This window comes from Pseudoxanthomonas mexicana, assembly GCF_010093385.1.
Lineage (GTDB): Bacteria > Pseudomonadota > Gammaproteobacteria > Xanthomonadales > Xanthomonadaceae > Pseudoxanthomonas_A > Pseudoxanthomonas_A mexicana.
The window spans coordinates 1-44,757 of sequence record NZ_PDWV01000034.1 but is presented as its reverse complement, the minus strand read 5'-3'; the positions used below and the strand labels follow the sequence as shown (position 1 = coordinate 44,757).

38 protein-coding genes and 3 pseudogenes are annotated in these 44,757 nt (G+C 67.4%); 14 read left to right on the top strand and 27 right to left on the bottom strand.

The window, feature by feature from the left end; genetic code table 11:
- Positions 1 to 234, bottom strand: a 234-nt coding sequence (locus CSC76_RS12745; protein WP_274382096.1) for a tetrahydrofolate dehydrogenase/cyclohydrolase catalytic domain-containing protein, incomplete at its 3' end; no start/stop codon positions are given.
- A 70-nt stretch (positions 235 to 304) separates the two neighbouring features.
- On the opposite strand from CSC76_RS12745, the gene CSC76_RS12740 reads away from it, so the two are divergent.
- Together CSC76_RS12740 and CSC76_RS12735 are read left to right on the top strand one after the other, a co-directional pair.
- A complete protein-coding gene (locus tag CSC76_RS12740) occupies positions 305 to 601 on the top strand; it encodes a DUF1244 domain-containing protein (protein WP_162110383.1) in 297 nt (98 codons plus the stop codon).
- Complete coding sequence (locus tag CSC76_RS12735) at positions 594 to 1,385, top strand: alpha/beta hydrolase (protein ID WP_238394967.1); 792 nt, start codon at positions 594 to 596, stop codon at positions 1,383 to 1,385. Before CSC76_RS12740 ends, CSC76_RS12735 begins: the two co-directional genes overlap by 8 nt.
- A gap of 9 nt (positions 1,386 to 1,394) precedes the next feature.
- Here the strand turns inward: CSC76_RS12735 and CSC76_RS12730 are convergent, their stop codons facing one another.
- From CSC76_RS12730 to CSC76_RS12715, 4 genes and pseudogenes are all read right to left on the bottom strand, one after another.
- On the bottom strand, positions 1,395 to 3,236 hold the full coding sequence (locus CSC76_RS12730; protein ID WP_162110382.1) for a monovalent cation:proton antiporter-2 (CPA2) family protein: 1,842 nt from the start codon (positions 3,234 to 3,236) through the stop codon (positions 1,395 to 1,397).
- A gap of 149 nt (positions 3,237 to 3,385) precedes the next feature.
- Positions 3,386 to 3,601 (bottom strand): annotated as a pseudogene (locus CSC76_RS19105) (low temperature requirement protein A); the annotation flags it as partial.
- A gap of 28 nt (positions 3,602 to 3,629) precedes the next feature.
- On the bottom strand, positions 3,630 to 3,881 hold the full coding sequence (locus tag CSC76_RS12720) for a hypothetical protein (protein WP_162110381.1): 252 nt from the start codon (positions 3,879 to 3,881) through the stop codon (positions 3,630 to 3,632).
- A gap of 86 nt (positions 3,882 to 3,967) precedes the next feature.
- On the bottom strand, positions 3,968 to 4,741 hold the full coding sequence (locus CSC76_RS12715; protein WP_162110380.1) for an SDR family oxidoreductase: 774 nt from the start codon (positions 4,739 to 4,741) through the stop codon (positions 3,968 to 3,970).
- A gap of 218 nt (positions 4,742 to 4,959) precedes the next feature.
- Between CSC76_RS12715 and CSC76_RS12710 the strand changes: the two genes are divergently transcribed.
- Positions 4,960 to 5,802, top strand: a complete 843-nt coding sequence (locus tag CSC76_RS12710; protein WP_162110379.1) for a helix-turn-helix transcriptional regulator — start codon at positions 4,960 to 4,962, stop codon at positions 5,800 to 5,802.
- Here the strand turns inward: CSC76_RS12710 and moeB are convergent, their stop codons facing one another.
- From moeB to ndk, 9 genes are all read right to left on the bottom strand, one after another.
- A complete protein-coding gene (gene moeB / locus CSC76_RS12705) occupies positions 5,803 to 6,939 on the bottom strand; it encodes a molybdopterin-synthase adenylyltransferase MoeB (RefSeq protein ID WP_162110378.1) in 1,137 nt (378 codons plus the stop codon).
- A 62-nt stretch (positions 6,940 to 7,001) separates the two neighbouring features.
- Positions 7,002 to 8,219, bottom strand: coding sequence for a molybdopterin molybdotransferase MoeA (locus tag CSC76_RS12700; RefSeq protein WP_162110377.1), 1,218 nt, complete (start codon positions 8,217 to 8,219; stop codon positions 7,002 to 7,004).
- Positions 8,216 to 9,613: a ribosome biogenesis GTPase Der gene (der, locus tag CSC76_RS12695; protein WP_162110376.1), complete on the bottom strand. Its 1,398-nt coding sequence runs from the start codon at positions 9,611 to 9,613 to the stop codon at positions 8,216 to 8,218. The genes CSC76_RS12700 and der overlap by 4 nt, the downstream gene beginning before the upstream one ends.
- Before the next feature lie 185 nt (positions 9,614 to 9,798).
- Positions 9,799 to 10,980 carry an outer membrane protein assembly factor BamB gene (gene bamB, locus CSC76_RS12690; protein ID WP_162110375.1) on the bottom strand — a complete coding sequence of 394 codons (1,182 nt, stop codon included), beginning with the start codon at positions 10,978 to 10,980 and terminating at the stop codon, positions 9,799 to 9,801.
- Positions 10,980 to 11,615, bottom strand: a complete 636-nt coding sequence (locus CSC76_RS12685) for a YfgM family protein (RefSeq protein ID WP_162110374.1) — start codon at positions 11,613 to 11,615, stop codon at positions 10,980 to 10,982. Before CSC76_RS12685 ends, bamB begins: the two co-directional genes overlap by 1 nt.
- A gap of 59 nt (positions 11,616 to 11,674) precedes the next feature.
- Positions 11,675 to 12,469: a helix-turn-helix domain-containing protein gene (locus CSC76_RS12680; RefSeq protein WP_238394966.1), complete on the bottom strand. Its 795-nt coding sequence runs from the start codon at positions 12,467 to 12,469 to the stop codon at positions 11,675 to 11,677.
- Between the two features lie 20 nt (positions 12,470 to 12,489).
- Complete coding sequence (gene pilW, locus CSC76_RS12675) at positions 12,490 to 13,305, bottom strand: type IV pilus biogenesis/stability protein PilW (protein ID WP_162110372.1); 816 nt, start codon at positions 13,303 to 13,305, stop codon at positions 12,490 to 12,492.
- A complete protein-coding gene (gene rlmN / locus CSC76_RS12670; protein ID WP_162110371.1) occupies positions 13,295 to 14,518 on the bottom strand; it encodes a dual-specificity RNA methyltransferase RlmN in 1,224 nt (407 codons plus the stop codon). The genes pilW and rlmN overlap by 11 nt, the downstream gene beginning before the upstream one ends.
- An 11-nt stretch (positions 14,519 to 14,529) precedes the next feature.
- Positions 14,530 to 14,955 (bottom strand): nucleoside-diphosphate kinase, encoded by a 426-nt coding sequence (gene ndk, locus CSC76_RS12665; protein WP_162110370.1) that lies wholly within the window; start codon positions 14,953 to 14,955, stop codon positions 14,530 to 14,532.
- Between the two features lie 218 nt (positions 14,956 to 15,173).
- Between ndk and CSC76_RS12660 the strand changes: the two genes are divergently transcribed.
- The 3 genes from CSC76_RS12660 to CSC76_RS12650 are packed head-to-tail and all read left to right on the top strand — an operon-like array spanning position 15,174 to position 19,430.
- Entirely contained in the window at positions 15,174 to 15,803 is a 630-nt protein-coding gene (locus CSC76_RS12660; RefSeq protein ID WP_162110369.1) for a TetR/AcrR family transcriptional regulator, read from the top strand.
- A 25-nt stretch (positions 15,804 to 15,828) separates the two neighbouring features.
- Entirely contained in the window at positions 15,829 to 18,201 is a 2,373-nt protein-coding gene (locus CSC76_RS12655) for a 3-hydroxyacyl-CoA dehydrogenase/enoyl-CoA hydratase family protein (RefSeq protein ID WP_162110368.1), read from the top strand.
- Positions 18,202 to 18,224: 23 nt separating this feature from the next.
- Positions 18,225 to 19,430: an acetyl-CoA C-acyltransferase gene (locus CSC76_RS12650; protein ID WP_162110367.1), complete on the top strand. Its 1,206-nt coding sequence runs from the start codon at positions 18,225 to 18,227 to the stop codon at positions 19,428 to 19,430.
- A 66-nt stretch (positions 19,431 to 19,496) separates the two neighbouring features.
- Here CSC76_RS12650 and CSC76_RS12645 read toward each other — a convergent pair whose 3' ends face one another.
- The 10 genes from CSC76_RS12645 to cmk form a co-directional block, all read right to left on the bottom strand.
- Positions 19,497 to 19,838: a tRNA-binding protein gene (locus CSC76_RS12645; protein ID WP_162110366.1), complete on the bottom strand. Its 342-nt coding sequence runs from the start codon at positions 19,836 to 19,838 to the stop codon at positions 19,497 to 19,499.
- Positions 19,838 to 21,130, bottom strand: coding sequence for an NAD(P)/FAD-dependent oxidoreductase (locus CSC76_RS12640; protein ID WP_162110384.1), 1,293 nt, complete (start codon positions 21,128 to 21,130; stop codon positions 19,838 to 19,840). The genes CSC76_RS12645 and CSC76_RS12640 overlap by 1 nt, the downstream gene beginning before the upstream one ends.
- Before the next feature lie 77 nt (positions 21,131 to 21,207).
- A complete protein-coding gene (gene galU, locus CSC76_RS12635) occupies positions 21,208 to 22,110 on the bottom strand; it encodes a UTP--glucose-1-phosphate uridylyltransferase GalU (protein ID WP_162110365.1) in 903 nt (300 codons plus the stop codon).
- Positions 22,107 to 24,020, bottom strand: coding sequence for a nucleoside-diphosphate sugar epimerase/dehydratase (locus tag CSC76_RS12630; RefSeq protein ID WP_162110364.1), 1,914 nt, complete (start codon positions 24,018 to 24,020; stop codon positions 22,107 to 22,109). Before CSC76_RS12630 ends, galU begins: the two co-directional genes overlap by 4 nt.
- A gap of 24 nt (positions 24,021 to 24,044) precedes the next feature.
- Entirely contained in the window at positions 24,045 to 25,013 is a 969-nt protein-coding gene (locus CSC76_RS12625; protein ID WP_162110363.1) for an MraY family glycosyltransferase, read from the bottom strand.
- The gene (gene lapB / locus CSC76_RS12620) at positions 25,013 to 26,191 is read right to left on the bottom strand and encodes a lipopolysaccharide assembly protein LapB (protein WP_162110362.1); all 1,179 of its coding nucleotides are present in this window, start codon (positions 26,189 to 26,191) and stop codon (positions 25,013 to 25,015) included. The genes CSC76_RS12625 and lapB overlap by 1 nt, the downstream gene beginning before the upstream one ends.
- Positions 26,192 to 26,194: 3 nt before the next feature.
- A complete protein-coding gene (locus CSC76_RS12615) occupies positions 26,195 to 26,455 on the bottom strand; it encodes a lipopolysaccharide assembly protein LapA domain-containing protein (protein WP_162110361.1) in 261 nt (86 codons plus the stop codon).
- Between the two features lie 71 nt (positions 26,456 to 26,526).
- Entirely contained in the window at positions 26,527 to 26,832 is a 306-nt protein-coding gene (locus CSC76_RS12610) for an integration host factor subunit beta (RefSeq protein ID WP_142124760.1), read from the bottom strand.
- Between the two features lie 96 nt (positions 26,833 to 26,928).
- Positions 26,929 to 28,620, bottom strand: a complete 1,692-nt coding sequence (gene rpsA, locus CSC76_RS12605; RefSeq protein WP_162110360.1) for a 30S ribosomal protein S1 — start codon at positions 28,618 to 28,620, stop codon at positions 26,929 to 26,931.
- Positions 28,621 to 28,775: 155 nt separating this feature from the next.
- Positions 28,776 to 29,453, bottom strand: a complete 678-nt coding sequence (gene cmk / locus CSC76_RS12600; protein WP_162110359.1) for a (d)CMP kinase — start codon at positions 29,451 to 29,453, stop codon at positions 28,776 to 28,778.
- Between the two features lie 173 nt (positions 29,454 to 29,626).
- Between cmk and ykgO the strand changes: the two genes are divergently transcribed.
- The 8 genes from ykgO (at position 29,627) to CSC76_RS12560 (ending at position 36,501) form a co-directional block, all read left to right on the top strand.
- Positions 29,627 to 29,752: a type B 50S ribosomal protein L36 gene (ykgO, locus tag CSC76_RS12595; RefSeq protein ID WP_010342887.1), complete on the top strand. Its 126-nt coding sequence runs from the start codon at positions 29,627 to 29,629 to the stop codon at positions 29,750 to 29,752.
- Positions 29,753 to 29,958: 206 nt separating this feature from the next.
- Positions 29,959 to 30,285, top strand: coding sequence for a hypothetical protein (locus CSC76_RS12590; RefSeq protein WP_162110358.1), 327 nt, complete (start codon positions 29,959 to 29,961; stop codon positions 30,283 to 30,285).
- 31 nt (positions 30,286 to 30,316) lie between these two features.
- On the top strand, positions 30,317 to 31,348 hold the full coding sequence (locus CSC76_RS12585) for an agmatine deiminase family protein (protein WP_162110357.1): 1,032 nt from the start codon (positions 30,317 to 30,319) through the stop codon (positions 31,346 to 31,348).
- Positions 31,349 to 31,470: 122 nt separating this feature from the next.
- The gene (locus CSC76_RS12580; RefSeq protein WP_162110356.1) at positions 31,471 to 32,418 is read left to right on the top strand and encodes an aldo/keto reductase; all 948 of its coding nucleotides are present in this window, start codon (positions 31,471 to 31,473) and stop codon (positions 32,416 to 32,418) included.
- A gap of 7 nt (positions 32,419 to 32,425) precedes the next feature.
- On the top strand, positions 32,426 to 33,742 hold the full coding sequence (locus tag CSC76_RS12575; RefSeq protein WP_162110355.1) for an NTP/NDP exchange transporter: 1,317 nt from the start codon (positions 32,426 to 32,428) through the stop codon (positions 33,740 to 33,742).
- A gap of 94 nt (positions 33,743 to 33,836) precedes the next feature.
- The gene (locus CSC76_RS12570; protein ID WP_162110354.1) at positions 33,837 to 34,721 is read left to right on the top strand and encodes a carbon-nitrogen hydrolase; all 885 of its coding nucleotides are present in this window, start codon (positions 33,837 to 33,839) and stop codon (positions 34,719 to 34,721) included.
- Between the two features lie 9 nt (positions 34,722 to 34,730).
- Positions 34,731 to 35,261 carry a GNAT family N-acetyltransferase gene (locus CSC76_RS12565; protein WP_162110353.1) on the top strand — a complete coding sequence of 177 codons (531 nt, stop codon included), beginning with the start codon at positions 34,731 to 34,733 and terminating at the stop codon, positions 35,259 to 35,261.
- Positions 35,262 to 35,265: 4 nt separating this feature from the next.
- Positions 35,266 to 36,501 carry a TraB/GumN family protein gene (locus CSC76_RS12560; RefSeq protein ID WP_162110352.1) on the top strand — a complete coding sequence of 412 codons (1,236 nt, stop codon included), beginning with the start codon at positions 35,266 to 35,268 and terminating at the stop codon, positions 36,499 to 36,501.
- A 61-nt stretch (positions 36,502 to 36,562) separates the two neighbouring features.
- Here CSC76_RS12560 and CSC76_RS12555 read toward each other — a convergent pair whose 3' ends face one another.
- The 3 genes and pseudogenes from CSC76_RS12555 to CSC76_RS12545 form a co-directional block, all read right to left on the bottom strand.
- On the bottom strand, positions 36,563 to 39,673 hold the full coding sequence (locus CSC76_RS12555; RefSeq protein WP_162110351.1) for an efflux RND transporter permease subunit: 3,111 nt from the start codon (positions 39,671 to 39,673) through the stop codon (positions 36,563 to 36,565).
- Positions 39,670 to 43,184: pseudogene (locus CSC76_RS12550) on the bottom strand (efflux RND transporter permease subunit). Before CSC76_RS12550 ends, CSC76_RS12555 begins: the two are co-directional and overlap by 4 nt.
- A pseudogene (locus CSC76_RS12545) lies at positions 43,181 to 44,280 on the bottom strand (efflux RND transporter periplasmic adaptor subunit). The pseudogenes CSC76_RS12550 and CSC76_RS12545 overlap by 4 nt, the downstream one beginning before the upstream one ends.
- Between the last annotated feature and the right edge of the window lie 477 nt (positions 44,281 to 44,757).

The window sequence follows — 44,757 nt, the reverse complement described above, 5'->3', positions numbered from 1 at the left end:
CCCCCCCGCGGGCTCCCCCGCGGGCAGCCCGGGGACGAAGGCCACAAGCCCGCCCTTTCCCGCGGCCCTGCGCTTGTGGCGGACGTAGACGCCCGAGGCAGGGCCCCCGCCCACCAGCACCACCGCCAGCCCGGGCCGGGCCATGCCGGACGCCACCCGCGCGTCCACCCGGACCTTCAGTTCGTCCAGCAGGTTCTCGGCAATGCGGCGGCCGTCCAGGATTCGGGCAGTCATGGGGAAGCGCGGTGTAGAGTCGGCCCCTATTGTCCCCGATTCCCCCATCCCAACGCGACCCGCCAGCCCCATGACCGACACCGACGCCCTGGAAGCCGCCGCCTTCCGCCGCCTGCTCAAGCACCTCAACGAGGAGCGCACCGATGTGCAGAACATCGACCTGATGATCCTGGCCGGTTTCTGCCGCAACTGCCTGGCCGACTGGTACCGCGAGGCCGCCCACGAGGCCGGCGTGGCGATGGACAAGGACCAGGCGCGCGAACGCATCTACGGTATGCCCTTCGCCGACTGGAAAGCACGCCACCAGCACGAGGCCACGCCGGAACAGCTGGCCGCGTTCAAGGCCGCGCAGGAGCGGCATGGCTAGGCCGTGCCGGATGCTGGCATGGGGTGCCGGCGCCGTCCTCGTTGTCTATGTCGCCCTGTGCGCGCTGCTGTACCTGCAGCAGCGACGGCTGATCTACTACCCCCAGTTCACCCGCGTGAACGCCGCGCAGACGGACTTCGCCCTGGCGCGGCAGGACGTGGTCCTGCGCGGCTGGGTCGTCAATCCCGGCCGCCGGGACGCCCTGCTCTACTTCGGCGGCAATGCCGAATCGGTCGAGGGAAACCGGGAAGCGTTCACGCGCGCCCTGCCCTCGCACACGGTGTATCTGGTCGCATACCGGGGTTATGGGGCCAGCGATGGCGAACCGACGGAAACCCACCTGCTGGCCGATGCGCTGGCCCTGCATGACGACATCGCGAAACGGCATGCCGGCGGCCATGTCGCGGTAGCCGGTCGCAGTCTGGGCAGTGGCGTGGCGACCTTTGTCGCCGCCGAACGCCGGGTGCCCACCCTGGTGCTGGTGACCCCGTTCGACAGCCTGGCAGCGGTCGCACAGGCGTACTACCCGATGTTCCCGGTCGGCCTGCTGCTTCGCGACCGGTACGACTCGGCCTTGCGCCTCCCGCGCCACCAGGGGCGACTGTTGGTCCTGCGCGCGGGCCAGGACCAGGTGGTGCCACCCGCGCACACCGACCGGCTGCTCAAGGCGCTGGGGCGGCCGGCACAGGTGGTGGAGTTCCCCGCGGCTGGCCACGACGACCTGTCGCTCGACCCGGCCTACTGGTCGGCCATCGGCGATTTCCTGGCGATGGGCGGCGACTGAGCGCGCCGGCTATTCCTCTTCTTCCTCGCCGATGATCTCGGCGGCTTCTTCGTTGAGTGCCTTCGCTTCGCGCTTGGGCTTGGTGAAGGGCGTCGGGGTCGGCTTGGTGTGTTTCGCGTTGCCGTACAGCGCCGGGATACCGGAACGCAGGTCGCCGCCGGCGATCTCCAGTTCCAGCCGTTCGGCGTCGCGCCTGCGGATTTCCAGGGCGATGGTTTCCGCATCCTCTCGCGACGCGCCCACGCTCATCAGCGCCGCCTTGCCGAACTCCACCGCGGACTCGAACGTCTCACGGATCTGGTAATCGACCCCTGCGCCGATCAGCGCGAGCGAATGCTCGCGGTCGAACGAGCGCACCAGCACCTGGGCCTGCGGAAACTCGTGCCTGACCAGTTCGACGATACGGCTGGCCGCGTCCTTGTCGTCGACGCAGATCGCGATGGACTGGGCGGTCTGCGCACCGCAGGCCCGCAGCACGTCCAGCCGGGTGCCGTCGCCGTAGTAGATCTTGAAGCCGAATTCCTCGGCGTTGCGGATCATCTCGATGTCGGTGTCGATGATGGTCACGTCCACGTCGCGGGCGAGCAGCGACTGGCTCATCACCTGGCCGAAACGGCCGAAGCCGATGATCAGCACGCTGCCGCTGAGGCCATTGGCCTCCTCGATGCCTTCCATCGACGGCGCGTCCGGGTGGGTGTAGCGGCGCAGCAGCAGCACGAACAGCGGCGTCAGCGCCATCGACAGCACCACGATGGCGGTGAGGTTGGCGTTGACGGTCGCATCGATGATCCCGGCCGCGGCCGCAGCGGCGAACAGCACGAAGGCGAACTCGCCACCCTGCGCCATCAGCACCGCACGATCCAGCGCTTCGGCATGGGGACTGCGGGTCACCCGCGCGACGACGTAGATGCACGCGGCCTTGACCACCATCATCGCCAGTACCGCGCCGACGATCAGCGGCCAGTTGCTCGCCACCACGCCCAGGTCCAGCGCCATGCCTACGCCCAGGAAAAACAGGCCCAGCAGGATGCCGCGGAACGGTTCGATGTCGGCTTCGATCTGGTGGCGGAAGGTCGATTCCGACAACAGCACGCCCGCCAGGAAGGCGCCCATCGCCATCGACAACCCGCCCAGTTGCATCAGCAGCGCCGCCCCCAGCACGACGAGCAACGCCGCTGCCGTCATCACTTCGCGCGCCTTGGCCGCCGCCAGCACGCGGAACAAGGGGTTGAGCAGCCAGATGCCCGCGGCGATCAGGCCGGCCAGCGAGGCCACGCCGATGCCGATTGCCAGCCAGCGCGAGCCCTCCTCCGGCTGCACCACTTGCGGCGACATGAAGGCCACCAACACCAGCAGCGGCACGATCAGCAGGTCTTCGAACAGCAGGATCGAGACCACCTTCTGCCCGTGCGGCAAGGCGACGTCGCCCCGTTCGGCGAGCAGCTGCATCACCACCGCCGTCGATGTCAGCACGAATCCCATGCCGCCGATGAAAGACACGGCCAAGGGATAGCCGAACGCCAGCCCCACGCAGGTCAGCAGCACCGTGCACAACGCGATCTGCAGTGTGCCCAGGCCGAAGATCTGCCTGCGCAGGCTCCACAGATGGCTGGGCCGCATTTCCAGGCCGATGACAAACAGGAACATCACCACGCCCAGTTCGGCGACGTGCAGGATGGATTGCGGGTCGTTGAACCATTTCAGTCCGACCGGCCCGATCGCGAGGCCGGCCGCCAGGTAACCCAGCCCCGAGCCCACTCCCAGGCGCCGGAAGATCGGCACCGTCACCACCGCCGCACCCAGCAGGGCGACGACACTCACCAGTTGGCTGGCACCCGATTCTGCACTCATGCCGCGAGTCTACTGGATGTCGCCCGACGCGAATGTCTCAGCCGTGCTCCATCATCGTTGCATGGTGTCGGCGACGAACAGGCAACGCCGCCCACACCGTCATCCGCACCCGGAACGTCGTGGCCACTGTACCGGCGTCTCAAGGTGAGCCAGTAGCTGACCCAGGCCGTGTATCGCCAGCCGAGCCAGAGGGCGAACCAGAGTATCGCCGTCTGCAGGACGCCCAGAGGTGTCAGGTGCTCCAGCAGGTGGTGGGACAGCTGGGTGACGGCGAACACATAGACCAGATCGAAGAACAGCTCGACGCTGGCGACTTTCGCCGGCTGGCCTGGCGTGCGCAGCAAGGGATGGATACGAGCGGTCAAGGACGGCACTCCCGAAGGACAGGAAGCATCAGCGCGCCGGCGCCTTCCACGCCAGCAGCCAGCCGGCCGCCACCGGCACCGCGAAGATCAGCAGCTGGATCGGCAACTCCTCCTGCAGCGAATAGCCATGGGACATGCCGGTGCGCAGGTTCCAGATCACGGCCGCCAGCCAGCCCACGGTAAACAGCGCCGCCGCGAGGCGACGCTTGGCAATGCCCGCCGACCATAGAGCGATCCCCACGATCACCAGCCCGACAACGATGAACAACAGGGTCCGCATGGTGCTTGCTCCATGGAGTGGGCGAGTTCGCCCACGGTAACGCAGCGATGGCCGGGATGTGGAGAGGGCAAGCGCGCCCTCCCCCTTCACTTGGTGGTGTAGCCGCCGTTGATGAGGATCGTCTGCCCCGTGATCCACCAGCCGTCGCTCACCAGGTGGCGGATGAAGGGCACCACGTCCTGGATATCCGTCAGGCCGGTCTTGCTGAAGGGCGACAGCGCGGCTGCGGTCTTGTGGTACGCCACGGCGTCTTCCCCTTCAGCCGGGTAGAAGAACGGCGTATCCATCGGGCCGGGACCTACGGCCGTCACCGAGATCCCGCGCGCACCGAATTCCTTGGCTGCGGCCCGGGTGAAATGCTCCACCGGCGCCTTGGTACCTGCGTACGAGGCATAGAACGGCGTGAACGCCCCCAGCAGCGACGTCACCAGCGTGACGACCTTGCCGTTGTCGTTGACGTGGCGACCGGCCTCCTTGAGGAAGAAGAAGGCGGCCTTGGCGTTCACCGCAGCCATCTCGTCGTACTCGGCTTCGCTGATGTCCGTGATCGGTTTCTTCAGCACCTTGCCGACCGTGTTGATGGCGATGTCCGGCCGCCCCACGGCGGCGACGGTATCGGCGAACAGGCGTTCGACGCCGCCTGCCGTGGTCAGGTTGCCCTGCAGCGCGACGGCGCGCGCGCCGGCATCGCGGATCGCGGCAACGGTCTTCTCCGCATCGGCCCGGCTCGCGTCGCTGTTGTAATGGATCGCGACGGCGGCAGCACCCTGTTGCGCGAGGTCGCGGGCGATCAAGCCGCCGAGATTCTTGGCGCCACCGGCGATCAAGGCGACTTTGCCCCGAATGGAATGATCAGTCATGAAATGCTCCTGGCTTGGGACGGGATCTCGCGGCGATACCCAACGACAGAGTGGGCAAGCGCGACGAGGCACGTCTAAGATGAGGTGAACGGATTCCTGCGGCTTTCACGATGTCCCGTCCGCTATCAAATTCTCCGGTCTCAAATCACATTAGTGGAGCGCACGCTGCACCAGCGACAGTTGCCGACCCGGAACCCGGTCAGATCCCGCAATACCGCGTGCTGGCGCAGGCGCACTGGCCAGGCGTGGAGCTGCTGCTCTGCAAGGAAGACATACGCCAACGCACGCTCTGGGCCATCGATGAGCCGCGCCACACCGTCATCGTCCACCTGGGCGGCTCGATGCGCGAACTGGACACCGAGATCGACGGCGTCGGCGCGACCCACATGCCACCTTCACCGGGCGACATCTGGCTGGTCCCGGCGGGAAAGCGCTACGCCAGCCAGGCGTCGGGACAGGTCATCACCTACGCCGAATTGCGCATCTCGCCCGTGGCGAACGTGGACATCGGCGTGGACCGGCGCGCGCCCATCGAAGCGCTGATGCCGCGCCTGGGCCACCGCGATGAATTCCTCCCCTACAGCGTCCCGCGCCTGGGTCGGCTCAGCCAGCAGGACGACGACCTGTCGGCCATGATGGCCGAGCGCCTGCAGCTGCTCCTGCTCCAGCACCTGTACGCGGCTTATCGGCTCCCTGCCCTTCCCGCGTCGGTGCCGACCGCGCTCGCACCCGCCGTCGCGCGGCGACTGAGCGACCATATCGAAAGCGCCCTGGCCCAGCGCATCGCGCTGGCGGACCTGGCGACGCTGGCCGGCATGAGCGTGCACCAGCTGCTGATCGCGTTCCGGCGCACCTTCGGCACCACGCCGACGCAGTACATCCTGGCGCAGCGCCTGCGGCGTGCGCGCTGGGACCTGCTCACCCGCAACGAGGACATCACCGGCATCGCCCTCGCCTGCGGCTTCGCCAGCCACAGCCACCTGAGCGCGGCGTTCAAGCGCGACACCGGCATCACGCCCCGCCAGTTCCGCGAGGGCCTGAGAATGCGCCCGCTGGACTGACTAGCCTGCCCGGCAGAATGCGGCGTAATCGATGTAGCCGGGGAACGGCCGGCCAACCGCGCATACCGCGCAGCCCGGATCATGGCGCAGGCGTGTCTCGCGGAAGCGCATGGACAGCGCATCGAACTGCAGCAGCCGCCCGGCCAACGAATCGCCGATCCCAAGCAACAGCTTCACGACCTCGGTGGCCTGCAGCAGGCCGATCACGCCCGGCAGCACACCCAGCACGCCGGCCTCCGCGCAGTTCGGTGCGAACTCCGGTGGCGGCGGCTCCGGGAACAGGCAGCGGTAGCAGGGCAGTTCGCCACGATGGCGGCCCGCATCGAAGACGCTCACCTGCCCTTCGAACCGCTGCACTGCGCCATACACCAAGGGGATGCCCAGCTTCACGCAGGCATCGTTGAGCAGGTAGCGCACCGGGAAGTTGTCCGCGCCATCCAGCACCACGTCCACGCCGTCCAGCAGACGCTCGATGTTGTCGGAGGTGACGCGCGCCTGCATCGCTTCGACCTGCGTCCGCGGATTGAGCGCACCGAGCGTGGCCTGCGCCGATGCCACCTTCGGTTCGCCGATGCGCGCTTCGGTATGCAGGATCTGCCGCTGCAGATTGCTGCGGTCCACCACGTCGTCATCGGCGATCCGCAGATGGCCCACTCCGGCCGCCGCCAGGTAGAACGCCGCCGGCGATCCCAGGCCGCCCGCACCGATCATCAGCACCCGCGAGCCTTCGAGTCGCCGCTGCCCTTCCGCGCCCACTTCCTGCAGCAGCAGGTGTCGCGAGTAACGCTCGTTGAAATCGATCGTTTCAGCGGACATGATCGGACGAACCATCGGCCGCCCCTCGTCCTGCCAGCGCTGTGTACCGCCTTCCACGGACGCCAGACGCGTGTAGCCTGCAGCTTCGAGCGCACGCGCAGCGTCCATCGAGCGTCCGCCCATCTGGCAGATCAGCACGACGGGCGCGTCGCGGCCCGGAAGGTGGCGGTCCGGTTCCGCCAGCAACTGCGCCTTCGCGACGCCGCGCGCGCCGACCGCCTGTCCTCTGGCACGTTCGTGATCCTCACGCACGTCGATGAACACCGCACCTTCGGCAAGCCATGAAGCGACGTCGTCTGGGGAAATGGCTCGGATCGTCATGCCGGGATTATCACGCAAGGGACGCACGACGGCGGCGCTCTGACTGGAACGCGGTGTCGCCGTCAGTACGGGATGACGTCGACCACATCGCCTTCGGCATAGTCATGCACGCCTTCCGGCAGCACGATCAGGGCATTGCTGTCGGCGGCCGCCCGCAGCTGGTGGGACGCGTCGGCGGCATTCGGCAGCACACGCAGGCCGCCACGGCCATCGGGCATCAGCTCGCCGCGCAGGAATTCCAGCCGGGCGTGTCCCTTGCGCCAGGCGGCGCCCAGATGCGCCTGCCAGGCAGGTCGCGGGTCGTCACGCCCCTGCAGGCCGTCCAACAGCGCGCGACCGAGCGTGAGCAGCGTGGCCAGGGTCGATACCGGGTTGCCGGGCAGGCAGAGGAACAGCGCACGGTCCCACTCACCGAACAGGACCGGCATGCCCGGTTTCATGCGCACCTTCCAGAACGCGATGCGGCCGTGGGCGCCCAGCAAACCGGGAAGATGGTCCTTCTGCCCCGCCGACACGCCCCCGCTGGTGATGACCACATCGAACGCCGAAGCGGCGTCGGCCAGCATGACCTGCATGCGCTCGGGGTCGTCGGGCAGCGTGGGCCATGCGGTCGGCTCCAGGCCCTCGGCGCGCAGCAGGCCCATCAGCAGGTCGCGGTTGCTGTTGTAGACCTGCCCGGGCCGCAGCGGCAGGCCGGGTTCCACCAGTTCGTCGCCGGTGGTGAACACGGCCACCGTGGGGCGCCGTGCCACCGGCAGCGTCGCCAGGCCCAGGGCTGCGGCCAGTCCGATCCGCGCGGGGGTCAGCACCTGGCCCTTGCGCATCACCTCGGTACCTGCGGTCACGTCCTCGCCGATACGCCGCACATCCGCGCCAGGCCGTACGCCTGCCGGGACCTCGATGCCACCGTCTGTTTCGATGATGTCTTCACGGATGGCGACCGTGTCGGTGCCCTCGGGCAAGGGCGCGCCTGTCGTGATGCGGACGCATTCGCCGGGACCGACGCGCAGCCCCTGGGCCACACCCGCGTACTGTTGTCCCACCAGCCGCAGGCGTGTCGGGCCCTCGGAAGCGAGGCTGGCATGCGCGAACGCCACGCCGTCCATCCGGCTGTTGTCGAACGACGGCAGGTCGATCGGCGCGCGAACCGCATCGGCCAGCACGCGGCCGCTGGCACGATTGAACGCGAGAGACTCGCTACCCAGGCGGCGCGACCGCGCCGCGTCCCAGATCAGCGCGATGGCTTCATCGACGGCGATGCGGGTGGGGTACGCGCTCACTTGCGCGTGACGTGCCGGATCAGGCGGCGCTTCTTGGCGATCTGCTTCTCGGTCAGCACGTTCTTCTTGCCTTCGTAGGGGTTGGCACCTTCGCGGAAGATGAACCGAACCGGCGTGCCGACCAGCTTGAAGCGCTTGCGGAAGAAGTTCTCCAGATAGCGCTTGTACGACTCCGGCAGCACCTTCAGGCGGGTGCCATGCACGATGAAGGTCGGCGGATTGGCCCCGCCCGGGTGTACGTAGCGCAGCTTGGAGACGTGGCCGCGGATGCTCGGCGGCGGGTTGGTCTCGTACGCGATCTCCAGCGCCTTGTTGACCTCGCTGGTGCCGAACTCCTTCGTCGCCGAGGCATGCGCGCGATGGATCGCCTTGAACAGTTCGCGCAGGCCCGAGCCATGCAGGGCCGAAATCCGCACGGCCTCGGCCCACTCGACGAATCCGAGTTTGCGCGCCAGCAGCGCTTCGGCCTGCTCGCGCTGGTAGGCGGTCAGCCCGTCCCACTTGTTGATCGCCACCACCAGCGCACGGCCGGCGTCCAGCACGGCGCCGAGCACGGTCGCATCCTGGTCGGTAACGCCTTCGGTGGCATCCAGCAGCAGCACGGCGACTTGGCACTGCTCTATCGCCTGCAGTGTCTTGACCACGCTGAACTTCTCGACCGCCTCCTCCACCTTGCCCTTGCGGCGCAAGCCGGCGGTGTCGATCAGCCGATATTGGCGACCGTCGCGCTCCATGTCGACCGCGATGGAATCGCGCGTGGTGCCCGGCACTTCGGAGGCGATCATGCGTTCTTCGCCGAGCAGGCGATTCACCAGCGTGGATTTGCCCACGTTGGGACGGCCGACGAAAGCCACGCGCATGCGGGCGGGATCGTCGTCCAGCGCCTCGCTGACGCCTTCTTCCGGCAGGCGCGCGTGTACCTCGGACAACAGGTCGTCGATGCCCTGGCGATGCGAGGCCGAGATGGTCGTGACGTCCGAGAATCCGTAGCGGGCGAAGTCCGCCAGCGCCGTGGATTCGTTGATGCCGTCGATCTTGTTGATCACCAGCAGGGTCGGACGCGCGGTCTTGCGCAACCAGGCGAGGATTTCATCGTCCAGCGCGGAAGGCCCTTCGCGTCCGTCCACGATGAACAGCACAAGGTCCGCTTCTTCCGCGGCGGCGCGTGCCTGGCGCGCGGTGGCGCCTGCCAGGCCCTCTTCCTCGCCGGCAATGCCGCCCGTGTCGACCACCAGGAAGGGGGCATCGGCATCCAGGCGGCAGACGCCGTAGTTGCGGTCGCGGGTGACACCGGGCTGGTCGTGCACCAGGGCATCACGACTGCGGGTCAGCGCATTGACCAGGGTGGACTTGCCGACGTTGGGACGGCCCACCAGGGCGACGAGGGGCAACATGCAGGGGAGCAACCGAAGGATGGAAAGGTCGCCGGATGCGCGCCGCTGCGCACGTGGCAGGGCCGCTCCGGTCGGTAAACGGGCCGCCATGGTATCGGAATACGCCCCCGTCCGCGAAAAAGGGCCGCATGGCGGCCCTTTCGGGGTAACGGCATGGGAGCGGCAGGGCCGCTCCCACCGCAGGCTCACTTGAAGCCGAATGCGGTCAGCCCGCCCTCCACGTCCTGCACCAGCAGGATGCCGTCGGCCACGACCGGCTTGCCGCGCACGGCCTTGCCGCCGACGCGCGCGCGCGCCACCACCTCGCCGTTATCCGTCTTCATCCAGTGCAGGTAGCCGTCGTAGTCGCCCACCACGGCGTAGTCCCCATGGACCGTGGGTGCGGTCAGCGAGCGGCGTGCCAGCGTCGTGTTCGACCACAGCGCGCCACCGCTGTATTTGTCCAGCGCCCACACGGTACCCGCGGGGTCGGACCCCAGCACCGCGCCGCTGGTCACCGCCAGCCCGCCGGCGCCGCCGTTGTCGCGCGTCCACAGGGGGCGCCCGGAGGGACCCTCGATGGCCACGGTCTCCTTCTTGAAGCTGGTGGCGTACACCGTGGTGCCTTCCAGTACCGGCGCGCCATCGACGTCGGCCATGCGCTCCAGTTCGCTGCGGCCTTCGGGCGTGCCGACGGCCTGGGTCCACATCTCGCGTCCGTCATTGGCGGACAGCGCGGTCAGGGTACCGTCGTCGCTGCCCACGACCAGGACGCCGGGACCGACCAGCACGGGCGCATTGCCGCGCACGGTCAGGCTGGGCAGTTCGTTGGTCCAGAACCAGCGGCGCTCGCCGGTGGCGTTGCTGAACGCGGTAACGCGCCCATCGTTGCTGCGCACGAAGACGTTCTCGGGGCCTACCGTCGGCGCCGCAACGACCTCGTTGGGCACCTTGGCCTGCCATTTCTCCGTGCCGGTGGCCGCATCCAGGGCGACCACCTGGCCATCGAGCGTACCCACCACCACCAGTCCCTGCCCGGCACCGGGGCCACCGGAGAAGCGGAGATCGGACTTGTACTGCCAGACCTGCTTGCCCGTCTGCAGATCGAAGGCGCGCACCCCGCCCTCGACCGCCGCCGCGTACACGCGCCCGCCATCGACGACGGGCGTCTGTTGCAGGCCCAGGCGACCCTCGCCCTTGCCTGCGTTGGCGCTCCAGAGCTTCGCCACCGACACCGTCGGCGTGATGTCGATCAGTTCGGCAGGCTCGGTCGGCTTCTCGTCCGCCTTCTTGCCGCCGAACCACCCCTTGATCGTGCTGCAGCCGCCCAGTGCCCCTACCAGCAATGCGGCCACCAGGACGCGGGACGCCACAGGATGGGCACGCATCATGCCGCACCCCCGGTCTTGGGCGGCGTGCCGCCGGCGTGGATCAGCTTAAGCTCGACCAGCCGGCGCTGCGGGGACACCGCATCCAGCGTGGTGAGCGCACGCGTGTAGGCCTCTTGGGCCTCCTTCGCCTTGCCGGTGGCAAGCAGCGCATCGCCGCGCACTTCAAGGCTGGACGCATCGTCGGCCGCGTCGAGCAGTTTCAGGGCTTCGTCGTGCTTGCCGGCATCGATCAGCAGGCGCGCCAGGCGCAGGTTGATCAGCGGACGCAACGCGTCGTCGGGCGTCAGGGCGCGCAAGGTGGCGATGGCGGCGTCACGCTCGCCCGCCTGGACCTGCGCCTTGGCCAGCTGGAGGCCTGCGGTATCGGCATACAGCGCATCATTCTTTGACAGCGCATCCACCGCCGCCTTCGCCTGCTTCAGGTCGCCCTTGGCCAGCCCCTCTACGGCCGTCTGGTACTCCTGGTAGGCCTGTTCCTTCTTGCCGGCCTGGTTCTTCTGCCACCACTGCCAGCCGAGGATCACCGCCAGACCCAGGGCCACGCCGCCCAGCAGGCCGGCACCGTTGTTCCTCAGCCAGCTGCGGACACGTTCGCTTTGTTCGTGCTCGTCGAGCAGATCGTCAATCGCCATGCGCTCTCTTGCCCCGTCTCGGCAGGGTCTTGGTCTAGGTGGACAGACCCGCGCGCGGGTCAGTCACCGACCGGCGCTAGGGAACCCTCAGAGGATACCGTAAAGCGCGCAACGTTCGCTCGCTGATACGGCGCCAAGTCCACCGTACTACCCGCTTGCTGAACCTCGACCGCCGTCGCATCGCCCAACTTGATGCGACCGACTTCACCGGCCGCATAACGGCTCTCATCGCCTGCGCGCAGCCGCGCGTGCTCGACCTTGCGACCGTCGGGTGCGTCGACCTCGACCCAGCTGTCGCCCTTGAACGACAGCGACAGCCAAGGCGTCGTCGCCCGCGGGACGGGTGCCATCGATGCCACGTAGGGCGCCGCAGGCGCACGACCGGAGGGGCGCGACGAATTCGAACCCTGCCGTGTGGCCATCGACGCGGCGGGCACGACGTCGAGCGATGCCATCGCGGGCTCGGGGGCCGGGTCCGCAGAAGATCGCAGCGCCATCCATACCGGCGTGGCGATCACCAGCGTCAGGACGACATAGACCGCGCGACGCTTGAAGCTTTCGAAGACGTACTGCAACCGCGGCGTATGGCTGTGGCTGACCAGCACCGCAGGGGGAGCCACGACCGCTTCCGATTGCGCCAGGAACGGCTCCACGTCCAGCTTGAGGAGCCGCCCATAACTGCGCAGCTGCCCGCGAACGAATACCGCGCCGCCGGACTGGTCCCACTGCCCGGCCTCGAGCGCCTGCAGCACCCTGACCGGCATCTTCAGCCGCTGGCTGACGTCCTGCAACGACAGGCCGGACTGCTCACGCGCCGACCGCAGCGCCTCACCGCACCCCTGCGGCGGCGACATGCCCCCACCTACCGAATCCATCATGGCCCTGCATTTCCCCCGGTTGTGACGTCCCTCGCGTCAGGGAACTCCGCCCGAATGCGCTGAACATATCGACTGGCAGCGGCCTTGTCGCCGAGTCTTTCCTCGATCTGTGATGCGAGTTTCAACACTGCGACGGAGGCTGGTCCCGCCGCCAGCCTCCGTTCGATGAAAGCGCGCGCCGGCAGGTACTGCTGACGGCGGAACTCCAGCTCGGCCATGGCGCCCAATGCAGTCGCGCTGGACGGATCGCGCGACAGCGCCTGCCGCAGATCGCGTTCGGCACGCTCCAGCTGTCCGGTACCCAAGGCACAGTTGCCGGCATTGGCCTGCGCCACCTCCGGCGTGCCATAGCCAGGCGCCTGCATCGCCCGGTCGAACCAGACCAGGGATTCGGCCTGGAAGCCGTTGGCACACAGCCAGGTACCGTAGTTGTTCTGCATCGCGCCCTGGGCGGGCGCCAGCTCCCCCGCCCGCCGATAGTGCTGCCCGGCCTGCTCGGACTGCCCACGACGGTCGGCGACGACGGCCAGCAGGGTTTCCGCATCCGCCGAATCCGGCGCCAGCTTCAGGGCCGCGCGCGCCTCCTTCTCCGCCGTCTCCAGATCGCCGGCCTGCAGGCGCTGTACCGAACGGGACACCATCATCTGCACGGACTGGCGCCGCTTCACTTCGGGACTGTCCTTGACGGAATAGTCCTGTGCGATCTGCTCGCCGTCCTTGCGCTCCATCTTGGGGCGGACGAAGGTCAAACGGCTGCAGGCGGTCGCCAGCAGGAGGGGAACCAGCAGCAGGCAGAGCGCCTTATGCCGCATCGTCGATGCCCTGTTCCTGCAGTTGCCGGCGGAACTCGGCCTGACGGCGGGTGCGGGCCATCACCTCCCCCTTCAGCTGACCGCAGGCGGCATCGATGTCGTCGCCCCGGGTGCGGCGGACCATCGTCAGCACATGAGCGTCGAGCAGCAGCTTCTGGAAGGCGCGGATGTCCTCTTCCGGCGCCCGCTCGTAGCGCGTGCCGGGGAACGGGTTGAACGGAATCAGGTTGACCTTGCCGGCGTCCTTCAGTTGCGCGGCATTGCTGAACTTGCGCATCAGCTGGGCGAGCTGCCGCGCGTGTTCGGGCTGGTCGTTGACGCCCTTCATCAGCGTGTATTCGAACGTCACCGAATCGCGCTTCTTGTTCGCGCGCAGGTAGCGCACGCACGAGGCCATCAATTCGGCGATCGGATACTTCCTGTTGAGCGGCACCAGCTGTTCGCGCAGCGCATCGTTGGGCGCATGCAGCGAGACGGCCAGCGACACGTCGGTCTCGGTGGACAGGCGATCGATCATCGGCACCAGTCCGGACGTCGAGAGCGTGACGCGCTTGCTGGCCAGGCCGTAGCCAAGATCGTCGCGCATGATGTTCATCGCGCGCACGACGTTGTCGAAATTCAACAGCGGCTCGCCCATGCCCATCATCACCACGGTGGTGAGGCGACGGTTCTGCGCAGGCACGTTGCCCAAATGGCGTGCCGTCACCCAGACCTGGCCGATGATCTCGGCAGTGGTCAGGTTGCGGTTGAAGCCCTGCGTGGCGGTAGAGCAGAACGTGCAGTTGAGGCCACAGCCCACCTGCGACGACACGCCCAGCGTCCCGCGGCTCTTGTCGGGGATATAGACGGTTTCGACGGCATTCTTGCCGTCCACGCCCATGCCGAGCAGCCACTTGTGGGTGCCATCGGCGGAGGGCTTGTCGAACACCACCTGCGGCACGACGACTTCGGCGTGTTCCTGCAGTTTGGCGCGCAGGTTCTTGCCCAGATCGGTCATCTGGTCGAAATCGGTGACGTAGCGGTGGTGGATCCACTTCATCACCTGGTGGGCGCGGAACTTCTGTTCGCCGAGTTTCTCGATGAAGAAATGTTCCAGACCCTCGCGGTCCAGGTCCATCAGGTTCTGCTTCGCAGACACGGGCGCGCCGACGGCCACGGACGGAGCGTCCGTGGCCAGCTTCAATTCGATCGGCGGCAGTTCGTGGCTGCTCATCACGCGATCATTCAGCGCGAGAACACTTCGGTGGCGGCGAAGAAGTACGCGATCTCGGTGTTCGCGTTCTCGACCGAATCCGAACCGTGCGCAGCGTTGGCGTCGATGGAATCGGCGAAGTCGGCGCGGATCGTGCCCGGCGCGGCATCCTTCGGATTGGTGGCGCCGAGGATCTCGCGATGCTTCAGCACGGCGTTCTCGCCTTCCAGCACCTGGATCGCGACCGGGCCGGAGATCATGAATTCGACCAGCGCGTTGAAGAACGGACGTTCGCGGTGAACAGCGTAGAAGCCTTCCGCTTCACGACGCGACAGGTGCTTCATCTTCGAGGCGACGATCTTCAGGCCGTTCTTTTCGAAACGGGCATAGATTTCGCCGATGACGTTCTTGGCAACGGCATCGGGCTTGACGATCGACAGGGTGCGCTCCAGCGCCATGGGGATTTTCTCCGTTGGGCGGGCCACTGAAGACCCGAGGTTAACATGAAAAACCCGCGTCGAAACGCGGACTTAGACCAGAAAGCGTAGCGAGATTCTAAAGCATCCGGCGCCGCAGTGCAGCAGGATTTCGCTGAATGCTGCTCTGCAGCATGACAGCGCCCGCCGGCCGACGGAAAATCAATCAAACAAGCGTTTGATTCAGTCCCGGAGGGGCCATGGGCAACACCACGCATTTCTCCACCAAGGAGCGCATCCTGGGGGCTGCCGAAGAGCTGTTCGCCCAGCACGGGTTCGCCGGCAGGTCGCTGCGCCAGGTCACCAGCCGGGCGGATGTGAACATCGCCGCCGTCAACTACCACTTCGGCAGCAAGGAAAACCTGGTCAACGAGGTGTTCCGCCGCCGTATGGACGACATGACCGCTGCCCGCCTGTCCCTGCTCGAGAAGGCGCTGGCTCAGCGCCCGGGGCAGCTGGAGCCGATCCTGGCCGCCTTCGTCGAGCCCGCCCTCGCCCTGGCCCAGGACCGCCATGGTGGCGGTGCCTTCGTCCGGGTCATCGCCCGCGCCTACGCCGAGAAGAATGACGGGCTGCGCAAGTTCCTGTCCGACCACTACGGGCACGTGTTGCGCGAGTTCGGCAAGGCCATTGCCGGCTGCGTGCCGGGCCTGAGCAAGGAGGAGCTCTACTGGCGGCTGGACTTCTTCTCCGGCGCCCTGACCTACGCCATGGCCGACTTCGGCCTGATCAAGCGCCCCCCGGGTGTCACGGAGGCTGCGCACCGTGAGCGTGCCGCCCGTGAACTGATCCGCTTCGCCGAGGCCGGCCTGCGCGCCGACCATGTCTGAAACCCCTGCCATTCAAGGAAATTCCATGTCCAATCCATTGCTTGTACGCAAGGCGGCCGTGCTGGGCGCCGGTGTGATGGGCGCGCAGATCGCGGCGCACCTGACCAACGCCGGTGTCGATACGGTGCTGTTCGATCTGCCCGCCAAAGAGGGGCATCCGGATGGCATCGTGCACAAGGCCATCGCCAATCTGGCCAAGCTCAGCCCTGCTCCGCTGGCCAGCAAGTCGCTGGCCGAAGCGATCACGCCGGCCAACTACGAGACGGGGCTTGAGCACCTGAGGGGCTGCGACCTGATCATCGAGGCCATCGCGGAAAGGATGGACTGGAAGCAGGACCTGTACCGGAAGATCGCCCCCTACGTCGCTCCGCATGCGGTGCTGGCCAGTAACACTTCTGGATTGGGAATCAATAAGTTGGCTGAAGTTCTTCCTGAAGAACTTCGGCACCGCTTCTCCGGCGTGCACTTCTTCAACCCGCCACGCTACATGCACCTGGCCGAGCTGATCCCGGCGAAGTCCACCGACACCTCGGTGCTGGAAGGCCTCGAGACCTTCCTCACCACCACCCTCGGCAAGGGCGTGGTGTACGCCAAGGACACCCCGAACTTCATCGGCAATCGCATTGGCGTGTTCTCGATCCTGGCCACGGCGCACCACACCGGCGAGTTCAAGCTGGGCTTCGACGAAGTGGACGCGGTCACCGGTCCGCTCATCGGCCGCCCGAAGTCCGCCACCTACCGCACCTCCGACGTCGTCGGTCTGGACACCATGGCCCATGTCATCAAGACGATGGCCGACACCCTGCCGGACGATCCGTGGCATGCCTACTTCACGTCCCCGAAGTGGCTGGAAGCCCTGATCGCCAAGGGCGCGCTGGGCCAGAAGACCGGTGCCGGCATCTTCCGCAAGGTCGGCAAGGACATCGTGGTCCTCGACCTGGAGAAGCAGGACTACCGCGCGTCCGACCGCACCGCGGCGCCGGAGGTGGTCGAGATCCTGAAGATCAGGAATCCGGCCGAGAAGTTCGCGAAGCTGCGCGAGAGCCAGCACCCGCAGGCCCAGTTCCTGTGGGCGGTGTTCCGCGACCTCTTCCACTACAGCGCCTACCACCTGGCCGACATCGCCGAGACCGCGCGCGACGTCGACCTGGCCATCCGCTGGGGCTACGGCTGGTCGCTGGGTCCGTTCGAGACCTGGCAGGCGGCCGGCTGGAAGCAGGTGGCGCAGTGGATCGCCGACGACATCGTGGCCGGCAAGGCCATGAGCAGCGCGCCGCTGCCCAACTGGGTGTTCGATGGCCGCGAGGGCGTGCACGGCACCGAGGGCAGCTACAGCCCGGCGAAGAACGCCAAGCTGCCGCGCTCGGGTCTGCCGGTGTACCAGCGCCAGCGCTTCCCGGATCCGCTGCTGGGTGAGGCGTTCCCGCAGGGCGAGACCGTGTTCGAGAACGACGGCGTCCGCCTGTGGACCGACGGCGACGGGATCGGCGTGGTCAGCTTCAAGACCAAGATGCACACGGTATCTGACGCTGTGCTGGACGGCCTGCAGGAAGCCCTCGCCATCGCTGAGCGGAAGTTCAAAGGCCTGGGGATCTGGCAACCGAAGGAGCCATTCTCCGCGGGTGCCGATCTGGCCGGCGCGCTGGGCGCGCTGCAGGCCGGGAGGATCGCCGAGTTCGAAGCCATGGTCGCCAACTTCCAGGCCACCAGCCAGCGCATCAAGTACGCGCTGGTCCCCGTTGTGGCGGCCGTGCGCGGCCTGGCTTTGGGCGGCGGCTGCGAGTTCCAGATGCACAGCGCGCGCACCATCGCACACCTGGAAAGCGACATCGGTCTGGTCGAAGCGGGCGTGGGCCTGCTGCCGGCCGGCGGCGGCCTGAAGGAAATCGCGGTACGCGCCTCGCAGGCGGCCGGTCCCGGCGGCGACGTGTTCGCCGAACTGAAGAAGACCTTCGAAACGGTCGCGATGGCCAAGGTCTCGGCCTCCGCGGTCGAGGCCAAGGAACTGGGCCTGATGCGCGCGGGCGACAAGGTCGCCTTCAATGCCTATGAACTGCTGCACATCGCCAAGCAGGAAGCCCTGGCACTGGCCGAGACCGGCTACCGCCCACCCCTGCCCGCGCGCCGGATCCAGGTGGCCGGCGACGTGGGCATCGCCACCTTCAAGATGATGCTGGTGAACATGCTGGAGGGCCGCTTCATCAGCCCCTACGACTACGAGATCGCCGTGCGCATCGCCACCGTGCTGTGCGGTGGCGAAGTGGACCGCGGCGCGGTGGTCGACGAGGAGTGGCTGCTGAAGCTGGAGCGCAAGCACTTCGTCGAACTGGCGCAGCAGGAAAAGACCCAGGCCCGCATCGCGCACATGCTGAAGACCGGCAAGCCGCTGCGTAACTAAGCGACGGACAAGGACACATCGAAATGAGCAAGCAGATCCAAGAAGCCTACATCGTCGCCGCCACCCGCACGCCGGTCGGCAAGGCGCCCAAGGGCGTGTTCCGCAACACCCGCCCGGACGACATGCTGGCGCACGTGCTGAAGTCGGTCGTGGCGCAGGCCCCCGGCATCGACGTCAACCGCATCGACGACGCCATCATCGGCTGCGCGATGCCGGAAGCCGAGCAAGGCATGAACGTGGCGCGCATCGGCCTGCTGTTGGCCGGCCTGCCGAACACGATCGCCGCGCAGACCATCAACCGCTTCTGCTCGTCCGGCCTGCAGGCCGTGGCGATGGCGGCGGACCAGATCCGCCTGGGCCATGCCGACCTGATGCTGGCCGGCGGCACCGAATCGATGTCGATGGTGCCGATGATGGGCAACAAGATCGCCATGGCGCCCAGCGTGTTCGACAACGAACACGTGGCCATCGCCTACGGCATGGGCATCACCGCCGAGAAGGTCGCCGAGGAATGGAAGGTCTCGCGCGAGGACCAGGACGCCTTCGCCGTCGCCTCGCACCAGAAGGCCTTGGCAGCGCAGGCAGCGGGTGAATTCCGCGACGAGATCAGCCCCTACGAAGTCATCTCGCGTCAGCCCGACCTGGCCGGCAACACCGTGCGCCTGAAGAAGCTGCTGGTGGAGCAGGATGAGGGGCCGCGTGCGGACACCTCGCTGGAAGGCTTGGCCAAGCTGCGCACGGTGTTCCGCAATCCGCAGTTCGGTGGCACGGTCACCGCCGGCACCTCGTCGCAGATGAGCGACGGCGCCGCTGGGGTGCTGCTGGCCTCGGAGCAGGCCATCAAGGATTACGGCCTGACCCCGCTGGCCCGCTTCGTCAGCTTCTCGGTCGCCGGCGTGCGCCCGGAAGTGATGGGTATCGGCCCGATCGCCGCGATCCCGAAGGCCCTGAAGCAGGCCGGCCTGACCAAGGACCAGCTGGACTGGATCGAACTCAACGAAGCCTTCGCCGCCCAGGCGCTGGCCGTGATCCGCGACAGCGAACTGGACCCGTCGAAGATCAACCCGCTGGGCGGCGCCATCGCGCTCGGTCACCCGCTGGGGGCGACCGGCGCGATCCGCACGGCGACGATCGTGCACGGCATGCGTCGACACCAGAAGAAGTACGGCATGGTGACCATGTGCATCGGCACCGGCATGGGCGCGGCCGGCATCTTCGAATCGCTGTAAGCATCAGCGATCACCCGACAGGAATGGCGCCGCAAGGCGCCATTTCTTTTGGTTACTTGGATGGCGTTACGCCATGCGGGCGCCGTCGGGTACGGGACGTTCCACGGCCGTCACCACCACGCCGTCATCGGTGTGGAATCCGGTCAGCAGGAATTCCGAAATGAACGGTCCTACCTGCTTCGGAGGGAAATTGAGGACGCCCACGACCTGCCGTCCCACCAGGTCCTCCGGCGCATACAGCGCGCGGATCTGGGCACTGGTCTTCTTCACGCCATGAGGGCCGAAGTCGACCCACAGCTTCCACGCGGGTCTGCGTGCTTCCGGAAACTGCTCAACCCGCAGCACCGTCCCGGCGCACAGCTGGACGCGCGTGAAATCCTCCCAACCGATCACCTGCACACTCTCCATCACGCACCTTCCCTTCTTTTCTTCCGTGCCTTCCACGCATCCTTGGCCTCCGCCCACCAGTAGCTCACCTGCGCGCCCAGGAAGCCGGCAGGCTTCATCGCGGACACCAGGCCGTAGGCGGCGAATTCGCGCCATCGCCGATCGCCTTGCGCGATGGCGGAGGCGATGACTTCGCCCGCCAACGTCGTGGGCGCGACGCCATGCCCACCGAATGCCTGCGCCACCCACAAACCCGGCTCCACCTGGCCGATCTGCGGCATCTCGTGGCGGGCATAGCTCCTCAGGCCGGACCAGGCATGGTCGATGCGCACCCCCTCCAGTTGCGGAAAAACCCTCAACATGTCGCCGTACAGCAGGCGCTCGACCGACCGAGGCGAGCGATCCAGAACCGAAATACGCCCGCCCCACAGCAGACGGGAGTCGGGCAAAGGCCGGTAGTAGTCGAATGCGAAGCGCGTGTCGTAGATGGCCGCGCGCGTGCGCAGCGCCGTGTCCATCCGCGCCCCCAGCGGCTCGGTGACCATCACGTAGGTGGCGATCGGCAATACCCCCGCGTCGACACGGCGATGCAGGCGCGCCAGATAGCCGCCGCATGCCAGCACGACCTCGCGCGCGTCGACGCGGCCGGAAGGCGTGGTGACCCGCCAGCCCTCCTCCCGCCGCTGCAGCGATACCGCAGGCGAATCGCCGAACAGGGATACACCCTGCCGCGACGCCGCCAGGACCAGGCCGTAGGCGTACTTGAGCGGATGGAAGTGGAAAGCCCGTGGCTCGAACAGCGCGTCGTGATATCGCGGAGTGAGTATCCGTTGACGCAGGTCGTCGCGCTCGACCCAGTGCCAGTCCTGCGCGAAGACATCGGCCAGCAACGCCTGACGTTGCCGCAGCAGGTCGCGGTCGTCGAACCAGTTCGCCCAGAGGATCCCGGCCTGGGTGTCGTCGCAGGCGATGCCATACTGCGCGATGCGCCTGCGGATCAGTTCCACCGCTTCCACGGTGCCCGCGTACAGCGCGCGCGCGCGTTCGCGCCCCAGATCGCGCAGCAGAGCCGCTCCGCCGCGGGAGAAGCCACCGAACACGAAACCGCCATTGCGGCCGGAAGCACCGAATGCGGGCTGCTCCGCTTCCAGCAGCACGACATCGCGGTGTCCCCGCTCGGCCAGGCCCAGCGCCGTGTTCAGACCCGCGAAGCCTCCACCCACCACGCAGACATCCGCGTCCAGGGCCGTATGCAACGTGGGGAGCGCGGGCGCGCTACCGGCGGTGTCGGCGTAATAGTGGCGGATGGACATGGGCACGCGCCGATTCTGCGGGAAGCGGGCGGCCCTTCACCAGGGCATGTCGCGCCGCAGGCTTTTTCTGGGGAGAGTCAGCCCAGTTCCCGGACGCCCAGTTCGTTCAGTGCACTCTGCATCATGCTGCGTGCCGCGTCGCTGAGCGCTTCGTGGTCCAGCGCGTAACGGATGGTGGCTTCGATCAATCCGATGTGCGTGCCACAGTCGAAGCGGGTGCCCTGGAAACGGTAGGCATGCACCGGCTTCTCGCGCAACAGGGCCGCGATGGCGTCCGCCAGCTGGATTTCGCCGCCGGCGCCCGGCGCCGTACTTTCCAGCAGCGCGAAGATGCGCGCGTCCAGCACGTAGCGCCCCACGACCGCCAGCGTGCTGGGGGCGACCTCCGGCTTGGGCTTTTCCACGATGGCGTCGATGCGTCCTTCGCGTCCCGAGAAGGCGTCCGTCGCCACGATGCCGTAACTGCCGGTCTGTTCGCGCGGCACGTCCTGCACGGCGATCACGCTGGCGCCGCTGGACTCCGCCGCATCCGCCATCTGCTTGAGGGCGCCCGGCCCGCGGTTCCAGATCAGGTCGTCGGGCAGCAGTACCGCGAAAGGCTCGTCGCCGACGATGGCCTTGGCGCACAGCACCGCATGCCCAAGCCCCAGGGCTTCGGCCTGAGTGACGAAGACGGCACGAACGTGTGAGGGCAGCACGTTGCGGACGAGTTCCAGCTGTTCGACCTTGCCCGAGCGCTCCAGCTTCTGTTCCAGCTCGTACGCCTTGTCGAAGTAGTCCGCCACCGCATGCTTGTAGCGGTTGGTGACGAAGATGAGCGTATCGCAACCTGCCTCGACCGCTTCATCCACCGCGTACTGGATCAGCGGCCGGTCGATGATCGGCAGCATCTCCTTGGGAACGGTCTTCGTTGCGGGCAGGAAGCGGGTGCCGAGCCCCGCCACGGGGAACACGGCCTTGCGGATGCGGGGCGAAGTCATCGGGTCCTGCGGGCGTCTCGACCGGGGAAGACCACGATGTTAGCCGATGCTTCGTTCTGTTCGTTCGACATCGGCGTGAACTCCGGCACAGCGATCCTCAGCACTTCGGCCAGTTCGGCGGTGTCGTAGCGGGCATGCGCCGCCCGCAGGCGCTGCAGGGCCAGATCGATGAACTCGCTCGAGACCTCACGCGCGATCGCCTTCATGATCTTGGAGTGCGAGGTGGGTTGGTAGCGCTCGTCGGCGTGGAACAGCGTCTCGTGCAGCTTTTCGCCGGGGCGCAGGCCCGTGTAGACGATGGCGATGTCGCGCCCCGGCTGCTTGCCGGCCAAACGGATCATCTGCTCGGCCAGCAGCCGGATCGGTACCGGATCGCCCATGTCCAGCGTATAGATCGAGGCGTGCGCCGCGCCCGATGCCGCCTGCAGGATGAGCTGGCAGGCTTCCGGGATGGTCATGAAATAGCGGGTGACGTCGGGATCGGTCACCGTGACCGGCCCCCCCTTGCGGATCTGTTCGCGGAACAGCGGCACCACGCTTCCCGCCGAATCGAGGACATTGCCGAACCGCACGGTGACGTAGCGCGTGCCGGATCGGGCATCGTCGAGCGACTGGCAGGCCATCTCGGCCAGGCGCTTGGTGGCGCCCAGCACGTTGACCGGATCCACCGCCTTGTCCGTCGAGATCAGCACGAAGGTCGCCACGCCAGCCTCGCGGCAGGCGCGCGCCACCGCTTCAGTTGCCAGCACGTTGTTGCCCACGGCTTCGCGCAGATGGCCTTCCAGCAAGGGCACCTGCTTGTAGGCAGCGGCGTGGAACACGGCGTCCGGCTCGGCGACCGCCAGCGCGTGGGCGATGACGGCGGGGTCGCCGCAATTGCCCAGCACCGGCAGGACTTCCAGGTCGGGAAAGGCACGCCGCAGGTCTCCCTGGATGGTGATCAGCGCCAGTTCGTCGATTTCGACCAGCGCGATCCGCTGGGCTCCATGCCGTGCGCACTGCCGGCAGAGTTCCGATCCGATCGAGCCGCCCGCGCCCGTCACCATGACGGTGCGCCCGCCCAGCCAGCCCCGGATGAGTTTCCAGTCCGGCGTCACCGATTTGCGACCCAGCAGGTCTTCGATCGCGACCTCCTTGAGGTCGCCCGGCATGGACTGCCCTTCCAGCACGTTGATCAGTCGGGGCACCATGCGGAACGGCAAGCCTGTGCTCTCGCAGATCGCCACCACCCGCTGCATGGCGGGCGCGTCCAGCGAGGGCATGGCGATGACGAGCATCCGCGCCGCGGTTTCCCGGGCGACGGCGGCGGCGCTCTCCAGTCCCCCCAGCACGGGAATACCCTGCAGCTTGGAGCCATGCAGACGCACTGCATCATCGAGGAAGGCAACCGGATGGTAGACGCCGGTGCGGCGCAACTCGCGAACCAGGGCTTCGCCTGCACGCCCTGCGCCAAGGATCAATACGCGCGAGGCCGTTTCATTGATGCGCTGCGCCTGGCTGTCCTTCCATGCACGATAGATCAGACGCGGCAATCCGAGGAAACCGACCAGTGCGAACGGATAGAAGCCGAGCACGATGCGCGGCGTAGAGCCAAAGCGGTTATAGAAGAACAGACCCAGCACCACACCCAGGAACCCGAGGGCGCAAGCCTTCACAATGTTCCACAGATCCGGCAGGCTGGCGAAGCGCCACAAACCGCGGTAGAGCCCCATCCACCAGAACACCGCACCCTGCGCCAGCAGGACGATGGCGATCTCGTTGGACCACAGGGGGAACTCCGGGGCGGGCGCCAGCATGGCGTAGCGCAACCGGTGCAGGACTTGCCAGCATACCCACACCATGGCCAGATCGTGGGCCGCGACGAGGACGCGTGGCATGAAACCGCTCAATCGATCCCGCCAGGATTTCATCAGCTCCATCTCCAGGTGCCTGTGCTACCCACGCCATCCTCGGCGCAATGAAAACCAAAGCGCCCCACCTACTCCGTAGGCAGCGATCACCACGGCGAGCGCCACCCCGAGCCTCGCTTGGGACAGCGCACATGTTAACAGTAATGTAACGCCGCCAAACGCCGCGTAAATCACGGTTACGGAGGTGTGTCCATAGCGTCGTGCGCCCATCTGGTAGAGGTGGCTGACATGGGGGGTCCACCACGGCTCGCCGCGCAGCATGCGCTCCAGCAGCGTGAAGCCCGCGTCGACGAGGAAGGCCGTAAGCGGCAACAGCAGCACGGGAAGCCTTCCGGGCGGCGATGCGAGAGCCGCGGCCACGACCAACCCGGCCAGCGCGAACCCCAGCGCCCCGCTACCGACATCCCCCAGAAATATGCGGGCCTTGGGAAAGTTGAAGGGCAGGAAGCCCAGGCAACCCGCCAGCACGGCCAAGGCCAGCCAATGCCAGCTGTCCGTCGGCAGGGTTGAAAAGGCCAGCGCCGCCAGCGCAGCCTGGCTGGCCGCCAGCCCATTGATGCCGTCCATGAAGTTCCAGACATTGACCAGCACCATGGCGATGGCAAATGCCAGTAAGGCCGGCCCTATCTGGCCACTCTCGCCCCAAGCGCCCGCTGCCAGGGCCAGGGCCGCGACGGCCTGGACGACCAACCGCAGCCAAGGAGACAGCGGGCGATGGTCGTCCCACCAGCCGATGCCGGCGACAATCAGGAAGCCGGGCAGGAACCCGACCCATAGGACGCCTGCGGAGGGACGCAGGGCAAGGAAGGCGCCCGACGCCAGCACCACTGCCACGATGGCGATCCCGCCGCCGCGGGGCGTCGCGACGCTGTGACTGCGCCGTTCGCCGGGCTGATCCAGCAGATTGCCGCGCAACGCATAGTGACGTGCCCACCACGTCGCCACAGCGGCGGCCGCGGTCAGCAGCCCCAGCCAGACGAATGCGTGAGGCATCAGACCACCGCGTAGTTCAGCAGCGGCTTGATGGTGCCCCACTCCTTGCAGCTCGGGCACTGCCAATGGTGCGTGCGTGCTCCGAATCCGCACCGCGTGCACCGGTAGCTGGGATTGCGCACCAGCAGCTGATCGGTGATGTGCTTCAGATCGTGCAGGGTCGCCGCCGGATCTGCGCCTTCGGCCAGCGTGAGGTCGATCAGTGCGGCCTCGCCTCTTACGGACGGACGATCCTTCAGCTGTCGGGCCAGATAGCTCCGGGCGGCTGCGACGCCCTCCTGGCGTTCCACCAGTCGGGTCAGCGCCAGCACGGGCGCGATGCCGCGATAGTGCTCGCACATCTCGGACAGGAACGCACGCGCACCCGACAGGTCGCCCACCTGCTCGTACCCGGCCAACAGGCTGGGCAGCACCTCGGGCAGGTAGTCGGGATCGTGGCGCGCCGCTCGCTCGAACGCACGGATCGCCGCTTCGGGATTGCCCGCATCGGATTCAATCCGGCCTTCGATGATGCCGGCGCGGACGCTGCCCGCATCGGCCTGGTAGGCGCGCGCTACCGCGGCACGGGCCGCGTCGACGTTGTTGGCGGTACGCTGGCGTTCGGCAAGCTCGCACTCGAACTGGGCGACCAGCTTGCCCATGGGCTCGCCGGTGACTTCCTCATAGCGCAGCGCGTTGTCGATCGCCTTTTCCCAATCGCGCTCTGCCTGGTAGATGCCGATGAGGTGCTTGAGCGCCTGTGGCGCCCGCTGGTCGATGCGCGCCAGATCAGTGAACACGGTCTCCGCCCGGTCCAGCAGGCCCGAGCGCATGTAGTCCTCGCCCAGCGCCAACAAGGCCTGCACGCGCTGGGCGTCGCTCAGGTCCGAGCGCTGCACCAGACCCTGATGCAAGCGGATCGCGCGATCCACCTCACCCCGCCGCCGGAACAGATGGCCCAGCGCGCCCTGCGTCTCGAAGGTTTCCTTGTCGAGCTCGGCGATGTGCAGGAAAAGCTCGATCGCCTTGTCCGGCTGCTCGTTGAGCAGGTAATTCAGACCGCGGACGTAGGTACTCGACAGCCGGCTGACCTGGGTGTCGCCGTGCCGCTGCCCACCACGTCGGCCGATGATCCAGCCACTGAGCGCAGCCAGCGGGAGGAAGAGAAAGAACCAGAACCACTCGGTCAGGAAGGCCATGGATCAGGCGCCGGCGTCTTGGGACGGCGCCACGGCGCGCGTGGCCTTGCGCAGTTTGGCGTACAGGGGCCAGACCAGCGTCGCCAGCACGATCAGCCCACCGACCACCACGCCCAGCAGCAGCGACAGCATGATGCCCACGCCGGACGAGGTCTGGAATTCGGTGAACAGCAGCTTGAGGGTGATCGGCTGCGTGTTGAGCACACCGATGATGAGTCCGTAGGCCAGAAACAGCAGTGCGACGACCAGGCGGAACATGTTCATCAGGCGACTCCATGCAGGACGGCGCCTAGCTTAGCGGAGTCGGCGCGGAACGACACGCGCCGGACAAGACGCTATTCCCCCGCCTCTTCGATGGGCGTGACGTCGCTGACGCGCTCGCGCAGCTCCTTGCCCGGCTTGAAATGGGGAACGTGCTTGGCGGGCAATGCGACCGATTCGCCCGTCTTGGGATTGCGACCCATGCGCGGCGGACGGTAGTGCAACGAAAAACTGCCGAATCCGCGGATCTCGATGCGATCGCCCTGGGCAAGCGCGCCGCCCATCATTTCCAGCAACGCCTTGACGGCCAGATCCACATCCTCGGCCTTGAGGTGCGGCTGGCGGCGGCTGAGGATCTCGATGAGTTCGGATTTGGTCATCGCGTCTGGGGTTCGGGCGGAGGTACCCGCGCCGGCCCGGAACACTCCGGGCCGGCGGGGACGTTACTGCAGGTGGAACGTCAAGCGTCCTGCCGGTTACTCGGACTTGCCGCCATCCAGCTGCGCACGCAGCAGCGCGCCCAGGCTGGTGGTACCGGCAGCGGCCTCGGCGGCGGACTTGTTGTACTCGGCCAGCGCTTCGGCGGGTTCGGCTTCGTCCTTGGCCTTGATCGACAGCTGCAGCGTGCGGCCCTTGCGGTCCATGCCGATGAACTTGGCTTCCACCTTGTCGCCGACCTTCAGGTGCTGGCTGGCATCGTCCACGCGGTCGTGGCTGATGTCGCGCGCCATCACGTAGCCCTCGATGCCGTCGGCCAGTTCGATCGTGGCGCCCTTGGCGTCCACTTCCTTCACCGTACCTTCGACCTTCGAACCCTTCGGGTGCGCCGCCATGTACTGGCCGAACGGATCCTGCTCCAGCTGCTTCACGCCCAGGCTGATGCGCTCGCGCTCCGGGTCGACGGCCAGCACCACGGCTTCCAGCGTGTCGCCCTTCTTGAAGTTGCGCACGATGTCTTCGCCGGTGGTGTTCCAGCTGATGTCGGACAGGTGGATCAGGCCGTCGATGCCGCCGTCCAGGCCGATGAAGATGCCGAAGTCGGTGATCGACTTGATCTGGCCGGACACCTTGTCGTTCTTCTTGTGGGTGGCCGCGAAGGTCTCCCACGGATTGGCGGCGACCTGCTTCATGCCCAGCGAGATGCGGCGACGCTCTTCGTCCACGTCCAGCACCATCACTTCGACCTCGTCACCGACCTGCACGACCTTGGACGGATTGACGTTCTTGTTGGTCCAGTCCATCTCGGACACGTGCACCAGGCCTTCGACGCCCGGCTCGATCTCGACGAACGCGCCGTAATCGGTGACGTTGGAGACCTTGCCGAACACGCGGCTGTTGGCCGGGTAACGACGGGCGATGTTGTCCCACGGATCCTCGCCCAGCTGCTTCAGGCCCAGCGAGACGCGGTTGCGCTCACGGTCGTACTTCAGCACGCGGACGTCCAGCTCCTGGCCGACTTCCACGACCTCGGACGGATGACGCACGCGCTTCCACGCCATGTCGGTGATGTGCAGCAGGCCGTCGATCCCGCCCAGGTCGACGAACGCGCCGTAGTCGGTGAGGTTCTTGACCACGCCCTTCAGCACCACGCCTTCCTGCAGCTTGTCCATCAGCTGCTCGCGCTCTTCCGAATGCTCGCTCTCGACCACCGCACGGCGGGAGACGACCACATTGTTGCGCTTGCGATCCAGCTTGATGAGCTTGAACTCGAGCTCCTTGCCTTCCAGGTAGCCCGGGTCGCGCACGGGGCGCACGTCGACCAGCGAGCCCGGCAGGAACGCACGGACGTCCTTGATGTCGACGGTGAAACCACCCTTGACCTTGCCGCTGATGCGGCCGGTGATGGTTTCGTTCTTCTCCAGCGCCTGCTCCAGCTCGTCCCACACCATGGCGCGCTTGGCCTTCTCGCGCGAGAGGACGGTTTCGCCGAAGCCGTTCTCGATCGAGTCGAGGGCCACCTTCACTTCGTCGCCCACGCCCACGTCGATTTCGCCGGCGTCGTTCCGGAACTGTTCGATCGGCACGATGCCTTCGGACTTCAGGCCGGCGTTGATCACCACCACGTCGTTGCGGACTTCCACGACGACGCCGGTGACGATGGCGCCCGGCTTCAGCTTGGCCAGTTGGGTCTGGCTCTGTTCAAACAGTTCGGCAAATGATTCGGTCATTGAAAAAATACTCGGTTGATGAAACAGACCGGCGAGCGGGAGCGCGCAACGGTCCACCCGTTGTCGGCCTGCGCGGGATTGCGTGTGGCCGTGAGTGTTGTGGTTGGAAAAAACCGCGCGGCGGATTCCGCGCGGGACCCTCTGCGGCGCGGGAGCTAGCCCGCGCGCACCGGCACCAAGGCCAGCACACGTTCGACGACGGCCTCGATGCCGAGGCCGGTGGTGTCGATGATGACGGCGTCGTCGGCCGGCTTCAGGGGCGCCACCGTGCGCTGGGCGTCACGGGCATCGCGGGCGAGGATCTCGCGCAGCAGACCGTCGATTGTGACGGAAACCCCTTTGTCTTTCAACTGCTTATACCGCCTTTCGGCGCGCTCCTCGGCGCTGGCGGTCAGGAACACCTTGTAGGGCGCATCCGGGAAGATCACCGTGCCCATGTCCCGCCCGTCCGCCACCAGCCCCGGCGCCTGGCGAGACGCGCGCTGCCGCTCCTTCAGGGCGGCTCGCACCTCCGGGATGGCCGCGATGGCCGACGCCAGGGCGCCGGTCGTTTCCAGACGAAGCTCGTCGGTCGCGTCAAGATCGTCGACGATCACGCGCAACCCGGCCTCCGTCTCGCGAAAGCCGACCCGCGTATCGAAGGCGCAACGCACGAGGGCGGCCGGGTCGGAGACGTCCAGGTCGGCCCAGCTGGCCGCCACCCCCACCGCCCGGTACAGGGCACCCGAATCCAGGTAATGCCAGCCCAGCCGCGAGGCGACGATCCGACTGACGGTACCCTTGCCGGCTCCGGAGGGGCCATCGATGGTCAGGACGGGGACGGGATCGGACATGCGGTTTTCCAGGTGATCGGATGCCCCATTATGACGCCGGACGCGTCGGCGCCAGCCCATGCCGGCCGCCGGGTTGCCGTCCTTGGCGTGCAACCGCTTGATCCGGCTATGGAAACCCCGCTAGAATAGCGGGCTTCGCTTTACTCCATACATTCACGCCGAGGTTTCAACTCATGAAGGTCCTGTCCTCCCTGAAGTCGGCGAAGGCCCGTCACCGCGACTGCAAGGTGGTCCGCCGCCGCGGCAAGGTCTTCGTGATCTGCAAGTCCAACCCCCGCTTCAAGGCGCGCCAGCGCTGAGAACGGACCGCCTGCCGGGCCACGCCATCGTGGCTGAGGCAACGCGCAGAAAGCCGCCGCAAGGCGGCTTTTCTGTTTCCGGCCACGCGTTGTGCAGGCCGGTGGCGCCGCGCCTACCGTCCCGGCCCTCGCCATTCCTTGCGGCCCGGCCGTTTTTTGTTTTCGGCCTTTTGTTATAAAAGGCGGGTCACCTAGGGGAACCCACCATGAGCCGTCGCGTCCTTGTCCTGCCCTTGATCGCCCTGCTCGGCCTGTCCGGCCCGGCACTGGCCGACACCCTGCTGATCGAGCGTGCGCAGGAAACCCCTGCCGCCGCCCCCGTGCGCGGCCAGACCGCGGCCGACGTGGAAGCCCGTTTCGGCGCCCCGCAGCAGAAGCTGGAACCGCGCGGCGGCCAGAAGCGCCAGTGGCCGGTGATCCAGCGCTGGGTCTACCCAGGTTTCACCGTATACTTCGAAAAGAGCCGCGTCATCGACGTGGTGATCAACAAGGCCAGCGCCGAGGAAATCGGCCCCAAGCCCCCCATCCGCTGACACCGCGCGGCGCGGCCGCGCCCTTGATGCCATGACCGATGCCTTTCGTTTCCCCGCGGAGTGGGAACCCCAATCCGCGGTCCTGATCGCGTGGCCGCACGCCGATACCGACTGGGCCGAACGCCTGGCCGACGTGGAAGAGACCTACGTCGCCCTCGTCGCCGCCATCACCCGCTTCCAGCCGGTCGTGATCTGCGTGGCTGATGATGACCTGCAGACCTATGCCGAGGCCCGACTGCGGTCCGCGCGGGTGGACATGGACAAGGTGCGCTTCGTGCCGGCGGAGTACGACGACACCTGGCTGCGCGACTCCGGCCCCATCACGCTGCGCGATGGGCAGCGCTTCAAGCTACTGGACTTCCGCTTCACCGGCTGGGGCGGCAAGTACGAAGCCAGTCGCGACGACCGCCTGGTCGGCGAGCTGTCCGGCATGCAGTTGTTTCACAACTATTTCGTCCAAAGCATTGATTTTGCTTTGGAGGGTGGCGCCATCGAAACCGACGGCGCGGGCACCCTGCTGACCACCTGGCAATGTCTGCACGAGCGCCATCCCGACGCGAGCCGCGAGGAACTGACCGGGAAACTGGCTGGCTGGCTGAAGCAACAGCGGGTGCTGTGGCTGGACCATGGCTATCTGGAAGGCGACGACACCGACGCCCATATCGACACCCTCGCCCGCTTCGCCCCCGGCGATGCCATCGTCTACCAGGCATGCGACGACGCTTCGGATGCGCACTACGCCGAACTGCAGGCCATGGCCGCCGACATCGCCGCACTGCGCACGGCCGATGGGCGCCCGTACCGCGCATTCCCGCTTCCGTGGGCCAGGCCCGTGATCGACGAGGGGCGCCGCCTGGCCGCCTCGTACGCGAACTACCTGATCATCAACGGCGCCGTGCTGATGCCGGCCTATGGCGACCCTGCGGACGATGCCGCCGCCGCCGTGCTGGCGCAGGCCTACCCCGACCGCGAGATCGTGCAGGTGCCCTGCCGCGCCCTGATCTGGCAGAACGGCAGCCTGCACTGCATCACCATGCAGCTGCCGGCCGGCCTGCTGGGCTGAGTACACCCCGCGCGCCCCGGCGCGCGGGACCGTGACATCAGTTGGGCACGGATTGAACGTTTCGTTTACACCCTGCGTGGGCTGATCCCCGATAACGACCGTTTCCCCCAAAGGAGACGGCCGTGTACACACGACGCAGGTTCCTCGCCACCTCCGCCATCGCTGCCGCCGGCATCGGCCTGGCGGCCTGCCGCGATGCGGCCCAGGCCCAGCCGTCCACCGCCGGCACATCGGGCGCCATCGGCCCGTTGAACACGCGCGCCATTCCCTCGACCGGCGAAATGATCCCGGTGATCGGCATGGGCACCTCGGGCAGCTTCGAGGTCGGTCAAAGTCCTGCCGAGCTGGATCCGCTGCGTGAAGTGCTGAAGCGCTTTTTCGCCGCGGGCGCCACCGTCATCGATACCGCACCCACCTACAGCGTGGCCGAAGACGTGATGGGCGCCCTGCTCGCCGAGCAGGGACTGACGGGCAAGGCGTGGCTTGCCACCAAGCTCTCCGGCGTAACCGGCCGCGAGGCGGGTCTGGCGCAGTTTTCCGACACGCTGCGCCGGCTCGGGACCGACAAGGTAGCGCTGCTGCAGGTCCACAACCTGGGCGACCTGAAGACGCAGATGGCGGTCGCGCGCGAACTGAAGGCGCGGGGCAAAGTGAAGTATGTCGGCGTGACGCATTACGTCGAGCGTGCGCAGGAGCAGCTCGCCGATGTCGTGCAGGCCGAGAAGCCGGACTTCCTGCAGATCAACTACTCGGCCGTCAGCCGCGGCGCCGAAAAGCGCGTGCTGCCGCTGGCACAGGATCTGGGCGTGGCGGTGCTGATCAATCGGGCCTTCGAGGACGGCAGGCTGTTCGCGCAGGTCAAGGACAAGCCCCTGCCGCCGGCACTCACCGAAACCGGCGTGACCTCATGGGCCCAGGCTTTCCTGAAGTTCGCGCTCAGCCATCCGGCGGTGACCGCGGTGATCCCGGCAACGGGGAAGCCGGACCGGCAGACCGACAATCTGAAGGCCGGCACCGGCCCGGACCTGACGCCCGCCCAGCGCGATGCGCTGATCGCCACCTTCGCCTGAACCTTCCATGCCCGACACCTTACGACCTGCCCCGCGCGGAGCGCTGACGCGCCTGCTGTCCCGCCTGTTCAACGTCGCGCCCCACGAGGCCCCTGTGGTGGGCGCGGGCCTGCTGATGTTCTTCCTGCTGTTCGCCGGCTACTTCATGCTCCGGCCGATCCGCGAAACGATGGGCGTCACCGGGGGTGTGGACAACCTGCAATGGCTGTTCACCGGCACCTTCGTGGCCACGCTGATCGTACTGCCGCTGTTCGGCTGGATCGCGTCGAAGGTGTCGCGCCGGCGCATCCTGCCGTGGGTGTTCGGTGCGGTCGTCGCCAGCCTGCTGGCGTTCGGCCTGGCCCTGCTGGCGCGGCCGGACGACGTGTGGCTGGCGCGCGGCTTCTACATCTGGGTGTCGGTGATCAACCTGCTGCTCATCTCCCTGGCGTGGAGCGTACTGGCCGACGTCCTGGCCAGCAGCGAGGCCAAGCGCCTGTTCGCACTGATCGCCAGCGGCGCCAGCCTCGGCGGGCTGGCGGGTCCGCTGCTGACCACGCTGCTGGTCGGCCATCTGGGGCATGGGGGCCTGATGCTGTTGTCCTCGCTGCTGATGGGTGCCAGCGGCGTCACCGCCGTGTGGCTCCACCAATGGCGCGACCGGCATCCGTTGCCCCAGGGCGCCAGCACGGCCGAGCAGCGGCGCGCTCCGCTGGGCGGAAACCCGTTCGCGGGCGCCACCGAGGTATTCAGGTCGCCCTACCTGGCCGGCATCGCACTGTTCGTCCTGCTCCTGGCCACGGTGACGACCTTCCTCTATTTCGAGCAGGCGAAGCTGGTGGAACAGCTGTTCCCGGACAAGGCGCAGCAGACCCGCGTGTTCGGCACCATCGACACGGTGGTGCAGGCGCTGGCCATCCTCAGCCAGCTGTTCATCCCCGGCCGCATCGCCCAGCGGCTGGGCGTGGGCGTGTTGCTGGTCGCGGTGCCGCTGGTGATGGCGGCGGGCTTCCTGTGGCTGGCGCTGGCGCCGGTCTTCGGCGTGTTCGTGGTGGTGATGGTCGCGCGGCGGGCCGGCGAGTACGCATTCGTCCGTCCCGGCCGCGAGATGCTCTACACGGTGGTCGCGCCGGGACAGAAGTACAAGGCGAAGAACTTCATCGACACGGTGGGATACCGCGGCGGCGATGCGCTCAGCGGCTGGGTCAAGCGCGCGCTGGACGTGCTGGCCGAACACCCTGCCGTGGCCATGCTGATCGGCACCGGCGTGGCGCTGGCGTGGGCGGCGACCGGTGTGGCACTGGGCCGGCAACAGCGCCGTCGCGAGGAGACCACGACCTCCTGAGCGTGGCGCGGCGTGTTCACGCCGCGTGCGCCTGCGCGCGAGGTGGACGCGGTACCATTCGCCCCCTCGCCGCCGCTGCCCGATTGCGCCCACGATGAACCGCACCACGCTGCCCGTTGCCCTGATCCAGGAAAAGAACCACGGCGACGCCGACGCCAACCTGTCGGTGATCGAAGCCCGCGTGGCCGAGGCCGCCAAGCGGGGGGCCCGCCTGGTGCTGTTGCAGGAACTGCACAACGGTGCCTACTTCTGCCAGCACGAATCGGTGCAGGAATTCGACCTGGCCGAGCCGATCCCCGGTCCCAGCACCGAGCGCCTGGGCGCGCTGGCCAAGCAACACGGCGTGGTGCTGGTGTCGTCCCTGTTCGAGCGCCGCGCCGCGGGGCTGTACCACAACACCGCGGTGGTCTACGAAAAGGACGGCCGCATCGCGGGCAAGTACCGCAAGATGCATATCCCGGACGATCCGGGCTTCTACGAGAAGTTCTATTTCACGCCGGGCGACATGGGCTTCACCCCCATCGATACGTCGGTCGGCCGTCTCGGCGTGCTGGTGTGCTGGGACCAGTGGTACCCCGAAGCCGCGCGCCTGATGGCGCTGGCCGGTGCGGACCTGCTGCTGTATCCCACCGCGATCGGCTGGGACCCGGACGACGAACAGGCCGAAAAGACCCGCCAGCGCGATGCCTGGATACTGAGCCACCGCGGTCATGCCGTCGCCAACGGTCTGCCGGTGCTGAGCTGCAACCGTGTCGGCCACGAGCCTTCGCCGCTCGGCGCATCGGGCATCCAGTTCTGGGGCAACAGCCACGTGCTGGGTCCGCAGGGCGAGTTCCTCGCCGAAGCCGGTGGTGAAGAAACCCTCCTGATGGCCGATGTCGACCTGCAACGCAGCGAGCATGTCCGCCGCATCTGGCCGTCCCTGCGCGCCCGCCGCATCGACGCGTACGGCGATCTGCTCAAGCGCTACATCGACTGAGGCCCGCGCGTGCCGCTGATCGTCCGCGATGCCACGCCGGCCGACGTGCCGGCCATCGCCGCCCTCTACGCGGATGAAGTCCGCGACCACGTCAACACCTACGAGTACGACGTGCCGGATGACGCCGAAATGGCGCGCCGCATGCGGGCCGTGCTCGACGCCGGTTATCCGTACCTGGTGGCCAAGCTGGACGGAGAGTTCGTCGGTTACGCCTACGCCAGCAGCTATCGCGCCCGCGCGGGCTACCGCAAGACCGTGGAGAACTCGGTCTACGTGGTTCCCGGTCGACAGGGCCAGGGCATCGGCGCGGCGCTGATGCAGGCACTGATCGATGCCTGCGAAACACGCGGCTATCGGCAGATGATCGCCGTGATCGGCGAACCCACCAACACCGCCTCCATCCGCCTGCACGAGAAGTTCGGGTTCACCCTGGTCGGCATCTTCCGCGGTATCGCCTGGAAGCACGACCGCTGGCTGGACACCGTGCAGATGCAGCGCACCCTCGGCGCCGGCACCACCGCGCCTCCGCAAGACGAATGACACGATGACCGAATCGAATCCCCTTCCTGCCGATCCGTTGCACGGACAACCCCACGAGATCGTCGAGCGGGATGGCGTGCGCTACACCCTGCTCGGCACCGCCCACGTCTCGCGCGCCAGCGTCGATGCCGTGCGAGCGGCCGTGGCCAGTGGCGACTACGACAGCGTGGCGGTGGAGCTGGACCCGGGCCGCCTGCAGTCGCTGACCGATCCCGACACCCTCACGCGGCTCGACCTGGTGAAGGTGATCCGCGAAGGCAAGACGCACCTGTTCGCCGCCAATCTGGCACTGGCCGCCTACCAGCGGCGACTGGCCGAACAGTTGGGCGTCGAGCCCGGCGAGGAACTGAAGGCCGGTGCGCTGGACGCGCAGGCACGCGGGTTGCCGGTGCACCTGATCGACCGCGAGGTCGGACTGACCTTCAAGCGTGCCCTTCAGTCGCTGGGCTGGTGGCAGCGCACCAAGGTCGGCGCCGGCATCCTGGCCAGCATGTTCGGCGACGAAGAGGTCGGCGACGACGAGATCGAAAAGCTCAAACAGGGCGACATGCTGGAATCCAGCTTCGGCGAATTCGCCGCCGAAAGCCCGCAGCTGTACCAGGCCATCATCGCCGAGCGCGACCAGTACATGGCCTCGGCGCTGCGCCAGGTCGCGGCCGGCGTGCCGGCCGGCGCCGCGTCCCCCTACCGCGTCCGGGCGGTGGTCGGCGCGGGCCATCTTCCCGGCCTGGTCCGCCACCTCCATGACGATGCCGCGGATCCGGCCGAACTGCGGCGTTCGCTGGAGATCGTGAAGCCCAAGTCGCGCGTGCCGTGGATGGAGCTGGTGATCGGCGTGTTCCTGGTCGGCGGCTTCGCCTGGGGTTTCTGGCAGGGCGGCGTGGATGTCGGCTCGGACCTGCTGATCCAATGGGTGCTGGCGACCGGCGTACTGGGCGCCATCGGCTGCGCGATCGCGGGCGGGCATCCGCTCAGCATCCTCGCGGCCTTCATTTCCTCGCCGCTCACGCCGCTGCATCCCGCACTCGCTTCGGGCACGGTCAGCGCCTTCGTCGAGGCGACGCTGCGCAAACCCACCTACGCGGCCTTCATGGCCTTGCGCGACGACGTGCAGACGGTGAAAGGCTGGTGGAAGAACCGGGTGGCGCGGATCCTGCTCAACTTCTTCCTCACCAGCCTGGGCACCGCCATCGGGGTGTGGACGGGAGGCTTGAGGATGCTGGGCAAGCTGGTCGGCTGAGCCGGGCTCCGGGAGAACAGAAAAAGAGCCGGGCATTGCCCGGCTCTTTTCGTCAGCTCCCTCAGTCGACGTGCAGCGCCGTCACGCTGGCCTTCGACGGGGCATCCCCCCGCCGCATGCGGGCCCGCGCGATCATCCGGGCCGTGCCGCTGCGCAGATCGTCCAGGATGGCGTAGATGGTCGGCAGGAACAGCAGGCTGACCACCGTGGAGAACGCCAGGCCACCAGCGATGGCCCGCGCCATCGGTGCGTAGGCCGGGCCGTCGCCCGCCATCTGCGTATTGGCCATCGCGATGGGGATCATCGCCAGGATCGCCGTGCCCATCGTCATCAGGATGGGCCGCAGGCGCTCGCGACTGCCCTCCACCAGCGCATCGGTACGCGACAGGCCGCGTCGTCGCAGGTTGTTGATGTGCTCCACCATCACGATGCCGTTGTTCACCACCACGCCCATCAGCACCAGGATGCCGATGAAGGACATGATGCCGAACGTCGTACCCGTCAGCGCGAACAGCCAGAACACGCCGAACACCGAGAACAGCACGCCGCTCATGATCGCCGCCGGGAACAGCAGCGACTCGAACACCGCCGCCATCACGATGTAGATCATCACCAGCGCGATCAGCAGATTGAACATCATCTGCGCACTGGCTTCGTCCTCTTCCTGGAACGCGCCACCGTCGAAGGAATAGCTGTAGCCGGCCGGGAACGACATGCCCTTCAGCGTCTCCTCCAACGCCTTGCGCGCCTCCGGCACGGTGGCCTTCTCGGCCAGGTTCGCCTGCACGGACAGCGTGGTCTGCCGGTTGGTGCGCTGGATCTGGGTGGCCGACGGCTGCACGCCCACGTCCACCAGCGCCAGCAACGGCACCGTACGGCCGTCCGGTGCGCGCACCATGAAGCCCGACAGGTCGTCCGTGCCGTAGTCCTCCGCACCCGCGAAACGCACCCAGACCGGCACTTCCGTCTCGCCGCGGCGGAACTCGCGCAGCGGCGCTCCGCGCAGAGCCAGGCTGACGAAGCGCGCCACCTCTTCGGCACTGAAGCCGAAGGCCGCGGCACGCTCGCGGTCCACGCGCACGTTGAGCTCGCTGTTCTGGTCGCCCACGTCCACCCGCACGTCCCGCAGCTCCTTGCGCTTGGCCAGGATCGGGATCAGGTCGTTGGCGATCTCCGACAGCGTCTGGGTGGAATCGCCGACCAGCTGGAAGGACACGCCCTGCCCCGGCTGGCCGCCGCCACCCTGGCCGCCGCCTTCGCCGCGGATGCCGATGTTGGCGCGCGCCGACTTGGGCAGGTCCTTCCGCAACTGCTCGATGATCGGCTTGGTTTCGCTGGCCTTGTCGGTATCGAACTTGACCTGGGTGCCGCCCCAGCCCTGTTCGCTGAAGTAGGAATAGACCTGCGTGACCCGGTATTTCTTGCGGTTGGCCTCCAGGAACTGTTCGACCTTGAGGATCTCGGCCGACATCTGCTCCTTGGTGTAGGCGCCCTTCCACTGGTAGTACAGCTCGGCTTCGCCGCCGCTGTCGCCGCCGAACATGTCGAACTTGGTGAACTTGATGGGCACGAAGCTGACCACCACGATCAGCAGGATGCCCAGCACGCTCCAGCCGCGGTGCTCCAGCGTCCAGCGCAGCAGGCCGGCGTAGCGCTTCTGCATGCGCGGGATGATGCCGGTTTCGGTGCGCACCAGCGGCGGCGTCTTCAGCCGCGCCGAGATCATCGGGATCAGGCTCACCGCGACCAGCCACGAGGCCAGCAGCGACACCGAGATGGTGATCGCGATCTGGCCCAGGTAGATGCTGAGGAAGTTGCGCTCGCCGAACAGGTTGGGCACGAACACGATGCAGTGGCACAGCGTGCCGGCCGACAGCGCGATGGCGACATGGCGGGTGCCGACGATGGATGCCCAAACCGGGTTGTCCGGGTACTTCTCGCGCTCCTGGTAGATGCTTTCCACCACCACCACCGCGTTGTCCACCAGCATGCCGATGGCCAGCAGCAGGCCCATCATCGACAGGATGTTCAGCGTCACCCCGGCGAAGTACATGAAACCCAGCGTCATCACGAAGCAGATCGGGATGGCCAGCGTCACCATCGACACCGACGGCCAGTGGCGCAGGAAGAACCACAGCACGACGATGGACAGCACCAGGCCGATCAGGCCCGCTTCGGCCAGCTCCAGCAGCGAGGAGGTGACGTTCTCGCCCTGGTTCTCGATCACCTTGACCTGCACGTCGCTGAGCTGCGGCTGCGCGCGGATCGCCTCCACTTCCGCCAGCGCCTTGCTCGACACCTCCACCAGGTTGGCGTTGCGTTCCTTGAAGATGTCCAGGCCCACGGCCGGCTGGCCGTCCAGGCGCCGCCCGTAGTCCATGCGGGCGGGCTTCAGGCGCACGTCGGCGATGTCGCCCAGGCGCACGTTGCCGGTGCCGACCACCAGGTCGCGCAGCTCCTGCAGGTCGGTCAGCTCGCCCACCGGCTGCACGCGCAGGCGCTGCGGCCCGTCGCTGATGACGCCGGCGGAGATGGAGAAGTTCACCGCCTGCAGGCGCTGGGTCAGGTCGTTGAGGCTCAGGTTGTGCGCGGTCAGGCGATCCTGGTTGATTGCGATCTCCACCTCGTTCGGCGGCGCACCCGACACGTCCACGCGCGCCACGCCGGGAATACGCTCGATCCGGCGCTTGAACTCGCGCTCGATCATGTCGTAAGCCCCGGTCAGGTCGGTCTTGCTGGCCAGACGCACCCGCAGGACCGGCTGGTCGGTGGTGGAGAACTTGAAGACGAAGTAGCGCTGCAGGTCCTCCGGCAAGTCGTCGCGGATGGCATCCAGCCGCTCGCGCGCCTCCGAGGCCGCGATGGCGACATCGCGATCCCAGTTGGAGAACTGGATGAAGATCTGCGCGCCCTCCGCCTTGGCGTTGGACTCCATCCGCTTGATGCCCGCCATCGTCGAGAGCGCTTCCTCCGCCGGACGCAGCACCGTACGCTCGACCTCCTCGGGCGTGGAGCCGGTGTACGGCAGCGAGACGAAGATGAAGGGTGGCGAGACCTCGGGAAAGGCCTCCAGCGGCAGGCCGATCGCCGCGATCAGGCCGATCACGAACAGCGAGATGAAGAACATCACCGCCGTCACCGGCCGCTTGATGCTGAACTCCGCGACGCTCATGCGGGTTCGCCCTCCCCTTCAGCCGGCATCGCCGCCGCCTTGCGGGCACGGCGACCGCGTTCCAGGTAGTAGTCGTCGGCGCGGCGGTCCAGCAGGTCGTACACCACCGGGATCACCAGCAGGGTCAGCACGTGGACACCAGCAGGCCGCCGATCACGGTGATGGCCATGGGCGAACGCACCTCGGCACCCGGACTGCCGAACAGCGGCGCGATGGCCAGCGGCAGGAAGCCGAACAGCGTGCACAGCGTGGTCATGATGATCGGCCGCAGGCGCGAACGCGCGCCCTCCACCAGCGCCTCGCGCTTGGCCACGCCGGCCTCGCGCAGCTGGTTGACCTTGTCGATCAGGATGATGGCGTTCTTGGTCACCAGGCCCACCAGCAGGATCAGGCCGATGAACACCACCACCGACACCGGCGAGCGGGTCAGGAACAGCGCGGCCACCGCGCCCACCAGCGCCAGCGGGATGGTGAACAGGATGACGAACGGGTGCAGCAGCGATTCGAACTGCGACGCCATCACCAGGTACCCCAGGAACACCGCCAGGCCGAAGGCGAACAGCAGCGAGTTGACCGCCTCGGCCAGCTCTTCGCCCTGCCCGCCGATGTGCCTGCCGATGCCGGCGCCGAGCGGATTCTCGGCGACCATCTGCTGCACTTCCTGCACCGCGCTGCCCAGATCGATGTCGCGCAGGTTGGCCGACACGATGGCCACGCGCACCTGGTCGGCACGGTGGATTTCGCTGGGGCCGGTGGTGGCCACCACGTCGGCGACCGCCGACAGCGTGACCGGCCGGGCGCTGCCCGGGTTGACGATCAACCGGCGGATGCTCTCCACCGAGGCGCGGTCGCCTTCCTGCGCGCGCACCAGCACGTCGATCTTGCGGTCGCGGAAGCTGTAGCGCGTAGCCACTTCGCCGCGCACCTTCTTCACCACCACGTCCGCGATCTGGCGCGTCGTCAGGCCCAGCGCACCGGCGCGTTCCTGGTCGAAGCGGATCTGGATCTCGGGGAAGCCCTGCTCCACGGTCGACTTGACGTCGGCATAGTGCGGGTTGGTGCGCAGCAGCGCCGCCAGCTTCTGGCCCGCCTTTTCGATGCTGGCCAGGTCCTGGCCGCGCAGTTCGACTTCCAGCGGGGTGGAGAAGCTGAAGAGTTCCGGACGGCTGAAATCGACCTGCGCGCCCGGATGCTGCTTCATGCTGGCACGCAGCGCTTCCGTTTCACGAGCCTCCAGGGCCTCGCTGCCGCCGTTGGCCATCACCACCGTCAGCTTGCCGATGTTCTCGCCGCTCTCTGTGGGATTGGCATCCAGGCGCGTGCCGCTGCCGCTTACGCCGTACAGCGCATGGATGCCCTCGTCCTTGGCGTGCTGGTTCTGCAGTTCACGCACCAGGGCGTCGGTCTTGGCCAGCGGCGTACCGGGCGGCAGCTTCACCGTCATCTCGAAGCGGTCCTGCGCCAGCTGCGGGATCAGGTCCGCGCCCAGCAGCGGCACCATCGCCAGCGAAGCGACGAACGCGGCGGCGGCGAAGCCCAGCACCAGCCAGGGGCGCTGCAGCGACGCCGGCAACAGGCGCATGTAGCCGGACTCGGCGCGGTGGTACGGCGCCATCGTCAGATCGGACGCCTTGCGCATCACCGGCCCCACCACCGCCACCACGCCGCGCCAGACGCGCACGACCAGCCAGGCGATGCCGAAGAACGCGTAACGGAACGTCGCGCCGATGCCACGGCCGCTGGCTGCGATCGGCTTCTGCCAGCGCGAGGCGGGCTTCCATTGCGGATGCGGGGCTTCCTCGGGGAACGCCAGCGGCGGACGGCCCTTCAGCGAGCTCAGCATCGGGATGAGCGTCATCGACACGATCAGCGAGATGCCGATGGCGATGGCGACCGTCAGCGCCTGGTCGCGGAACAGCTGGCCTGCGATGCCCTGCACGAATACCAGCGGCAGGAACACCGCGATGGTCGTCAACGTGGACGCCACCACCGCCATGCTCACTTCGCGCGTGCCGACCATGGCCGCCTCCAGGATGCCCAGGCCGCGCTCGCGCGCCTTGGCGATGCTTTCCAGCACCACGATGGAGTCGTCTACCACCAGGCCGGTGGCCAGCGCCAGGCCGCCCAGCGACATGACATTGAGGCTCAGTCCCAGTTCGCCCATGAAGAAGAACGTGGTGACGATGGAGACCGGCAGCGACAGGCTGATGACGAAGGTGCTCCAGCCATCGCGCAGGAACAGGAAGATGATCAGGATGGCCAGCAGGCCGCCGATCACGGCATCCTTCTTGACGTCGGCGATCGCGTGCTCGATGAACAGCGACTGGTCGTCGATGATGGTGACCTCGACATCCGGCGGCACTTGCTGCTTCAGCTGTTCCAGCCGGGCCTTCAGCGCCTCGGCCGTGGACACGGTGTTGGCATCGCCTTCCTTGTAGATGGCCAGTTCGACCGCTTCTTTTCCGGCCAGGCGGATGATGGCCTCGCGCTCCTTGAAGCCCTGGCGCACTTCGGCCACGTCCTTCAGGCGCACCGGCATGCCGCCGGCCACCACCCCGCTGCCGCCGGAAGACGCGTTCTGCACGGAGGCAGCCGCGGCCATCGCCTCCGCCGAGCCGGTGGTGGCGGCGATCGCCGCCATCTGCGCCGCCGCCGACGCCGCGGCGTTGTCGCCGCCGCCCTGCGTGGTGACCAGCATCTCGCGGATCTCGTTGACGCTGGCGAACTGGTTGACCGTGCGCACCAGGTAACGCTGCGAGCCTTCCTCAAGGCGACCGCCGGAGATGTTGATGTTCTCCTGCTGCAGGCGCTGGACGATGGTGTCGATGGGCAGGTTCAGCTGCGCCAGTTTCTGCTGGTCGATGTCGACCTGGATCTCGTCCTCCAGGCCACCGCCGACCTTCACCGCCGCCACGCCGCTGACCGGCTCCAGCTTCTTCTTCAGATCATCGTCGGCATAGCGGCGCAGTTCGGTCAGCAGACGGATCGCGTCGGCGTCGTTCTTCGGCTCCTGCTTGTTGGACAGCACCAGGCGCAGGATCGGCTCTGTGGACGGGTTGAAGCGCAGCAGCACCGGCGCCTTGGCCTCCAGCGGCAGCGACAGCACTTCCATCTTGTCGCGCACTTCCAGGCTGGCCTGGTCCATGTCCGTGCCCCAGGCGAATTCCAGGACCACGTCGCTCTGGCCGGTGCGCGAGACCGACTTCAGCTTGCGCAGGTTCTTCACCACGCCGACCGCTTCTTCCACCGGCTCGCTGATCAGGGTCTCGATTTCCGACGGCGCGGCCCCGGTGTACTCGGTGCGCACGGTCAGCGTGGGGTAGCTCAGGTCCGGCAGCAGATTGACCTTCAGCGAGCCCAGCGCGATCACGCCGAACAGGAACATCGTGATCCAGAACATCGCGACGGTGACGCGACGCCGCGTGGAGAACTCGACCAGGCCGCCGCCCAGCGTATCGTCGCCGGCTGCGCGGGGCGGGGGCTCGCCGGGTGCGTGGCCGGGCGCGCTCATTGCTTGGTTCCGGCGGTCTTGGCGGCATCGGCCTTGGCGGCCACCTTGGCCGGCTCGGCGCCGATCACCTGCAGGCGCTGCCTTCACGCAGGGCCACCTTGCCGGCGGTGACGACCTGTTCCCCGGCCTTCAGACCCTCACGCACCTCGATCCATTCGCCGTCCACGTAGCCGATCTTCACCGGCACGCGCACCGCCTTGCCGTCGCGCACCACGAACACCGCCGGGTCGCCGTCGTCCAGCAGCGCCACGCGCGGCACCACCAGGGCATCGGCACGCTGGTCGTAGTCGATCCGGAGGCGGCTGAACATGCCCGGCTGCAGCACGCCGTCGCTGGCGAAGGAGCACACCACGCGGAACGTGCCGCTACCGGCGTCCACCACCGGCGCGATGCGGTCCACCGTGCCCTGGAACGTTTTGCCGGGCAGCGCGTCCACGGTCATCAGGACCGGCAGACCGGCCTTCAGCGTGGCCAGTTCGCGTTCGGGCACGTCCAGCGTCGCCTCCAGGCGCGACTGGTCCACGATGCGGATGATCGGCGTATTGATCTGCACGAAGTTGCCGACCTTGATGGAGCGCGACGCGACCACGCCCGAGATCGGCGCCGTCACCGTCGTATAGGACAGCTCCAGCGCGGCGCCACGATAGACAGCACGCGCGTTCTCCAGGTCGTACTTGATCTGGTCCACGTCGTTGGCGCTGATCATCTGCTGTTCGACCAGCTGTTGCGCGCGCCGATAGTTGTTCTCCAGCTTGCGCATCTGCGCCTCGGCATGCGCCATCTGCAGGCGCAGACGGTCCGGGTCCAGCCGGACCAGGGCTTGGCCGGCGCGCACCACCTGGCCTTCCTCGACCAGCACGGCCAGCGCCACGCCGGAGGTCTTGGCGATCACCTGGGACTCGCCCAGTGCTTCCAGCGGAGCCGTGTTGCTGTAGCTGGCCGCGACGGGGCGACGGGCGACCTTGGCCACTTCGACGGGAACGGCGTCGGGCTCCTTCGCAGCCTCGCCGTTCTTGGCCTGGGCCTCGGGCGTCGGGCCGCCGCCCTTGCAGGCGGACAGCACCAGCAGGCCACACAACACGGGGACCAGTGCCAGCTGCAGGTAGGAACGGCCGGAGGGGGGGCGGGGTCGGGACATGGGACGGTACCGTGGTGGTGTTGTGGTGGTGTTGTATGAAGGTATATCACCCCTGAATGACTTCCATGCGCCGAAGGTCATGGTGACTAGCGTCCGGTGTTGGCCAGGGGGCGGCCACGTCTTCGATGCGCGACAAGGGCCGCGGGTTGCTTCGCTTCGTTGCGACGGGAGGTACATGCCGGCCTTACCAACGCGCTGGCGCCCCCAGGGCAGGCAACCGTCCGACGGTGAGCCGGCGTCGCACCCCCCTGCGTACCGGGGCGGCGCGCCTGTGCGCGACATTCGGTCGCAGGCTATACTTGCGTTCAGCCAAGCGCTGCGGTGGTACGTGGCGCGCGCAACCTGAGAGTTTCCCGAGAATGATGCGACCGCTGCCGCTCGCCGCTTGCTTTGCCTTGGCCGCCCTTCCGCTGGCCGCCCTGACCGCCCAACAGG

Excerpts from the sequence above, each read along its gene's own strand:
- CSC76_RS12740 (WP_162110383.1), top strand. The coding sequence starts at position 305 with ATGACCGACACCGACGCCCTGGAAGCCGCCGCCTTCCGCCGCCTGCTC.
- CSC76_RS12735 (WP_238394967.1), top strand. The coding sequence starts at position 594 with ATGGCTAGGCCGTGCCGGATGCTGGCATGGGGTGCCGGCGCCGTCCTC.
- CSC76_RS12730 (WP_162110382.1), bottom strand. The coding sequence starts at position 3,236 with ATGAGTGCAGAATCGGGTGCCAGCCAACTGGTGAGTGTCGTCGCCCTG.
- CSC76_RS12720 (WP_162110381.1), bottom strand. The coding sequence starts at position 3,881 with ATGCGGACCCTGTTGTTCATCGTTGTCGGGCTGGTGATCGTGGGGATC.
- CSC76_RS12715 (WP_162110380.1), bottom strand. The coding sequence starts at position 4,741 with ATGACTGATCATTCCATTCGGGGCAAAGTCGCCTTGATCGCCGGTGGC.
- moeB (WP_162110378.1), bottom strand. The coding sequence starts at position 6,939 with ATGACGATCCGAGCCATTTCCCCAGACGACGTCGCTTCATGGCTTGCC.
- der (WP_162110376.1), bottom strand. The coding sequence starts at position 9,613 with ATGTTGCCCCTCGTCGCCCTGGTGGGCCGTCCCAACGTCGGCAAGTCC.
- bamB (WP_162110375.1), bottom strand. The coding sequence starts at position 10,980 with ATGCGTGCCCATCCTGTGGCGTCCCGCGTCCTGGTGGCCGCATTGCTG.
- CSC76_RS12685 (WP_162110374.1), bottom strand. The coding sequence starts at position 11,615 with ATGGCGATTGACGATCTGCTCGACGAGCACGAACAAAGCGAACGTGTC.
- CSC76_RS12680 (WP_238394966.1), bottom strand. The coding sequence starts at position 12,469 with ATGTCGCCGCCGCAGGGGTGCGGTGAGGCGCTGCGGTCGGCGCGTGAG.
- pilW (WP_162110372.1), bottom strand. The coding sequence starts at position 13,305 with ATGCGGCATAAGGCGCTCTGCCTGCTGCTGGTTCCCCTCCTGCTGGCG.
- rlmN (WP_162110371.1), bottom strand. The coding sequence starts at position 14,518 with ATGAGCAGCCACGAACTGCCGCCGATCGAATTGAAGCTGGCCACGGAC.
- ndk (WP_162110370.1), bottom strand. The coding sequence starts at position 14,955 with ATGGCGCTGGAGCGCACCCTGTCGATCGTCAAGCCCGATGCCGTTGCC.
- CSC76_RS12660 (WP_162110369.1), top strand. The coding sequence starts at position 15,174 with ATGGGCAACACCACGCATTTCTCCACCAAGGAGCGCATCCTGGGGGCT.
- CSC76_RS12655 (WP_162110368.1), top strand. The coding sequence starts at position 15,829 with ATGTCCAATCCATTGCTTGTACGCAAGGCGGCCGTGCTGGGCGCCGGT.
- CSC76_RS12650 (WP_162110367.1), top strand. The coding sequence starts at position 18,225 with ATGAGCAAGCAGATCCAAGAAGCCTACATCGTCGCCGCCACCCGCACG.
- CSC76_RS12645 (WP_162110366.1), bottom strand. The coding sequence starts at position 19,838 with ATGGAGAGTGTGCAGGTGATCGGTTGGGAGGATTTCACGCGCGTCCAG.
- CSC76_RS12640 (WP_162110384.1), bottom strand. The coding sequence starts at position 21,130 with ATGTCCATCCGCCACTATTACGCCGACACCGCCGGTAGCGCGCCCGCG.
- galU (WP_162110365.1), bottom strand. The coding sequence starts at position 22,110 with ATGACTTCGCCCCGCATCCGCAAGGCCGTGTTCCCCGTGGCGGGGCTC.
- CSC76_RS12630 (WP_162110364.1), bottom strand. The coding sequence starts at position 24,020 with ATGAAATCCTGGCGGGATCGATTGAGCGGTTTCATGCCACGCGTCCTC.
- CSC76_RS12625 (WP_162110363.1), bottom strand. The coding sequence starts at position 25,013 with ATGCCTCACGCATTCGTCTGGCTGGGGCTGCTGACCGCGGCCGCCGCT.
- lapB (WP_162110362.1), bottom strand. The coding sequence starts at position 26,191 with ATGGCCTTCCTGACCGAGTGGTTCTGGTTCTTTCTCTTCCTCCCGCTG.
- CSC76_RS12615 (WP_162110361.1), bottom strand. The coding sequence starts at position 26,455 with ATGAACATGTTCCGCCTGGTCGTCGCACTGCTGTTTCTGGCCTACGGA.
- CSC76_RS12610 (WP_142124760.1), bottom strand. The coding sequence starts at position 26,832 with ATGACCAAATCCGAACTCATCGAGATCCTCAGCCGCCGCCAGCCGCAC.
- rpsA (WP_162110360.1), bottom strand. The coding sequence starts at position 28,620 with ATGACCGAATCATTTGCCGAACTGTTTGAACAGAGCCAGACCCAACTG.
- cmk (WP_162110359.1), bottom strand. The coding sequence starts at position 29,453 with ATGTCCGATCCCGTCCCCGTCCTGACCATCGATGGCCCCTCCGGAGCC.
- ykgO (WP_010342887.1), top strand. The coding sequence starts at position 29,627 with ATGAAGGTCCTGTCCTCCCTGAAGTCGGCGAAGGCCCGTCACCGCGAC.
- CSC76_RS12590 (WP_162110358.1), top strand. The coding sequence starts at position 29,959 with ATGAGCCGTCGCGTCCTTGTCCTGCCCTTGATCGCCCTGCTCGGCCTG.
- CSC76_RS12585 (WP_162110357.1), top strand. The coding sequence starts at position 30,317 with ATGACCGATGCCTTTCGTTTCCCCGCGGAGTGGGAACCCCAATCCGCG.
- CSC76_RS12575 (WP_162110355.1), top strand. The coding sequence starts at position 32,426 with ATGCCCGACACCTTACGACCTGCCCCGCGCGGAGCGCTGACGCGCCTG.
- CSC76_RS12570 (WP_162110354.1), top strand. The coding sequence starts at position 33,837 with ATGAACCGCACCACGCTGCCCGTTGCCCTGATCCAGGAAAAGAACCAC.
- CSC76_RS12560 (WP_162110352.1), top strand. The coding sequence starts at position 35,266 with ATGACCGAATCGAATCCCCTTCCTGCCGATCCGTTGCACGGACAACCC.
- CSC76_RS12555 (WP_162110351.1), bottom strand. The coding sequence starts at position 39,673 with ATGAGCGTCGCGGAGTTCAGCATCAAGCGGCCGGTGACGGCGGTGATG.